Genomic DNA, 57,671 nt, shown 5'->3' on the forward strand with positions numbered 1-57,671 from the left:
CAGATCGAGTTCAGTTTGTTCGGTACAGTTTGGATTCGGCATGGCTCGCTCGTTCATCAAGTTTCTACACCTCGATAAACGCGCACTCAAAGGGCCATGCCGTCATCGTTTTTACGGAGGACGGTGAAATATCCGGGTTAACCGCGCACGCGAGTTTCCCAGCATCCAGCATGGCGAACTACCCTTGGCCAAAGAAGGTGAACGCGCCATTACCGAATCTGTGCCACTGCTGCAGCGCTACCTGCCGTTTTGGATTGCCAACCTGATCGAGCGCATGTGGCTGGTGCTGGGCATTTTGCTGGCCATCATGCTGCCTCTGTCGCGCATCGTTCCACCGCTGTACCAGTTCAGGGTGCGTTCCAGGGTATTCCGCTGGTACGGTCACCTGCGCGAGATCGAAACCGATATGGAAGCTCGCAGCGTTGCCCCCACCACCTTGCTCAAGGCGCTGGACAGCCTGGAGGCCCAAGCCGAAAAAGTGTCGCTGCCGCTTTCCTACACCGACGAGCTCTACACGCTGCGCCACCACATTCATCTGGTGAGAAAAAAACTGATTCGCGCCCAGCAGACTGGCAAGCCGGTCGACGCACCAGCGGTTTGAAACACGGCAGAACGCGCAGGGGAAGGTTCAGCGCGGCTTGCCTGCCGCAACCTCCGATGCGGTCAACCGGCGAGATCCTGTCGCCGAACTGCCGCCCAGCGGGGCAGCAGCGGACGAGAGTGCGGCGGCACTGGTCGATGGGGAAAATGGCTTTTTGCGATCGCCCGCCCGCAGTTCTGCAGCCTCTGCAGCTTTATCGACCCCGCCGGGTGCGGACACCACCCTGATCAAACCTTCCGCGGCCAGTTTGTCCCGCATGCGACGCGTCATCGATTGCGTGCTCGCGTCGGCTGCAGTGAACAAAAACAACGTGCCATGCGGGCTGGACCAAGTCAGCTGGGTCCTCATCACGCGGCCATTCGTGATCAGTTCCACCCATGCACCAATCACAAAGTCCGCAAAAGGATCAGCACCTGCTTGCGGAACCGCAGCATGGGCGCTATCGCCTTCAACGTCCGGCGAGTCCCCAACCGCGCCATAGACCGACACGTCAGCTCCAGTCACCTCGTCGACGTCGGAAGCCGCAGATGCAGTAGCAGAACCAGGTGCAGGCACCGCGCGACGACCCGGCTTTTCGAATGCCGCCTGGTGCAGGGCTACCAGCCGCTGAAGCAGAGTGCTGGTTTGTGATGCTGGGTAATTGATGGTCTTGAGACCCTTGCGCAGTTTGGCAAGAAGTCCAGGTATGGCATCGTTGAGACGATCTGGTTCGAGACGGGTGAGCGCAGGCTGCGAACTCCAGAGCAACACCGGTACCAGCGCGAGATAGCCACCGGGATCGTCGTCGCGCGAATCGGGTTCCTTGAGCACCTGGGCGAGCGCTACGACCTCTGCCCATGGTCCGGCAGCAAAGTCCAGCACATCGGACGGCACATTTTCCAGATCAGGCAGCTTGCGGATGTTTGCCGCAACCTTTTCGGCCAGCAATGCCCGCTGCTCGGCATTGAGTTGGGCCTTTTCTTGGGCCTCCCGCGCGGCGCGAGCTTTCTTTTCCTGAGCATCCCATGCAGACTGCAGCGCGTTGAAAACCGTTTCAAAAGGCCCGGAGTCCTTGATTTCTCGGCCTGCAAGATGATCGACCGCTTCTTTGATCAGGCGCATAAAGCGGAGGAAACCCGATGAAGTTTCCGACTCGAACGCCAGGCTTCGTTGGGTTACCTCGTCGAGCAGTCGACGGGCAGGATGGCTTGCATCGGTGAAAAAAAGCGTGTCGTGACGGACCAGCTGCTGCAAAACAGGCTCCAGGCTCTGCACTGCTTTTTGAACCGAGGGCACCAACCGCGAATCGTGGGAGATGTTATGCACCATGCGGCTGACCACCTCGGCTGCCACGGCGGGCGACTGCACAGCCGCATCCAGAGGCATGGCCGCGTACACCATGGGCGCCACACCCGGGCCTTGCCAGCCCACCTCAGGCGGCACAGGCAGAGCGGCGCCCTGGTTGCCCGATATAGCCACAGCGCCACCAGCCAGCCGTCCCACCAACCGCTCAAGCTGGGCCATGTCCTCCATGGCCTCTGCCGCCGCTGTTGCTGCTGCCGGGTCAAACCCGCCTGCCAGCGCGGCCCGCGCACTGGCCGAGCCGAACCGGGGGTCGCCCCAGCCGACCTGCCCCCCGACGGGAGGCGCACCCTGGCCAACCGCCGAGGGCGGAGGAAGCGCCGCACCCGTCAACGCAACTCCGTAGGAGCGGGGATCGAACGGATCACCGCCGGACAGCATTTGTCGAAGAATGCCTACCGTCAGCAAAGCCTCCTCGGCATCCGACGCGAGCGCACCGTGCGAAGAATCCCCGCCCCAGCCCGTACTCCGTCCGTAGCCAGTGATGCCGTAGTCGCCGGCAGGCGCACCAGACGTGTGACCGTAACCTGAATATCCGCCCCCAAAGCCGCTGCGTGGTCCGCCATAGCCTGAGCCATGGCCAGTGCCCCCATAACCGCTACTGCCGCCCGAAAGCTCGCTCCGGGACGTTCCCGCGGCAGCCAAGACTGCGTATCCCACCGGCTGCACGCCATGCTCTCGCAAGCTTGCGACAATGTTTTCGTACTCCACCACCAGCAGCCTGCCCAGCAAGTCACGCATGTGCTGCATCCACAGCTGCCGGACCTCGGCCACCACGCCGGTTTCGCTCACCGTTTTTTGCAGCGCGCGGATATAACTTTCGGGCCGCAGCGGATTGCGTTCAGGCTGCACACTGCGCAGCCCCTGGGCCGAACTCACCAGCGTATTCAACTCGGCCAGCACGGCATCGGTTGCATGCAGGGCGGACTGCTGGGCCCTGGAGAGCTCCACCTGCGCCTGCATCTCGTTTTCATCCATCAGCGAAAGCTCGCCAAAGTCCATGCCGGTATCGTCTGAGGGGGTTCGGCTCTTTGCAGCGGCGGGCCCCTCCGCAAAAACCTCCAGCAGCGCCATGGGGTAGCCCTTGACCAAGGCCGCCTCGTGTTGCCTGAGCAAACGCAAGCTGTCGCTCGCCAGATTGCGCTGCTGGATGTTGCGCACGGTTGATTCTTCGCCCGCCAGCGCGCTGTCGGTCGCCTTGACGAGCTCTTGCATCAACACCTCGCCAGCGCGCACGGCGTTGACGACGCAGACGCGGAAGACTGTACGCGATGAAGGCGCAGGCTGAGGCATGGATTCGGTCGGTTCAGCAAAAGCTCGGTTGCAATCCTACTTGACCTGGCGTCTTATTTCAGTGCTTTGAAACGCATCCGCTTGGGTTTTGCACCTTCTTCGCCGAGCCGTTTCTTCTTGTCGGCCTCGTATTCTTGATAGTTTCCGTCAAAGAACGTCCACTGACTATCACCCTCAGCCGCCAGGATATGCGTGGCAATGCGGTCGAGGAACCAGCGGTCGTGGCTGATAACCAACACCGTGCCTGCATACTCCAGCAAAGCATCTTCCAGCGCCCTCAGGGTTTCCACGTCCAGGTCATTGGACGGCTCGTCCAGCAGCAGCACATTGCCCCCGGCAATCAGGGTCTTGGCCAGGTGCAGTCGGCCGCGTTCCCCGCCTGAGAGCATGCCCACCTTCTTTTGCTGGTCGCCGCCGTTGAAGTTGAAGCGCCCGGCGTACGCGCGGCTGGCCATGGTGAACTTGCCGATGTTGATCATGTCCAGTCCGCCAGAGATGTCCTCCCACACCGTCTTGTCGTCGGACAGAGCATCGCGGTGCTGGTCCACAAAGGCCATTTTCACGGTCGAGCCGATCACAACCTCGCCGCTGTCAGGCTGCTCGCGACCGGCGATCAGCTTGAACAGGGTGGATTTGCCAGCACCGTTCGGGCCGATGATCCCCACAATAGCGCCCGCAGGGATGTTCATGGACAGGTTGTCGATGAGTACACGGTCGCCAAAGGACTTCGTGACATTCTTGAACTCGATGACCTGCGTACCCAGGCGCTCGGCCACAGGGATGAAGATCTCCTGGGTTTCGTTGCGCTTTTGGTATTCGTAGTCGCTCAGTTCTTCGAAGCGGGCAATACGCGCCTTGCTCTTGGCCTGGCGGCCCTTGGCATTCTGGCGCACCCACTCCAGCTCCTTTTTGAGGGCCTTGGCGCGGGCTTCCTCGCCCTTGTTTTCGGATTCCAGGCGGGCCTGCTTCTGATCCAGCCAGGTACTGTAGTTGCCTTTGTAAGGGTGGCCATAGCCGCGATCGAGTTCCAAAATCCACTCGGCCGCGTTATCGAGGAAGTAGCGATCGTGGGTAATGGCCACCACGGTGCCTGGGAATCGGTGCAAGAACTGCTCCAACCAGTCCACCGATTCGGCGTCAAGGTGGTTGGTCGGCTCGTCCAGCAACAGCATGTCGGGCTTGGACAGCAGCAAACGGCACAACGCAATACGACGCTTTTCACCACCAGACAACAGGCCCACCTTCGCTTCCCACGGCGGCAGGCGCAACGCGTCGGCCGCAATTTCGAGCTGGTGCTCCGAGTCGGTGCCAGCGGTGGCAATGATGGCCTCCAGACGTGCCTGTTCTGCAGCCAGAGCATCAAAGTCGGCATCTGGCTCAGCGTAGGCGGCGTACACGTCTTCGAGCTTGGCCTTGGCTGCAAACACCTCGCCCATGGCTTCCTCGACGCTCTCGCGCACCGTGTGCTCGTGGTTGAGCTGCGGTTCCTGGGGCAGGTAGCCGATCTTGATACCCGGCATCGGGATAGCCTCGCCCTCAATCTCCTTGTCCACACCCGCCATGATCTTGAGCAAGGTCGACTTGCCTGAGCCGTTAAGCCCCAGAACGCCAATCTTTGCGCCGGGGAAGAACGAGAGCGAAATTTCTTTCAAGATCTGGCGCTTGGGCGGCACCGTCTTGGAGACGCGATTCATCGAGTAAACGTATTGAGCCATGGAGAAATCAGACTAGCAAAGGTGGGCAGAAGTTCTGCATATGAGCCGTTTCAGGGTCCCGGCGGAGGCATGGCAGTGGGTCGCCAAGTGGAACCGAGCGGGCTCCCAAGGCCGTGATTATCGGGCCATGCGACAATACGCATGCGGCAGGCTCCAGTTGCGCGCCGCATCAGCACCCCGCTGGGGACGAAGGCAGCATCCGCTTCCGGGCTCCCACCCTTGAACCTCATCTGCCTGATGACTGGCTCGGCACCCCCCCAGGTTGCACGACAGGCCGATACCCAGCGCCCCGGACGGACGCATACAACCACATGACATTTGACGAACTGAAGCTGTCGCCTGCCATCCTCAAGGCAGTGCACGAAACGGGTTACGAGACCCCGACTCCCATTCAAGCACAGGCCATTCCAGCCGTTCTGGAAGGTCACGACCTTCTGGCCGGCGCGCAGACCGGCACCGGCAAGACCGCCGCATTTACCCTCCCCATCCTGCACCGCCTGTCGCAGGGCGCGGCACCCAAGAACCAATTCGGCGGCAAGGGCATCCGCGCCTTGGTGCTGACGCCTACCCGTGAGCTGGCAGCCCAGGTCGAAGAGTCCGTGCGCGAGTACGGAAAGTATCTGGACATCAACTCCACCGTCGTTTTTGGCGGGGTGGGCATGAACCCGCAAATTGACCGTATCAAGCGCGGCGTGGATATCCTGGTGGCAACCCCCGGCCGCCTGCTGGACCTGCAGCAACAGGGCTTCCTGGACCTCTCGACCGTACAGGTACTGGTGCTCGACGAGGCCGACCGCATGCTGGACATGGGATTCATCCATGACGTGAAGAAGGTGTTGGCCCTGGTGCCGAAGGAAAAGCAGAGCCTGCTGTTCTCGGCCACATTCAGCGACGAGATCCGCGAGCTGGCTGCAACCCTCCTCAGGAATCCGCAGAGCATCCAGGTCACGCCGCGCAACACCACAGTGCAACGCATCTCGCAGGTCATTCACCCTGTGGGGCGTGGAAAGAAAAAGCAGGTGCTTTTGCACATCATCCAGCAGCACAACGGGAGCCAGGTGCTGGTGTTCACCCGCACCAAGTTCGGCGCTAACAACGTGGCCGAATTTTTGACCAAGAACGGCGTGCAGGCCATGGCGCTGCACGGTAACAAGAGCCAGAGCGCGCGCACGCAGGCGCTGAGTGGCTTCAAGAGCGGCGACATCCGCGCACTGGTGGCGACCGACATCGCAGCGCGCGGAATCGATATCGACGACCTGCCCCATGTCGTCAACTACGAGATTCCGAACGTTTCGGAGGACTACGTTCACCGCATTGGCCGCACCGGCCGCGCGGGCGCCACCGGTGAAGCCGTCAGCCTGGTCTGCATGGACGAGGAAGGCTTCATGATGGAAATCGAGCGCTTCACGAAGCAGCAGATTCCAGTGCAGGTCATCGAAGGCTTCGGCCCCGAGCCGGGTGAGAAGGCCGAACCCATCGCCATGGGTCGCCAGACCATCTGGGGCGGCGCCGGCAAACCCCCGAGTCGCGAGGTGATGCAGGCTGCGGCCAAGGCAGCACGCAGTGAGATGATGGAGCGCATCCGCACCCACAAAGCGGGCCAGGGTCAGCCTCAAAGCGAACGCGGTGCCAAATCAGGCAGTGGCGGTAGTGTCGCGGGCGGTGGACGACCCAGTGGCGGCGGGCGCGGGAGCTCGGCCCAGAGCACGAACGGTCGCGGTGCACAGGGCGCAGGCCCACGCGGCCACGCACAGCCTACAGCACCGCGGGGTCGAGGCCCACGCAGCGACCGCGATGCAGGCAGCAACCGGAACGACGACGCACAGCCGCCGCGTGCCAATGCCCATCTGGGTACGCACATGGGTCACAGCAATCCTGGGCACCGCAACGCTGGCCATGGCGGTTCGGGCGGCCAGCCAGACCCGATGCGAACCAGCGTAGACAGCATGGCTGAACGCGGACGGCGCGGCGGCGGTTATCGCAATTCGGGAGGCGGTGGTTATGGGGGTGGATCCGGCGCGGGTGGCGGCGGTGGCCGCGGTAACGGGCCTCGTGGGCCAGGCGGTTCTCGCGGCTCTTACGGGCGCTGAACAGGACGCTCGAACGCGCCGATTTGTGTGTTGCCCCGGGTAAATCACCCCACCCGGGACACATGTGCGCGGAACATACGGGCTGGCCGGGGGTATGTCCGTTTGAAACCGGATGTACGCAGCGCACGGCGCGTCTAACCGCAAAGGTAACATCGTCGCGACACGACGCCTCTCGACATTGCATTGCCGTTACCCAGCATGACCCCGCATTCCCCCACCCGGTCACCCCTGTTCGACCGAATTACCGCCACCGCCTCGCGTACGCCTGGACTAGGTGCTGTGCTGCTCCAGGCGGCGGTCACACTTGCAGCTATCGTTGCGCTCAGTGCCTGCACCAGCACCCCACTGCCGCCCTGGCCTTCCGGCCCTGGCGCAGTCTCGATTCCAAAAACCTCTTCTCCCGCGCCACTGCCGCTTGTTCAGCGTGCCTCTGTCGTACCCTCACCGCTGGGCCAGCCGCCTACCGGTGCGGTTGTGAGCCCGTTGTCTCCGCCCGCCGCTCTGGTGGCGCGGGACGAAGCACCGATCCCAGCGCCACCGTACAACGCTGCAGTGGCAGCAAGATTTCCCGAACCCCCCATCACTTACGACACCCCGGGACTGGGACGCGACCGTCGTGCTTTTACGACCAACGCCGAACTCGCTCAATGGCTGCAGTCCCTGGCCGAGGCTGCTCCCACCGGGGCAACGCGCACCCAATTGGTCAACGCCGGCACATCCCAGCGCGGAGAACCCATCCTGGCCCTTGTGGCCACCCGCGCCCCCGCCACCGACCCTGCGACGCTCGCAAAAAGCGGTCGTCCTACCGTCATCCTCATTGGGCAGCAGCATGGCGATGAACCCGCCGGCAGCGAAGCCCTGCTGGTGATTGCGCGCGAGTTGGCACGGGGCCTCCTGGAGCCCCAACTCGATCGTCTCAATGTCGTGGTGGTACCACGTGCCAACCCGGATGGAGCGGCAGCGGGCACGCGAGCGACTGCCAATGCGCTCGACATGAACCGCGACCACCTTTTGCTGCGCACTCCCGAGGCGCGCGCCCTTGCCAAGCTGATCAACGACTACCAGCCCATACTGGTCGTGGACGCGCACGAATTCACGGCGGTTGGCAGCCACCTGCAAAAGTTCAATGCCATCCAGCGCTACGACGCTCTGCTGCAGTACACAACCACCGCAAACTACCCCGAATTTCTCACCAAGGCGTCGATGGAGTGGTACCAACAACCCATGGTGGCGGCATTAAGGTCGCAGGGACTTACCAGTGACGCGTACTACACCACATCGAATAACCCGCAGGACAAAATCATCTCGATGGGTGGCGCGCAACCCGATAGCGGACGCAATGTCCATGGCCTCAAGAATACGGTCAGCCTGTTGGTCGCAACCCGCGGCGCGGACTTGGGTCGCATGCATATTCAGCGTCGTGTGCATACCCATGTCACGGCCATCACCAGCGCGCTGCGCAGCACTGCCGAGCGGGCCGCCAACTTGGAACAAGTGCGGTCTTTTGTCGTGCGCGACGTCAGCGCCATGGCATGCCGCGACCAGGTGGTTGTTGAAACCGAGCCCACACCCACCCGGCGCGACCTCGAGTTTCTGGACCCGCAAACCGGAGGCAATCGCACGGTGCTGGTGGAATGGAACTCATCACTGACCTTGCGCCCAGTCAAGGTACGACCGAGGCCTTGTGGCTACTGGCTTTCAGCTTCATCGCTTGAGGCCGTGGATCGATTGAAGATGCTCGGTGTGCAGGTGCTGCGCATTGCTGAACAAGGCTCGCTCCTGGCGGACGTCTACCGCGAAACGTCCCGCCAGACAGCCGACCGTCAGGACGTGAGTGGAAACATCGCAGCGGATGTGGGTATTGTTCGGGTGCAGGTGACACCGTTGCGTCGCGCCATCGACGCGCCCGCTGGCAGTTATTACGTGCCGTTGAACCAACCGCGCGCGCATCTTGCGGTGGCAGCGCTGGAGCCCGATACGCCTCATAGCTACTTTGCCAACCGACTCATCACAGAGCTCGATCACACAGCCCGGATCATGTCGACGCCTTCTTTGGTGTTCGAGGAGCCTCAGTGACTGGACATCGGCTGCTATCTCGCCTGACAGGCGCAGCCTGGAAGCCTCTCGGGCTTGGAGCGTGGAAACTGAGAATCGCCCCCAGCGAGAACAGCGTCTGGCGAATTTGCAGCCCAACTCCGCGCTGAGGGTCAATAAGGTAGTGGCCAATGGCTGCGGTCGATTTGTAGTCGACGACTTCCAGGTCTGTCAGGCCCCGTGACAACCAGAAGGTCCTGCAGTGAGTCCCCCGGCGCCCCGACAGGGCCCATCACAGTGCGGCGGGCGAGGTATGATCCGCGGCCTGCCGAAAAGCACTTCGATGCGCCAAACAGCCGCTTTCAGGCCGATTACGCCTTTTTCTGTCTGCCCGTAGCTCAACTGGATAGAGCAATAGCCTTCTAAGCTATAGGTCGGGGGTTCGAGTCCCTCCGGGCAGGCCAAAATACCCTCTCACACAGTCTCACACCCTCTCAGAACCCGTACGTTTCCTAGCGTTGCGGGTTTTTTGTTGTTCAAGCAAGAAGCGTCCCACGACCTTGCCATGCGATGCGGGCCCAGCACGCTCCGTCGGGCCTTTTTTGCATCATGCCCCCGCCCTGCCCAACCAGTGCAGCACACCGTTTGCCGCGGCTCGTCCACTTGCCATGCTGGCCGTCAGCAGATAGCCGCCCGTGGGGGCCTCCCAATCGAGCATTTCGCCTGCACAAAACACCCCTGGTACCGCCCGTGCCATCAGGTGGCCGTCTAGCGCCTCGAAGCGTACGCCTCCGGCTGTGCTGATGGCTTCGTCGATAGGGCGCGGAGCGACCACCGTGATGGGAAGCGCCTTGATGGCGTGGGCAAGCGCCAACGCATCGTTCAGGCCATCCTTGTCCAGGTGCTCATAGAGAATGCCGGCCTTGATCCCGTCCAGGCCCAGTCGGCTCTTGAGGTGGCTTGAAAGCGAACGAGAACCCCGTGGATGACGCACCTCTGCCAACACTCTCTCGGGTGCGTGGTCCGGGAGCAGGTCCAGACGGAACGTAGCATGACCTTGGGTTTCAATTTCATCCCGCAGCAGGTGAGAGGCTGCGTACACCAGGCTTCCTTCGATGCCCGTCGCCGTGGCAACGAACTCGCCACGGCGGCTGAAGGTTCGTCCCTGGCTGTCTGCAAAGGTCAGCGTGACGGTTTTGAAAGGCTGACCGCTGAAGCGCTCTGCAAAATGGGGCATCCATCCCGCCGTGACCGCAGGCGCCCGGCCGGTCGCGTCGTGGGGCAATTCGCGCCGGTTCTCGCCGGTCGCCGACCCGGCCCGCAGCACATCAAAACCACAGTTGGCGGGGCGCAGCGGCGCTACCTCAAGTCCGCGCGCGGCCACCTGCGATACCCAGCGGCCGTCCGAGCCCAGGCGTGACCAGCTCGCGCCTCCCAGCGCAAGCACCACGGCGCGTGCGTCCACCAGGCTAACGCCAGCGGGAGTGGCGAATTGCTGGGCACCATCGCCGCTCCAGCCCAGCCAGCGATGCCGCATGTGAAAGCGCACGCCCTGGTCGCGCAGGCGGTGCAGCCAGGCACGCAGCAGGGGGGCTGCTTTCATGTCTGTCGGGAACACCCTTCCGGACGTGCCCACGAAGGTCTCCACACCCAGCGCAAGTGCCCAGTCGCGCACATCCTGGGCACCAAACGCTGCGATCAGGGGCCCGACCTGCGCCTCGCGGCCCACAAAACGCGTTGCGAACCGGGCATGCTCCTCAGAGTGGGTCAGGTTGAGCCCGCCCTTACCCGCCAGCAAAAATTTGCGGCCTACCGAGGGCATGGAATCAAATAGATGCACAGCAACGCCAGCGTTTGCAAGCACCTCCGCCGCCATCAGCCCCGCGGGGCCGCCGCCGACCACGGCTACATCGCAGGCAAAGCGCTGAGCTTGCGCAGCTTCGCTGGCAGGCGCAGCGCATGAGGTGGATTGCATGGATGTGTTCTTCGGTGGCAATGGGATGAATACGGGCTGAGCCCAAGGCGGGAGGATCTCGTCAGAACAGTGCCCCCTGGGCTGGAGCATGTCCGACGCCGGTCCCCACAATGATTGCACCGGCAGAGTCGTCTGCCTGTTCCATTCCACCGGGGGCAGCCGGGGCTGCCATTGAAGCAAGGGCCGCCGCGTCGCCTTCTGCTACCGGCACCAGTCGCCCGTCGCCCGTCAGAAAGGCAGCGAACACGCGTTCGCCCGGTATCTGGCCTTGCACGGCCTGGCGGTACAGTTCCATCTGAGCGATGAGCTCAGGCTGGCGCTCGGGCTGATGGGCGCTTTTGTAGTCCAGCACCCACCAGCCAGCGCACGACGGGGGCTGGTGGCAATGGACAAGGCGGTCAATCCGCAAACTCTGGCCACGGTAATGCAGTGGCGCTTCATTGATCGCCGTAGCGACGAACGCCGGCTCCCAAGCCCAGGCGCCTTCACCGGCCAGAATGCGCTGCGCCATGTGGCAGGCCTGGCTGGCAGCCTCCATGGTGATCTCGAAATCCTGCGCCAGACGGGCCTGGCGCGCCGCCGAAAAGCCGTGCTCGCGCAACGGCTCCAGGGCATGCCCTGCGACACCCGCCTGTTCCAGCAGCTGGTGCATGGCCTCGCCCAGACGCGATTGCGGGGTCGACCTGGCGGCTTCTGGCGCGCCCGCAAGAGCAGCGGTCGGCCGAGGTTCGCCCAACGTCTGCTGGTTCGCAGTCACGCTTTGCAGATGTGACGGCAGCGAGGGAATGTCAGCAACGGAGAAGACGTCTCGCGCCACGGCATCCGGCGCGTCAGGGCCTGCGCCGGGCTGCAGCGCACCACCAGCAGGCAGGAATGCCAGCCGACTCCACCAGCTGCCGGGAGCCGATGGGGAAGGCCGCACGGACGACACGACAAGGCAGTGCCTGGCACGCGTCATGGCCACGTAAAGCGTGTTCAGATCTTCGCGCTGGCGCGCCTGCTGCTCCGCGGCCAGGGCCTGCGCGGCACTGGGTGGCGGGTCCGACTCGCGGGGCATGAAGAGGAAGGTGACCGGCACGGCCTGAACACCCGGCCAGTCCACCAGCACCCCCATGGTCTCAGCCTTTTGGGGGGACGGATCGGTGTCCAGCAGCAGGACCGATTGCGCTTCGAGCCCTTTGGCTCCATGCACCGTCAACAGCCGCACCGCCTGCGGATCGACCCGCCCCGGTGCGCGAACGCCGCCCCTCTTCATCGCCCGCACAAACGCGTAAGGGCTGAGGTAGCGACCGCCGTCATGCTGCAGCGCGGCCGACAGCAGGGCCCGCAGGTTGGCCTGTACGGACGCGCGCTGAACCACCGGCGCAGCGGCGGCAAAGCGGGCCAGTACGTCGGCATGCTCGTAGATGGCGTGCAAAGCGTCGTGGGGCGGGAGCGCGTCCACCCAGGCCTTGTATTGAACTAAATTAGCACCCGCCGCTCGCAGATATTGGTCTGATAGCTCCTCTTTTTGTAGCAAATCAAACCAGCTGCAGGCGGCATTCTCGGGCGCACGGCGCAACAGGGCCAGCGTGACCAGCGCGTCGTCGGCGAGCCCGAACAGCGGCGACCGCAGTGCCCGCGCCAGCGAGAGGTCATGGTGGGTAGAGACCAGTGCATCGAGCAACGCAATGATGTCCTGTACCTCGGGGGCATCGAACAGATCGGCCTTTTCGGGCTGCACACACGGCACGTGCAGCGCGTTCAGCGCGTCCTGCATGGCGACCAGGCGGTCGCGCTTGCGGGCCAGCACCATCACATCCTTGGGTGCCACGCCTTGGGCTAATTGCGATACCACCCAGGCTGCTGCCTGGGCACATTCGCGCATGCGCAGGGTCTCCTCGGGCTCGTGGCGCGGCTCGGTCAGGCTGTCGCGCCACTTCATCGGATGGGTGTTGGCAGGGCGAGTGCCGGTGGCACCGGCGCCACCCGTCTCGGCGGCGGCCGCCCCGGCCTGGGCAGCAGCGTCGTCAGGGCCAATGGCCGGCAAGCGCAGCACCACGCCGACATCCCCGGATTCGGTGGTGTGCGGGCGGAATCCGCCGGTTTCGCCCCGCAGTTGCGCAGTGCCCATGACCTCGTTCACGGCAGCGATCACGCCGGCGGCGTTACGACGTGTGTGGTCGCAGCTCAGAAGGTCACCGCCCAGGCCGTGACGGACAAACGCCTGGGCCGCGATGAAGACCTGGGGCTCCGCACGCCGGAAGCGGTAGATGCTCTGCTTGGGGTCGCCCACGATGAACACGCTGGGCGCAGCGGCGCCACCGCCCGATCCGGAGTAACCCGACAACCACCCGTGCAGGGCCTGCCACTGCAGCGGATTGGTGTCCTGGAACTCGTCCACAAGCAAGTGGCGTACGCGGACGTCCAGCCGCTCCTGCACCCATCCGCTCAGTACGGGGTCGGTCAGCATCACCTGCGCCATGCGCTCCACATCGTTCATGTCCACCCAGCCATGCTGGTGCTTGACGGCTGCGAACTGCGTAATGAGGCAGCGCGTCAAGCGAGCCACGCGCTGCTGATGCTGCCACGCCGCATGCTGGTGCCGCGCGGCCAGCAGGCGCTTGAGCTCATGTTCTGCCTCCTGGGCGGCATCAAACTTTTCAAGGTTCTTGCTGAGCCGGTCTTCCTTGGCCACAAACAGCGCCTTGCGCAACATGGCCAGGCACTGAGCCGGATCGGAGCTGGCCAGCGCATCGATGATGGCGCCGGCGGCCTTTCGGGGAGTTATGTCGGCTTCAGCCCCAAGCGCGCTTGCCCAGGCCAGCCAGCGATGGCGACGGGCAGCATCGGTCAGGGCATCGGCGGGGTCAGCGCAATGCGCGAACTCGGGGAAACATTCGCCGAATGCAGGCACCGACGCTTTCACCACGCCCGCATCGTCAGCCAGCTTGAACTCCACACGCTTGGACAGCGCCGTCGCAAGGGCCTTGTGGGTCTGGGAGCGTCCGTACTCGGCAATCACAGATTCGTAGTCAGCACGCAGTCGGGAGTCGCTTGCGACGGCGCGCAGAAACGGACGCCAGACCTCGCGTACCGCCTCCGCGTCCTCCTCCAGCAGCTCGAAATGCGCGGGCAAGTCATGCTCCTGCAACAGGGCCAGCGGCGCCGTACGGAGCAACGCGGCAAACCAGCTATGGAAGGTGCGGATCTGCACCGGGTGGCCACCGCCCAGCAGCTTGCGATAGAGGCCGCGCAGCGCTTCGCGCTGGTCCAGTGCGTTCTGGGGCGTCATCCCACGATCCATCAGTTCGGACAACAGCTTGTCGGGCGACGCCTTTGCAAATTCTTCGAGCCATTCCTGAAGGCGCTGACGCATCTCGCCAGCGGCTTTCTTGGTGAAGGTGATGGCCAGGATTTCGTGGGGAGCAGCCCCGTCGAGCAGCGCACGGAGCATGCGCGACACCAGTATCCAGGTCTTGCCAGCGCCAGCGCAGGCCTCCACGGCCACACTACGGGAAGGGTCGCACGCAATGGCATAGAACGCCTCGCGCGAGACGGGCAGTCCGTTGTGTTCGTAGGCAGCGTTCATCGAGGGATCCCGTGAACCGGCGAGGCGCTGGCGGCCTCCGAAACTGGAGCCGCCACGGCGTGGCGACGCAGGGCACGCCCCCCCGCACAACGCAGCCCAGCGATAACGCGAGAGAAGGCGCGCAGCGCCTCAGCGGGGTACCCTCGGGTCATTTCCAGAAGTCCTTTCGGCACAGTCCGCGCGCGGCGCAGTATTCACACACCGCGCCCTCCCCTAACGCCCGCATCGGGGCCCCTTCTGCAATTTGCGCGAAGTCATGCTCGATACCCTCGACCAGCAGGTCGCGCAAGTGCGCAATGTCTTTGTGCTCGTGCATCTTCGTCTGGCCGCGCTCCCCTACATTCACATACGCAGCACGCAGGGTGTCGTGGCTTAGCAGGGCTGCATAGAACGCTAGCTGGGTGTCTTCAGCCCCTGCTGTAATCCGTTTACGGGTCGCGTCGTCGCTCTCGGTCTTGTAGTCGATGACCAGCACTTCGGGCTCGCCCGTCGTGGACACGCCATCGATCCGGTCGATCGTGCCTACCAGCCGGAGATTGCCCAGCCGCTGGCTGGCCTTGACCTCTGCCGAGCGGAACGCCCCCCCCGCCTGCTCGTGCTGTGCAAGCCAGCGCAGGTACCCGTCGCGCAGCTGCGGCCAGCCCGCCGCAAAGGGGAGAAAGTCGCCCTCGGCCTCGCCAGCAAGGCCATGCCGCTCAGTGACGACACGCGCCGCTTGATCCAGGCACGTTGCACGATCTGGAGGTGCGCCGGGGTCAGCGTCACGCATCTGTTCATGAAACAACTGCAGCACTTCATGCAACCAGTTTCCGAAGTCCCGCTTGTCAACTTCGGCCGACAGTTCGTCCTGCTCGTACAGGCTCAGCAAACGCAGCGCAAAGAACCGGTACGGGCAATGCCGCAAGTCGGAATAGGCGGTGGATGACAGGCGCTGCAGCGCCAGCGCATCACCCCGCGGGCCAGGCCGCTGAGTGCACGCAGCCACCACTTCGCGCTGGCTACGGAAGTCAGCGCCCGCACGGGCGATGCCGTCCAGATGCAGGGCCTGCACCAGCGGGCTGGCCAGCACGGGCTCGCCACCCTCATCCCCCGTACGCCATAGGATGTCCACCGCAGGGGTGGAAAGTGCGCTTTGCCAGGCAGCGCGCTGTGCCGCCTCCTGCGACTCGCGGGTGGGCAAGGAAAGCGCGAGCCGCTGCGCCCGGGTCCATTCGCCCTGGGGCTCGGGGGCCGGCACAAGACGCCTTTCATCGCAGCCCGGCAAGACCAGGGCAGCGAATGGTCGGGCAAGCAGTTGTGACAGCGGCAGCACGGTGACGGGTGCTCCAGCGTCTGCGACTGGTATGAAACGCGCTGCCTCCAGCACTTCATTGACCCAGCGTGTGAACTCCGGCAGCGACATGCGCCGCACGGCCATATCCCAGCCGTCAAATTCCACGTCTTGTCCATCCTGCAGCCGCAGCGCGCTCAGCACCCGGGCGCCTGCCGCGTCACGCTCCAGCAAATCCCACAGCCCCGTGGCTCGCAACAACGCCCTGAGGGCCTCCAGCCAGTGAACCAGCGCACGATTGGAGCGCAATCCCTCTAGCCATGCCGCCACCTGGGAGACCAGAGCAGCCAGCAAGGGAGTGCCACCCCAATCCCGACTGGTCACGCCCGACCAGCTGGGCAGGGCAGCACGTCGTAGGTCGCGCTCCAACGCCGCCAACACACCCTGGTCGATCAGTGGTACCTGCTTGAGCCAGTCAAGCACATCGTCTGAACTGGCATCCCATGCAGCCGCCTTGAGTGCAGCCATCAACTGCGCCGCACAGCGCATGGTCGACAGAGTCCAGCCGTTTTCATCGCGCACCGCGACGCCACGGTGCGCCAGGTGGGCGCTGATGCGCCGGGTCAGCGCGCGGTCATTGGAGGCCAGCGCAACAGGAACGCGGCCTGTCGATATGTGAGCCAGCACACAGGCTGCCGCCCGCTGGGCCTCGTCCTCGGCGTCACACGCACTATGCAGGGCAATGCGCGAGTTCCCGTACACGCTGTCTGGCTCTTTGGCGAGGGGAAGCAGCAGTCCGCGATCGCCCCAGTGAACAAGCAGCGTGGCCGCAAGCAGGTCGGTTTGAAAACCTTGCAAGACGATCAATACGTCCACCGCATCGCGCACGTCGGGCTCAAACAGCACGTCGGTGGCATAACGCGACGCGGCTGCCCATTCCAGGGCAATGCGCGCCACCAATGCCTCATAGCGCAAGGCAAAGGGCTCCTCGGGCACGGGTAACTGCCGTCGCGCATGGCGGGTCCATGCATCGCGCTCGTGCGGCTGAACAGCGGCCACCACGGTAGCCAATTGCGCAGCGGCCTCCTGCAAGGGGGCTGCAAGCATCTCGCGCTGCGCAGTCAGCCCCGCGCGGTCCAGCAGCGCGCGTGCCGTGAGGATATCGCGCCCGGTATCGCCCGCCAGGTCGTTTCCCTGCGGCAGGAAAGCATCGAGCTGGCGCGCCCAGTTGCGGGTGGTTTCAAAGCGGGGGGCAAAGCCATCGGGATGCAGCAAGCCCCAGTAATGCTGAGCCCATGGCATAAGCTGGGCATAAGGCACCAGCACCACGGTACGGGCCGGGTGGGCACCCATACGCTGGATTGCTGAGGCTACGCCACCCAATACGTCGCGCCACAGGTCTAGCACGCCCTCGCAATAATCACTTTTCGCTATGACTGTCATAGCGTCGGAGTGACCGGCGACATTGATGAACGTGGGGTTGGTTTCTGTCACAATGCCCAGACTTTATACCTACTCCGAGAGCCTTCTGCCCGGAAAGACACAAGGAACCCGCCATGGCCAGCGAACTCATCAAACATCTCTCCGACGCAAGCTTTGAGGCCGACGTACTCCAGGCCAGTACCCCGGTCCTCGTGGATTACTGGGCTGAATGGTGTGGCCCTTGCAAGATGATCGCCCCGATCCTCGATGAAGTGGCGGGCGCCTACCAGGGCAAGTTGCAAATCGCCAAGTTGAACGTGGATGAGAACCGAGAAGTACCCGCAAAGTTCGGCATACGCGGTATCCCCACGCTGATGCTGTTCAAGGATGGCAAACTGTCCGCTACGAAAGTGGGCGCGATGAGCAAGGCCCAGCTCACAGCCTTTATCGATCAACAACTGGCCTGAGGCCGCTGGCCACGCGGCCGCACTTTATCAGCGGGCATGGTTTTTCTCGGGTCCGCAACCCGATCGACCAGCCCCTGTTGGCGGCGATCAAAGCCACCGTAAGCACCGCTGTTTTCCTGTCATAATTGGCCTTATCGCCGGGTTGCACGCATTGGCAACCGGTCAGAGACTCCAGGCGCGCCAGTCCTGCAAGCAGCAGTTCCTCTGGCACCAGCCGCACCCCCCAAGTTTCACACCCGCTCCGTCAAGGAGTCACCCCATGCACTTAAACGAACTCAAGGCACTGCACGTGTCTGAAGTCCTAAAGCAGGCTGAAGAACTCGAAATCGAAAACACCGGTCGTATGCGCAAGCAGGAGCTGATGTTTGCGATCATCAAGAAGCGAGCCAAAGCGGGCGAGCAAGTGTTTGCTGACGGCGTGCTGGAAATCCTCCCGGACGGCTTTGGCTTTTTGCGCAGCCCGGACACCAGCTTCACAGCCAGCACGGACGACATCTACATCAGCCCGAGCCAGGTACGGCGCTTCAACCTGCACACCGGCGACATGATCGAAGGCGAGGTACGTACGCCCAAGGATGGCGAACGCTACTTTGCCCTCACCAAGCTTGACAAAGTCAACGACGGTCCGCCGGAACAGAACAAGCACAAGGTGATGTTCGAGAACCTGACACCGCTCTTTCCCAAGGAGCAGATGCGCCTGGAGCGCGACGTCAAGAGTGAAGAGAACATCACTGGCCGCATCATCGACATCATCGCGCCCATCGGCCGTGGCCAGCGCGCGCTGATCGTCGCCCCGCCCAAGAGCGGCAAGACGGTGATGATGCAGCACATCGCCCACGCCATCACAGCCAACAACCCCGACGTGCACCTGATGGTGCTGCTGGTGGACGAGCGCCCGGAAGAAGTGACGGAAATGCAGCGCACGGTCAAGGGCGAGATCATTGCCTCCACCTTCGACGAGCCCGCCGCCCGCCACGTGCACGTCGCCGAGATGGTGATCGAACGCGCCAAGCGCCTCGTCGAACTGAAGAAGGACGTGGTGATCCTGCTGGACTCCATCACTCGGCTGGCCCGCGCCTACAACAACGTGGTGCCATCAAGCGGCAAGGTGCTGTCCGGTGGTGTGGACGCCGCCGCACTGCAGCGACCCAAGCGCTTCTTTGGCGCAGCCCGCAAGGTCGAAGAAGGTGGTTCGCTCACCATCATTGCCACGGCCCTGGTCGATACCGGCAGCCGCATGGACGAAGTGATCTTTGAAGAATTCAAGGGCACAGGCAACTGCGAAATTCACCTGAACCGCCGCCTGTATGAAAAGCGCGTGTTCCCGGCCATCGAGCTCAACAAGAGCGGCACCCGACGCGAGGAACTGCTTCTGGCGCCGGAGATCCTGCAAAAGACCCGTATCCTGCGCCAGTTCATGTACAACATGGACGAGATCGAGTCGATGGAACTCATGATCAAGAACATGAAGGCAACAAAGACGAATGTGGACTTCTTCGACATGATGCGAAGAGGAGGGTGACCCCCACGCAGGCGCTTTCGCGTCTTTCTCCCTGTTTCGAATGTCAACGCGATTCGAGAAGAGGGACACCGGCAGCGCGCCAGGAGTAGCCCTTTGGGTGCGCCCATTCAAAACTTCTCAGCCTGACCAGGCTCTGGCAGTATTGGCGAGAAGCAATTTCCGTCTGTGCAATAATAGAGAGCTTTTTCTGCGGAAAGTACGCTGGATGCTCCACGGTGCAAGGGTTGCACCGGGTTCGGCACGGCTCCCGCAATTGACAAGGATTGATCATGAAAGAAGGCATTCACCCCAACTACCGCGAAGTTCTGTTCGTGGACCTTTCCAACGGTTTCAAGTTCGTGACCCGCTCGTGCGTGAATACGAAGGAGATGGAATCGTTCGAAGGCAAGGAATACCCGCTGTTCAAGCTGGATACTTCTTCCGAGTCGCACCCCTTCTACACCGGCACCCAGAAGTCGGTGGACAATATGGGCGGTCGCGTGGAGCGCTTCCGCAATCGCTTCGGCAAGACCGCTGCAAAGTAATTTGCGGCTACGCTCGCGAAAAAAATGCAGCCCGGGCGACCGGGCTGTTTTTTTTCGTGCGGCCATCCCGACGGCGTCGTCCGGAACAAGCCCGGCGCCTGCATGGCACTGTGCCCCACCAGCGCATTTACCCTTATTCTCGTTGGCCCTGCACTGCCCCTGACCCGCGTGAATCATCCCTCGCCCGCCATCGTTGCACAAAGCGCCGTCAGCCCGCTACCGCGCTGGGCCTTGTTACTGCTGTGCCTGGCCTACCTGGTGCCCGGGTTCGTAGGGCGCCAGCCATGGAAAAGCGCGGACATCACTGCGTTTGGCTACATGATCGAACTTGCTGGCGGGCGGACAGCGTGGCTGAGCCCGCTCCTCGGCGGCATGCCCCCAGAAATCGATGGTCTTTTGCCCTACTGGCTGGGCGCCTGGGCACTGCAGGCGGCCCCCAACTGGCTGGGCCCTGAAATAGCTGCGCGACTGCCCTTCGTGGGGTTACTCGCTGTCACGCTGGTCGCCACCTGGTATGGGGTGTACTACCTGGCGCGCAGCCCCGGCGCACAGCCGGTGGCGTTTGCGTTTGGCGGAGAAGCGACACCGACCGACTATGCACGGGCTATCGCTGATGGGGCGCTGCTGGCGCTGCTGGCCTGCCTGGGGCTGGCGCAGCTCTCGCACGAAATATCGAGCTACCTGGTGCAACTAGCGTGCACGGCGTTGATGTTTTTTGCGGTGGCGGCCATGCCTTACCGGACCGTGGCACCAGCCCTGGCGATGGTTGCCGGGAGCCTCGGGCTAACGCTGGCAGGAGGGCCCACCGTTGCTGCCTTGCTGGCGCTGGGCAGCATGCTGGTCACCCTTGCAGCACACGGTCAAGACCCGCAGCGACGTAGACTGGCCTGGGCCCTGGCCATCTGCGGCGTGGCGCTGGTAGCGGCTTTCCTGGCCTGGGGCCTGAACCTGTGGCGCTGGCGCCTGGTGGTGACGGAAGGCGATATCAAGGAATGGCAGAGTCTGGCCAAGCTTTTCCTATGGTTTGGCTGGCCCGCGTGGCCACTGGCAGTCTGGACGCTGTGGCGTTGGCGACGACAGATTGCAACCCACCCAGGCCATCGCTTTCTTCTTTTGCCGCTATGTTTTTTAGCGGTGTCCATCGCGGCCACGATTGCCACACGGCCATCCGATCGTGCCCTGTTGCTGGGCTTGCCAGCCCTGGCGGCGTTGGCCGCATTTGCCCTCCCGACCCTTAGTCGCAGCGTCGCTGCATTGGTCGACTGGTTCACGCTGGTGTTCTTCACCGCGTCAGCCCTGGCCATCTGGGTCATATGGATCGCGATGCAAACAGGTGTGCCAGCCAAGCCGGCCGCCAATGTGGTCAAGCTCGCACCGGGATTTGAGCCGGTGTTTTCGCTGCTCGCTTTTGCGACGGCTCTTGTCGCCACTGCGGGCTGGTGCGCCCTCGTGTGGTGGAGAGCCTCACGCAGTCGCGCACCTATCTGGAAAAGCCTGGTGCTACCGGCTGGTGGTGCTGTGCTTGGCTGGCTACTGCTAATGACCCTGTGGCTTCCGCTGCTGGACTACGCGCGCAGCTATGCACCACAGATGCGCGCCGTCCGTGATTTGCTGGGCGAGTCTCCAGGCTGTGTACAGACGCTAGGGCTGACCCGCGCTCAGGTGGCAGCGCTCCAGTACCACGCACAGCTTTCCCTGCAACGCGCGGGGATTCGGGACGAATGCAACTGGCTCATTGCAGATATGGCATCATGGCCAGCCTCGGAACGCCTCGTCAATACTGAGCTGTGGGACGCCATCGCGACCATCCCCCGCCCCACTGACAAGAACGACCATCTGCTCGTATTTCACCGCGCTGAACTGGTGCGCTGATGTCCTAGCGTTTCACCATCCCAAGCCGTCCACCACCTAGCCGTCAGGTGGCCCCGGTGGCCAAACCAGCCATCACGGGTTCACTCCGATGACACCGGCTGCCTCGACCCTGTGCTGTCCGAGATGCGCAGGCGGCTGGCCGGAAAGTTCACTGCAAACACTGAACCCTTTCCCACCGTGCTGGTGATTTCAAGCGAGGCCCCGTGGCGTTGCAGCACATGCTTGACGATGGCCAGCCCGAGCCCAGTGCCCCCGGTTTCGCGCGAGCGGCTGCGGTCCACACGGTAAAAGCGCTCGGTCAGCCTGGGGATATGCTCCGGAGCAATACCGGGTCCCGTGTCCCGCACCAAGAACATGGCGGCACCATCGGTCATCGGGAGCCATTCCACGGTAATGCTACCCCCCGCTGGGGTGTATCGCACTGCATTGCTGATCAGGTTGGACAGGGCACTTTGCAGCTCGGCCGCAGAGCCGGCCAGCTCGCCTGCGTCGATCAACCGCTGCGGATCCGGAAAGCTGATCTGGTGCGGCTTTTGCTGGCCCTGCGTGACCAGCGCAGACAAAGCTCGACCCTCCATCTCACAGCGTTGCAACAGCGCGTGCACAGCCGTCCATTCCCCCATGCCCGGCGGTGGGCTCCCTTCAAGGCGTGACAGCGTGAGCAGGTCCTGCACGACGCTTTGCATCCGCTGCGCCTGCTGCGACATCATGCCCAGATAGCGCGATTGTTCTTCCTGGGAAAGCGACAGCGTCTGGAGCGTTTCAACAAAGCCAGCCAACACCGTGAGCGGTGTGCGGATTTCGTGCGACACATTGGCTACAAAATCGCTGCGCATGGCTTCGGCCTGCTCCAGCGCCGTGACGTCGCGCGATAACAGCAGTTTGCGCCCATCGCCATAGGGATGCACATGCACCGAAATGCGTACGGGCCGCGAAGATGTACTGGCGCGCCCTTCAAGTACCACGTCACGCGTGAATTGCTTTGCCGCAAAGTAGGCCGTGAACGCAGGCTCCCGCACAAGGTTACCAATGGACTGCATTACATCGCGCCGAACGTCGAATCCGAAATGGAGTGCCGCGATTTGGTTGCACCACTCGATCCGCCCTTGGGCGTCCAGCAGAACCACGCCGTTGGGTGTTGCCTGCATTGCGGCCAGGAACTCCTGTAGCCGTCCCTCGCTGTCGCGCAGCTGAACCTCATGCCGCCGCAGCAGACGCCGCACGCGATCGGCAGTATCTCCCCAGATACCCCGCATCACGGGTGTCTGCTCGGGGTCCCCCGTGCGCAACCAGCCGAGAACGCGTGCGCCGCGGGAGAGATCCCAAAAGAACCACCCCCAAGCGGCGATGCCCGCGCCCAGCGCGGCGCCCCATGCGCCGCCCTGCCACCAGCCCAGAGCCCCACCGGTCAGTTGCCACAGAAAAAAATAGGAAAGTCGCCAGAGCATGCCGTTTGCAAAGCCTTGTGAGACCCGGGGTCGCCATCCATGCGCCCATCTTGTAGTTATGAGTTAAACCGTGGTTTCGCCCGACGGGCGACAGATGCCGAGGCAGCCAGCGCTAAGCCTGCAACTGCACCTGAGGCTGTGCAGTGAGCCGGTAGCCCGCACCGCGCACGGTCTCGATCATCACCGACGCCGCGCCCAGCGCTTCGCGCAGCCGCTTGACGTGCACATCCACGGTGCGCTCCTCGATGAACACATGGTCACCCCATACTTTGTCGAGCAGTTGCGAGCGACTATGAACGCGCTCGGCATGCTTCATCAGGAAATGCAGTAGTTTGAACTCGGTCGGCCCCACCTTGAGCTGCTGACTCTGAAAGCTCACACGGTAGGTTCCAGCATCCAGTACCAGATCGCCAATGGTCACGCTGTCACTGACTTGCTCGGGGGCGCGGCGGCGCAACACAGCGCGGATGCGCGCCAGAAGCTCCTGGGTGGAAAACGGTTTTGTGATGTAGTCATCAGCTCCGGCATCCAGCCCCGCGACCTTGTCAGGCTCATCACCGCGAGCTGTCAACATGAGGATGGGAATGGGCTTGGTGCGGCTATCCGAACGCCACTTGCGGGCAAGGCTCAGGCCGCTTTGCCCTGGGAGCATCCAGTCAAGCAGAATCACATCCGGAAGCACAGTATCGAGCTCGCGCTGAGCCGACTCGCCATCTTCAGCCCAGAAAGGCTGAAACCCGTTGTGCCGGAGGTTCACAGCGATCAATTCAGCGATAGCGGGTTCGTCTTCAACGATCAAGACGCGGGGAAGCTTTCTCATAACATTACCGGAGCCTTCGCCTCAGAGAACCATTGACTCGATCTCGTCGAGAGCCGTGTGGCGCACGTCTTTACCCTTAACAAGATAGATGACCAGCTCCGCCACGTTCTTGGAATGATCGCCAATGCGCTCTATGGCCTTGGCCAGGAAAAGAAGGTCCAGGCTGGGAGAGATGGTGCGGGGGTCCTCCATCATGAACGTGACCAGCTTTCGCACAAAACCGTCGAACTCCTGATCGATGAGGTCGTCTTCCTTGAGGATTGAAACAGCCATCTTCACATCGAGGCGAGCCAAGGCATCAAGGGCCTTGCGCAGCAGTCCGGAAGCCAGCTCAGCCGCTACGCGCAGGTCGCTTGAAGGCAGCGAACGTGGCGCACCGCCCTCGATGATGGAGCGCACCATACGCGCCATCCTATTGGCCTCGTCGCCCATGCGCTCGAGGTTGGCAGTCGCCTTGGAAAAAGCAAGCAGCAGGCGCAGGTCACGCGCTGTGGGCTGGCGGCGGGCGATGATCGACGACAACTCGCCGTCAATCTCGACCTCCAGCGCATTCACACGGGTCTCTATTGCGGCAACTGTTTCCACTGCTTCCAGGCTGAAATGCGAAAGCGCATACACGGCCTGGCGTATTTCCGACTCGACGAGTCCGCCCATCTCCATGACACGGGCGGAAACGCTGTTGAGTTCGCTGTCGAACTGGGATGAAAGGTGTTTGTCAGGCATGGCGTGCGCCTCCTTAGCCGAACCGGCCGGTGATGTAGTCTTCGGTCTCTTTGCGCTCGGGCTTGAAAAAGATCTGCTCGGTCGCACCAAACTCGATCATCTCGCCCAGGTACATGTAGGCGGTGTAGTCGCTGCAGCGCGCAGCCTGCTGCATATTGTGGGTCACGATGGCAATCGTGTAGTCGTGCTTGAGTTCATCGATCAGTTCTTCGATCTTTGCGGTGGACAGCGGGTCGAGCGCCGAGGTGGGCTCATCGAGGAGCAGCACCGAAGGCTTGACGGCCACGCTGCGCGCGATACAAAGTCGCTGCTGCTGACCGCCCGACAGTGACAGGCCGCTCTGGCTGAGTTTGTCCTTGACCTCAGTCCACAACGCGGCCTTGGAAAGCGCCCACTCGACGCGGTCGTCCATCTCGCTCTTGCTGAGCGATTCGTACAGTTTGACGCCGAAGGCAATGTTGTCGTAGATCGACATGGGAAACGGTGTCGGCTTCTGGAACACCATGCCGATGCGCGCGCGCAGCAGATTGATGTCCTGCTTAGGATCAAGGATATCCTGCCCATAGAAATTGATCGTGCCCTCCGCACGCTGGCCAGGATAGAGGCTATACATGCGATTGAGCGTCCGCAAGAGCGTGGATTTACCGCAACCCGAGGGGCCAATAAAGGCAGTCACCTTGTGCTCGGCGATGTTCAGGCTCACATTTCGCAAGCCTTGAAACTTTCCGTAGAAAAAACTCAGGTTGCGCAGCTCCAGCGCATTCTTGCCGGCGGTATCGGTTGCAGTGGAGTTCATGGTCACGTCCTGGAAGCAATATGTCAGATCAGCAGAATTTTTGAGTGGCCAGCATCAGGTGCGATTCTTTTCGCGCAGGAACACCCGCGCCACAATATTCAGCACCAACACCGACAGCGTGATGAGCAGCGCACCGCCCCACGCCAGACGAACCCAGTTTTCGTAAGGGCTGAGCGCAAACTGAAAGATCACCACCGGTAGATTGGCCATGGGCGCTCCCATGTTGGTACTAAAGAACTGGTTATTGAGCGCCGTAAACAAAAGCGGTGCCGTCTCGCCGCTGATGCGGGCCACGGCCAACAGCAACCCCGTCATCACGCCGCTGCGAGCGGCACGAAGCGTGACCATGGTGGACACCTTCCAGCGCGGTGCGCCTAACGCAAAGGCTGCCTCTCGCAGGCTGCCGGGTACAAGGCGAAGCATGTTTTCGGTCGTACGCACGACCACCGGCACGGCGATGAGGGAGAGCGCAAGGCTGCCAGCCCAGCCAGAGAAATTTCCCACCGTCGCGACCGCTACCGCATAAACGAAGAGCCCCAGCACGATGGATGGAGCCGAGAGCATGATGTCCGTTACGAAGCGCGTCAGCTCAGCCGTGCGGCTGCGGTCACCATACTCAGCGAGATACACCCCTGCCAGTACGCCAATGGGCGTGGAAACCAACACGGTGAACCCCACGATCATCAGGCTGCCCACAATGGCATTTGCCAGACCCCCCCCCTCCGAACCGGGTGCAGGCGTGGACTGCGTGAACATGTTCCAATCCAGCGCCGCGACACCATTAGTCAGCAGTACGCTGAGAATCCAGAGCAGCACAAACAGGCCGAGCGCCATCGCGCCCAGCGACATCGTCAAGCCGATAGCATTCGAACGCCTGCGCTTTTTGTAGAGTTCTTGGTTGAATTGCATGAAGCGTCTCAGACTTGTTTGATATGTGCAGGTGGCTCGGTGTGAGCATGCAGGCGGCGCTGCCCTCGATCAAATACCCTTGGCCTTCTCGGCGCGAAGCATCATGATCTTGGCAGCGGAGAGCACCAAAAAGGTAATCACGAACAGCAGGAAGCCTAGCGCGAACAGTGTGGACAGGTGAAAGTCCGCAGCCTCTCCGAATTCGTTGGCAAGCGTCGATGCGATCGAGGTGCCCGGCGAGAACAAAGAGGTTGGCATACGGTTGGCGTTGCCAATCACAAACGTGACCGCCATGGTTTCACCCAGCGCGCGTCCCAGCCCCAGCATGATCCCGCCAATCACACCTTTTTGCGTGTACGGCAGGACGACACGGCGAACGACTTCCCACGTTGTGCATCCAAGGCCATAAGCGGACTCGCGCAGGATGGGAGGAACGATTTCAAAAACGTCACGCATGACGGCCGCCACAAAGGGCAATACCATGAACGCAAGTACGATCCCGGCCGCTAGGATTCCGAAACCGTTGGTACTGCCGCCGAACAGAAATCCCACGAGGGGCATCGATCCGAGCAGTTTTTGCACGGGCATCTGGAAGTAGTCAGCAAACAACGGCGCAAAGACGAATAGTCCAAACATGCCGTAGATGATCGACGGTACCGCAGCCAGCAGTTCCACCGCCGTACCAAGCGGCCTGCGTAACCACACAGGGCAGGTTTCCGTCAGGAAAAGCGCGATGCCAAACGCAATCGGAACCGCAATGACCAAGGCAATGCCTGCACTTGCCAGCGTGCCCACGATGGCGATGGCGGCGCCAAACTCCTCGTTGATGATGTCCCACTCCGCCCGCCAGATGAACTGGATACCGAACTTCTGGAATGCAGGCCAGGCATAGACAAACAACGACACGATGATCGCCAGCAGTGCTCCCAGCACGAGTAGCGAAAGTAATTGCGTCACCCTATGGAAGAAGATGTCTTGCATGCGCTGCCGCCGTGCAATAGACACCATGCTTTTGGTCGGTGCATCTGTCGTGCGGACAGGCGCAGATTGCGCACTCATGGCGGTTCCCATGCTCATGTTGACTCCCATCTGGCGTTTGGACAGCCCCACACACCAGCACCCTTCAGCCGCACTCCGGCCGAAGGGTACATTTTGGGGCCATTGCCTTACTTCTTAATCTGGGACCAGACTTTGGAGCGGATTTCGGCAGTCAGGACGTCTGGCAGCGGCACATAGTCCAGTTCGGCGGCCATGGCCTTGCCGTTCTTGAAGGCCCAGTCAAAGAACTTCAGCACTTCGGCAGACTGCGCCTTGTCGGCGGGATCCTTGTACATCAGGATGAACGACGCCGTACTCACGGGCCAGCTGTTGGCGCCCTTGGCGTTCACCATCGAGATGCCCATGCCTGGCACGCTGAACCAGTCGGCACTGGCTGCGGCAGCGGCAAATGTTGTGTCATCTGGGCTGACATACTTGCCATCGGCGTTTTGCAGCTGCAGGAAGTTCATGTTGTTCTTTTTGACGTAGGCATATTCGACATAGCCGATTGCACCCTTGACCCGGGTCACATTAGCCGCCACGCCTTCGTTACCCTTGCCGCCCACCGAAGAAGACGCAGGCCACTTGACTGCCGCACCCTTGCCGACCGTGTCGGCCCATTCCTTGCTGACGGCAGCCAGGTAGTCGGTCCAGTTGAATGTCGTGCCGGAGCCATCAGCGCGATGCACCACGGTGATGTTCTGGTCGGGCAAATTCTTGCCTGGATTCAGGGCCGCCAGCTTCGGGTCGTTCCACTTGCTGATCTTGCCCAGAAAGATCTCTGCCAGAACCGTCCCGTTCACACGCAGCTCGCCAGGCTTGAATCCGTCGATGTTGATCACGGGCACTGTGCCACCGATGATGGCCGGGAACTGGACCATACCGTCCTTGTCGAGGTCTGCACCTGAAAGAGGCGCATCGGTAGCGCCAAAGGCCACTGTCTTGGCACGGATCTGGCGAATACCCCCCGACGAGCCGATCGACTGATAGTTGAGACCCGTGCCGGTTTCCTTTTTGTAGGCTTCTGCCCACTTGGCGTACATGGGGAAGGGAAAAGTAGCGCCGGCACCCGTGATGTCGGCGGCGAAAGCACCGCCAGCAACCACGGTGGCCAGGATAACAGCGACGGTTTTGAGGAATTTGCGTTTCATGATTTACCTTTGACGACGGTTTGCTTAACGACGCTGAACTTTATGGGACATTCGTGACATTTCAGTGACATCAATCGCAGCCGCCAATGTCCCGGCCGTCGCCATTCACGGCATCGTCACAGAAACTTAATGAAATTTGCACATACTCGGCCCGCCGTAACGCATCCCAAAATCTATCAGATCGCGCTTGTCCTCCACGGTACGATGCTGCAAAACATCTCCGCAACATACCCTCATGCAAAACGGCACACGCCTCGCCGCAGTCGACCTGGGCTCCAACAGCTTCCGCCTTGAAATCGGACAGTACGAATTCGGTCATATCCAGCGCGTGGAATACCTCAAGGAAGCCGTGCGCCAGGGCGGCGGCCTGGACGAAAATCGCAACCTCACCCAAGAAGCCATGGAGCGGGGCTGGGCCTGTCTGGCCCGTTTTGGCGAACGGCTGGCTGGCTTTCCTCGCACGCAGGTGCGCGCCGTGGCAACACAGACGCTTCGCGAGGCACGCAACCGCGAGGAGTTCCTGTCCCAGGGCAGCCGAGTGCTGGGCTACCCGATCGACGTGATCTCCGGCCTGGAAGAAGCTCGCCTCATCTATCAGGGCGTAGCCCGCCTCCTACCGCAGTCCGACGAGCGACGCCTGGTGGTCGACATCGGGGGGCGCTCCACCGAGTTGATCGTGGGCCAGCAGTTCACACCCCAGGCGGTAGCGTCGTTTCGCGTGGGCAGCGTTGCGTGGTCGCAGCGATACTTTCCCCAAGGCGAATTCACCGCAGGCGCATTCGCTGCGGCAGAGATCGCGGCAAAGGCGGTGCTGGATGAAGCAGTGGAGACCTTCCACCCTGGGACGTGGGACGTCGCCTATGGTTCCTCGGGCACTGCGGGAGCCGTCGGAGACATCTTGACAACAGCAGGACAGTCGCCCGGGGTGATTTCCCGAGAAGGAATTGACTGGCTGCATGAACGATTATTGCGCGCCGGTTCGGCTGACCGGCTGCGCATGGATGGGCTCAAAGAAGACCGCAAGGCAGTGATTGGCGGCGGTATTAGTGTTCTACGGGCCGTCTTTGATCTGCTCGATATTGACGAAATGCAAGTCGCGCAGGGGGCGCTGCGCCAGGGTGCTCTCTACGACTTGCTGGACCGCGAGCAGCCGGGTTCGGACCTTAGATCTTCTACGGTACAGGGGCTAATGGAGCGGTTCGGGGTAGATATCGAACATGCCGAACGGGTGGCTGTTACGGCAGTGTCCCTGTTTGACCAAGCCCGCGGTCCCAACAACGCACGCGCGGCGCTCAAACTGCAGTGGGCCGCACGGCTGCATGAAATTGGCTGCCGGATATCCCACAGCGATTACCACCGGCACGGCGCCTACATTCTGGATAACACCGATGCGGCAGGATTTGCGGTACCCGAACTGCACCGGCTTGGGGTTCTGGTTCTGGGGCAACGCGGGAAAGTACGCAAGCTCGACGCCGATCTGAGCGACCCCGTCTTTGCACTGCAGCTGCTGTGTCTGCGTGTAGCGGTAGCGCTGTGCCATGCACGCCGCGCGCCTGACACCAAGGGGATGACCCTGCAGCGCGATGGGATGGGCTTTCGGCTCGAAGCGCGCCCCGGCTGGGCCTCTGCGTATCCCCAGTCAGCACATCTGCTGCGCGAAGAAGTTGCGGCCTGGCAAAAGACCCCGTGGGAACTGGCGGTTGACGTGGGCTGAGCACACGCATTAAACTGTATAAACAGTTTATATAGTTCAAAAGGAGTGACATGGCCAAATCGAACTCGGTGACTACACCCACCCCCCTGCCAGCCAAAGCGACAGCGTCCGCGTCCGCTGCCAAGGATATTGTGAGCAAGCGCAACGCCGCTGCGAAGGTCGCTGGCGGCGCCCCCAAAGCGGCGCCTCGTGCGAAGTCCGCCGCCAGCAAATCGGCACCCAAAGCCCAGACCCCCACCAAGGCAAAACCGCCAGCAGTCCAGTTGACTGCGCAGCCAGCCGCGGCCGACAAGGAGGCCAAGGCCCGTAAGCCGAAACTCGTACGCGACAGCTTCACCTTCCCCAAGGACGAGTACGCGGCCATTGAGGCGCTGAAGGAGCGCCTGGCCAGTTTGGGGCAACCGGTCAAGAAAAGTGAACTGCTGCGCGCCGGGCTCAAGGCGCTGGCTGGCATGCCCGACACCGCGCTGAGAACGGCGCTCCAGGCGGTTCCATCCCTGAAGACCGGGCGCCCCAAGGCATGAGCTTCCAAGGCTCCAGCACCGGGGCCGGAGGGGAGGACCGGCGCAAAAGCGCGTCGCAATAGACCCAACCGGGCTCCTCGCTCATGCGACCGCAGTGGCTGGGGTCGGCCCTGGACGCACAGTCAGAGGAATTCCGGCGACTGCACCACCATCAGTACGGTCTGGCTCTGCTCCTGCCTCTGTCGTTGGCGAAGCCACCAAACGGCGCCCTTGCGAACTGCACATACGGGTTCAGGCAGCCCGAGCAGCTTCGCAATGGTCTGCCCCAGCGCCGGCTGGTGCCCAACGATCAGTACGGCCCCTTTCGCCCTTGGCCACTGGGCGAGTTCCAGCAGGTCGGCATCCGTGCCCCCTGGCAGCAGTTCGGACCGCAGCTTAAATTTGCGCCCCAGGGCAATCGCAGTCTGCTCAGTACGTCGGGAGGGGCTGACCAGAACGCGAAGCCCCTCTGGCAAACGCCGATCTAGCCACGCAGCCATTCGGGCGGCCTGCTTTTCACCCCGAGATGTCAATGCACGGTCCAAATCATTTTGTCCCTCGCCAGCGTCTTCAGCTTCGGCGTGCCGCCAAAGGATGAGATCCATCATCGCCTGCCTGGGCTGGCGCCCGGCGCGGCACTGGGGGGGGCGTAACGAAGCATCAGGGCATTCTGAGCGCCCTGCCCGCTGCCGGGATAGGGAGCGCGGTCGTAGCCGCCGCTCGCATTCAGCGTCCATGCATCACGATCGTCGTGCAGATAGGCAACCAGACACTCGTCCACGATCTGCTGCCGAAGCGCAGGATCATCCACCGGCCAGGCAAGCTCGATGCGACGCATCATGTTGCGGTTCATCCAGTCAGCGCTGGAGAGGTACAGATCCTCCTGTTCGGCCGCGCGAAAGTAGAAAACACGGGTGTGCTCCAGGAAACGCCCGATGACAGAGCGCACGCGAATGTTTTCCGTGACGCCCGGCACCTGCGCCGGAAGCATGCATGCGCCACGCACGATCAGGTCAATGCGGGCGCCACGCTGGGCCGCCCGGACCAGGGCCCGCATCAACGCTTCGTCGGTCAGCGCATTCATCTTGGCAACGATGCGGGCGTCCTGACCCGCCTCGGCCGCCAGACCGACCTGTTCGATCTTCTCCAGCATCCGACGGTGCAGATGAAAAGGAGCGAGCATCAGCTTGCGCAGCTTGGGAGGTCGGTTTTGGCTGGCAAGGTGGTTGAAAACCCCATCCATGTCGGCAGTGGTTGCCTCGTCAGCGGTGAGATAGCTGAGGTCGGTGTACAGACGAGCTGTACGCACGTTGTAGTTGCCTGTGGACAGATGCCCATATCGCCGCAGCTTGCGCCCTTCGCGACGTGTGACCAACAGCATCTTCGCATGTGTTTTGAGACCCACCACGCCATAGACGACCTGGGCCCCAACGGACTCAAGGGCTTCCGCCCAGTTGATGTTCGCCTCTTCGTCAAAACGGGCCTTGAGTTCGACCACGGCCATCACTTCCTTGCCACGCCGCACGGCCTCCGTGAGAAGCTCCATGAGTCTGGAATCAGCACCCGTGCGATAGATGGTCTGCTTGATCACGAGCACGTCGGGATCATTCACGGCCTCCTGCAAGAAAGCCAAAAGCCCGTCAAAGCTCTCGAAAGGCTGGTGGATCAGCACATCGCGGTGGCGCAGTTGCTCCATGATCGAAGCGTTTGGCTGGAGCTGCCTCGGCCAGGCCGACGTCCATGCAGGAAACAACAGCGCGGGATCGTTCACCAAGTCCACCAGTTGGGTGAGGCGCACCAGATTGACCGGCCCCGGAACCCGGTAGAGCGCCGCCAGAGGCAGTTGGAACTGCGTGAGCAGAAAGTCATACAGGAAGGGCGAACACCCTGACGACACCTCCAGACGGACGGCCTGGCCATAGTGGCGGTGCTGCAGGCCCTGCCGCAAAGCAGTTCGAAGATTGCGAACGTCTTCTTCATCAAGCGCGAGATCGGAATGCCGGGTGACACGGAACTGCGAGAACTCAACCACCTCGCGCCCTGGGAAGAGTTCATCAAGGTGAGCCCGCACGATACTGGAGAGGCTGACAAACAGCGCCCCATCCGGCGCCACCCTATCGGGCAAACGCATGAGGCGCGGCAGGGCCCGGGGAATCTTCACGATGGCGATTTCGTTCTCGCGACCGAACGCGTCATAGCCACGAAGCCGCACAATGAAATTGAGCGATTTGTTTGCCACCTGGGGAAACGGATGGGCGGGGTCCAGGCCGACGGGTATCAGCAACGGGCGGACATCGCTCACAAAATAATCCCGCACCCATTTTTTTTGCACGGGCGTGCGCTCGTTGTGCCCAACGATGCGAATGCCATGCCGGGCGAAGGCGGGAACAAGCCGGTCGTTGTACAGCGCATATTGACGCTTGACCAGCGAATGCACCTGGGCCGAAATTGTCTGGAAGGTGTCCGTGGAATACAGCCCTTTGGCCTCGCCCTTCATGGAGGCGGTCAGGTGGGGTGCAGCCCGGACCTCAAAGAATTCATCAAGATTGGATGACACGATGCACAGGTAGCGCAACCGCTCCAGCAGAGGCACATCGCTGCGACAAGCCCAGTCAAAAACCCGCTCGTTGAACGCCAAGATGCTCTGATCGCGGTCAAGGAAGGACAGATCCGACAGGGGGCCATCACTGGACTGCCTGGACAAGAGAGGGTCCTCGCTCCGATTTGGCTGCGTATTCGCAATGCCGTCGCCTTGGGCCCCGCCAGTCACCGAGGAAAGGGATGTAGCGTGTTCAGATGGGGGGGGCAACATGTACGTGCGGCTAGAGCGATACGCCAAAGCAATAGTATCTACCGAAGACATGACATTCATGTGACATGCCCATGTCCAACAGGCCGGATTCAATGTCCCAAGAAATGCCTGCGATAGCGTGGATGAAGGTCAGTCAGGCGCATCAGCAAGGGCAGGTCAGCGGTATTGAAATCCGGGTCCCAGGCTGGCGCACCGAGCACCTTCGCACCCAGGCGCAAGTACCCCTTGATCAGTGCGGGCGGCTCAACAACAGCTTGGTTATCAAGCAGATCCACCGGCAGGGGCAGCCGGGGCAACACATGCATGTCAATGGGCGCAAGATGGGTCTTGCGCAACTGGTGCCAGATACTTGCGGCCGCCTCACCACCCGGGAAACCGTTATACAACATGGGAATGCTGGCGCAGCCGATCATGGTGTCGAGATCGTTTCGGGCCATGAAGCCTGCCAGTGCACTCCACAGTGCCATGATCACCCCGCCATGCCGGTGATCTTCGTGCACGCAGCTTCGGCCGAGTTCCACCATGCGATGGCGCAGCGCACGCAGTCGGGTCAGGTCAAACTCGGTGTCACTGTAGGTGCCGCCCACGCGCCGTGCCTGCGCCGGCGTGAGCACACGGTAAGTGCCAATCACTTGCCGTGTCTGCGCATCGCGGACCAGAAGGTGCTCGCAGTAGTCGTCAAACAGATCTACATCGTGACCAGGGATGGGGGTCGTCAATCGAGCGCCCATTTCGGTCGCAAACACCTCAAAGCGCAGCCGCTGCGCCTCACGGACTTCATCTTGGTGTCTTGCCCAGCCCACGTCGATGAGATCCCGCGGCGCCCCCGGCACGCTGCTACCCACCGAAGGCGCGAGTGCACCGGAAGCCGGGACGGGCTTTGGAAATCCGCTCGTAGCGGGAATCAGCATCAAGTTGGAACGGTCATTCATGGCGCGTAAACTTTCTTCTACATGCCCGGCTGGACCCAGCCGGAAGGAAACTGAAATTCCCGAAAGAAAGTGTCAGCGGGCACTGTGACATCACCATGTCGGAGCGATGTCACATCCGTGAATGCGTGCGTTGTTGCGAGGGCCACACCTCGGCCACGCCCATAGCGTGTCCAGACACCCCCTCGGAGAAAAGGCTCCGGATGAGTCAGATCAGGTCAGCGGACCACGAGCCGCTCGATGAGCAAGCGCACCCGGCAAGATAGACCTGTGAGCAGTCTTTGCTGCAAGCCATGAACGCGATAGCATGAAGATCGCCACCGACGCAGCAGAGAAGAACGAGCGTCGCTGAAATGCTCAGCGACTAACCGCCGCGCGCGACATCCGCCAGCCGCTGGGCGCAGGCATTGGCCTGTAACGCGTCGCGCGCCTCGACCATGACGCGCAGCAGTGGCTCCGTGCCGCTGGCCCGAATCAGCACCCGGCCGGTGCCAGCCAGTTCCCTCTCCACAGCCTGCGTGGCCTCTGAAAGGCGCCGGTTCGCTTTCCAGTCCTGTCCAGCGGGCAGGCGCACGTTGAGCAGTACCTGCGGGTAGAGAGATATCTCCGCCAGAAGCTGTTGCAGCGTGCTTGCGTTACGCACACAGGCCTGTAGCACCTGCAGCGCACTGATCAGGCCATCGCCGGTGGTATGCCTGTCCAGGGCCAACAAGTGACCTGAGCCTTCACCGCCCAAAACCCACTGATGGGTGACGAGTTCCTCCAGCACATAGCGGTCACCCACATTGGCGCGCACAAACTTTACGCCCTTGGACTGCAGAGCCACCTCGACAGCCATGTTGGTCATGAGGGTACCGACGACACCCGGAACATGCTCATCGCGGCCCATCCGGTCCATGGCCATGAGGTACAGGAGTTCGTCTCCGTTGTAGAGCCGGCCCGCAGAGTCCACCATCTGCAGACGGTCGGCATCCCCATCAAGTGCCACCCCGAAATTGGCGTGGTTTGCGCGCACTGCACGCACCAGGGCATCAGGGTGCGTTGCGCCGACTTGGTTGTTGATATTGACACCGTCCGGCGCGCAGCCAATCGACAGTACCTCGGCCCCCAGTTCGTGGAAAACCTTGGGTGCAACCTGGTAGGCAGCTCCGTGGGCGGCATCCACCACGATCTTCACGCCCCGCAAGGTCAAATCCTGCGGAAAGGTACTCTTGCAAAACTCGATGTAGCGGCCAGCCGCGTCATTGAGGCGCCGGGTCTTTCCGAGGCTCGCAGACTCCGCCCACGCGGGCGGTTCAGCCAGGGCCGCTTCCACATCGAGCTCCCACGCATCAGGCAACTTGGTGCCCTGGGCGCTGAAAAACTTGATGCCGTTATCCGAATAGGGGTTATGGCTTGCACTGATGACCACTCCGAGACTTGCTCGCTGCGCCCTGGTGAGGTATGCCACACCAGGGGTCGGCAGGGGGCCAAGCAACACCACATCGACGCCAGCAGAGTTGAAGCCTGATTCGAGCGCACTTTCCAGCATGTAGCCCGAAATGCGGGTGTCTTTGCCAATCAGTACCGTCGGGCGTTCTTCCGAGCGGCGCAACACCCGCCCCACCGCATGCGCCAGGCGCAAAACGAAGTCCGGCGTGATGGGCGGCTGACCCACTGTGCCCCGTATGCCGTCCGTCCCAAAGTATTGGCGTTGTGTCATCTTCTTTCCACTCGTGTTGATGTCGGTTCTTGATGTCTGCGCTGCAGCTGCAAGGCTCTCCAGAACTCAGGCGTTTTGCATGGCTTCAAGGACAGCAAGCGCCGCCACTGTGTCGCGCACGTCGTGCACACGCAGCACGCAAGCGCCCCGCTCCACTGCAAGCAAGGCAGCAGCAATGCTCGGAACCATGCGCTCATCGACAGGCCGATCCGTCACAGCGCCCAGCGATGACTTGCGCGACCAGCCAGCTAGGACCGGGAATCCCGCCACCAGGAGTGCCCGCTGGTACCTGAGCAAAGCGAAGTTTTGCGCAACCGTCTTGCCGAAACCAATGCCTGGATCAAGCACTATTTGAGCTTTTTTAACTCCCCGCGCAAGCAGCGACTGCGCCGATAGCTCTAAAAATGATAGCACCTGAGATGTCACGTCTCCCTCCATGGGCGACAGTTGCATGGTCTGCGGATCACGATGCATGTGCATCAGGCAGACGCCGCAGTCGGGGTATGAAGCGATTACGTTGGTGGCGCCCGGCTGTCTCAACGCCCAAATGTCGTTGATGATGTCCGCGCCCAGATCCAGCACCGCGCGCATCACTTGCGGTTTGTAGGTATCCACTGAAATCGGCACGCCCAAGCTGACTGCGTGCCGAACGACCGGTACAACCCGAGCTATCTCTTCTTCCAAGGGCACCGGCGGACTGCCAGGGCGGGTGGACTCCCCGCCAATATCGAGGATGTGGGCCCCCTGCGTCAGTAACTGCTCGCAGTGCCTCAGGGCCGAGCTGGTTGTGGGGTAGCGACCGCCGTCTGAAAACGAGTCTGGAGTGATGTTGACAACGCCCATCACCTTGGGTCGGTCAAGGTCAACTTGGAAGCGAGACGTTTGCCAGAACATGAAAAGAGCCCAAAAACAATGATCGGCGATAACGGAAGTGACGCGGGGGCATGCCAGCTACGTCGCAAAGTCGAAGAAGTTGATAGTTGATAGTTGAAGCCGATTAAAAATTCAGGGCTCCCGGCCCCGTTCAGATCGATTCGCCGAAGCGATACGTGCACCGAGCGTCCGTCTTCGAAAGACATCACAATCCGCTGCGGGTCACAGCGGTGCCAATTGTCCACATTCGTCGCCATCCCCTAAAGTTTCGGCGTCATCAAGGACTTGCCAGGGCCCGAGACACCACTGCGCCGACAGTCTATATGCCGCTCGCCCTGTTGCAGATTTGCCCCATCTCGTGCACGTGAGAAAGCACCGCACGCTTGCTGATCGCGCCTCCCACTTCTGGCTGCCCCAGACCGAGGTCAGCCATAGGTGGTCCGTCGGCATTTTCACGGCCCATGTTCATCGAAATACTGGGGGGCGCAAGTTGGGCCGGGAACACCTTTCACTGTCAAGTGAACGAAGACCCCAGCCCACGAGGCGACCGCGACGTGAACTCAGCGGCCGTAAGTCGCCGTGAATTCGGCCTTTGCAATCGCGTTGGCGTTCACCATGAACCCAGCAAGCGAAGCGGTTGGCTGTGCTGGAACCGGCAGCTTGTCCACCTTCAGCGCGTACAGCGTAAAGACGTAGCGGTGCGGCTTATCGCCAACCGGCGGGCACGGGCCGCCCCAGCCTGGCATGCCAAAGTCCGTCGCCACGTGTTTGGCCGCTTGGGGCAGCCTCATCCCGTCGGACGCGCCAGCGCCGCGAACGAGGCTGGTGACTGTTGCAGGAATATCAATCACAGCCCAGTGCCAAAAGCCCGCGCCACCTGTCTGAGCATCAGGATCATGAACCATGAGCGCCAGGCTCTTGGTACCTGCCGGCAGGTTGCTCCACTCGATCGATGGCGACACGTTCTGGCCCGTGCAGCCAAAGCCGTTGAACGCGAATTCCTGCGGAATCGTTCCGCCTGCGACCACATCGGCACTCTTGAGGGTAAAGGCCGACTGCGCATGGCCTGTCATGGAGACGGCCAGCAACGCGACAGCAGCTGCGGAACGTACGGTTTGTATCAGCATATTTTTCATGGCGGACCTCACGCGGCTTCACGCAACGACACCAGGCCGAGCGCTTTCAGGACCAGTTGCGCCACCAGTTCCGAGGACTGCGGGTTTTGCCCGGTCACGAAACGACCATCATGGATGGCGAAGGCAGCCCAATTCGGGGCCGATTCAAATCGAGCACCCAGCGCGCGCAGGCGGCTCTCGAGATGAAACGGCACAACACCGTTCAGACCCACCTCTGCCTCTTCAGCATCCGTGAAGGAGTTGATGCGCACGCCGCGCACCACGGGTACCAGGGTCCACCGGAACAGCCCCGCCCTGCGTCGATGCCAGGTGCACAACGGCGCCAGCGTCTATCAAGGCGAAGTAGGGCGTGGCCAACTCTTCGGCCCAAACGCCCGTGGCCTGACCCGTATCACCCATACGGGCGTGGGAGGTGAGAATCATCAAAATTTTGCGTGACATGGTTTACTCCATTTGGATAGGTGCGAGGTTGCGAAAGTCAGGAGTCGACTCAACCCTGTTCCAGGGCCTGTGCGGCGTCCACTGCCCCCTCTCGTATTCGCTGCGAGGGCTGTCCATGGATTTCCTTTCAACATAGAAGGCGAACCGAACTGACGATGTGAATGTATGTATGCCTCCGAAGCTTGTAAATAAATTCCAAAGAACTACATTTATTACCCCGAAGAATGTATGACTCGAAACGTCGATTCAGCTAGGAACCATCGAACTCTTTTGCAAGGCCGCAGAGTTGGGCAGTTTCACGCAGACTGCACAAGCGCTGGGGCTCACTCAAGGGGCTGTGAGCCGCTCCATCGCGCGTCTTGAGCGGCGGCTTGGGGTGCAGTTATTCCAGCGAACCACGCGCAGCATTCGCCTGACGGACGATGGCGAGCTGTACCGCGCGCAGTGCCAGCAGGCGCTCGATCAGATTGCCGAGGCTGAGCGGGCCATCACCGGCCATCAGCCAGAACCCGCAGGAACTCTGCGCATCAGCGCGCCCACCACCTACGCCAACTATCGGCTGATGCCCTGGTTACCCGCTTTCTGCGAGCGATACCCCAAAGTGGCAATAGACGTGAACGTTTCAAACCGGAACATCGACTTCATCGACGAAGGCTACGACCTGGCCATTCGGCTGGGCGAGCCAAAAGACTCGAGACTCATCGCACGACGCCTGGAGGACGCCACCCTGGGAATATTCGCCTCGCCAGAGTATCTGAAGCGGCACGGAACGCCACAAAACCTGGACGAACTACGAGAGCATCAACTCATTCAGTTCGTTCTGCCAAGTACGGGACGGCCCATGCCTTGGGTCCTGCGCCAGAATGGTCAGGACATGGAATTCACGTTTACGAGCCGCAGGCGAGTGCATGAGGATGTGCTCGGCGCGGTGAACTGGGCCAGAGCCGGAGGCGGACTGTTTCAGATTTACCACTTCATCGCCGCAGACCTCGTGGAGCGCGGTCAACTGGTCGAAGTACTGAAGGGGTTGGGCGGACGAACGCGACCCTTCAGTGCGCTCTATCCGCAAAACAGGCACCTCTCCGCGCGGGTGAGGGCCTTTGTCGACTTCCTGATCGAACAGTCATCGTCAGATCACCGACCACCGCCGTAGCGCAAAGACAAAGCACATTGCTTTGTTCAAAACCTGCACTTGAATGCACTGGGTACAAGCCACCCAGGCCTCAATGCTGTTTGGTTTTATCAGGCCGCTGTTGGCGCAGCATCCGAAGCTACTGCTGGGGTCCCACCACTGGAATTGTCCCCGCCAGAAGGAGGAGTACGAGGAGACCAGTCTTTGGGCGGACGAGGTTCCTTGCCCGCCATGATGTCATCGAGCTGCTCGGTATCGATGGTTTCCCACTCGAGCAAAGCCTTGGCCATGGCGTGCATCTTGTCGCTGTTCTCTTCGATGAGACGGCGGGCCAGGTTGTACTGCTCATCAATGATGCGCCGCACTTCCAGATCCACCTTTTCCATGGTCTGCTCGCTCATCGTGGTGGTCTTGGTCACCGAGCGGCCCAAGAACACCTCACCTTCGTTTTCCGCATACACCATCGGGCCCAAGGCATCGGTCATGCCGTAGCGGGTGACCATGTCGCGTGCGATGTGCGTGGCGCGCTCAAAGTCGTTGCTGGCACCCGTGGTCATCTGGTTCATGAACACTTCCTCGGCGATCCGGCCGCCGAAAAGCATGCTGATCTGGTTGAGCATGTACTCACGGTCGTAACTGTACCGATCCTGCGCGGGCAGACTCATCGTGACGCCCAGAGCACGTCCACGGGGAATGATGGTGACCTTGTGCACAGGATCGCACTTGGGCAGCAGCTTGCCGATCAAGGCGTGACCTGACTCGTGGTAGGCCGTGTTTCGGCGCTCTTCCTCAGGCATGACCATGCTCTTGCGTTCAGGCCCCATCAGGATCTTGTCTTTGGCCTTCTCGAAATCCTGCATCTCCACGGTCCGCGCATTGCGGCGCGCGGCCATCAGGGCTGCTTCGTTGCAGAGGTTGGCCAGGTCAGCACCGCTCATGCCCGGCGTGCCACGGGCAATGATGCTCGGGGCTACATCCTGACCAATCGGAATCTTGCGCATGTGCACGTTCAGTATCTGCTCGCGGCCGCGGATGTCGGGCAGCGTCACATACACCTGACGGTCAAAGCGGCCAGGGCGCAGCAATGCTGCATCAAGGATGTCAGGGCGGTTGGTCGCCGCCACCACAATCACGCCCAGGTTGGTTTCAAACCCGTCCATTTCGACCAGCATCTGGTTGAGGGTCTGCTCGCGTTCGTCGTTGCCACCGCCCAAGCCCGCGCCACGCTGGCGGCCTACTGCGTCGATTTCATCGATGAAAATGATGCATGGGGCATTTTTCTTGGCGTTTTCGAACATGTCGCGAACACGGGCAGCACCCACGCCAACAAACATTTCCACAAAGTCGGACCCCGAGATGCTGAAAAACGGCACCTTGGCTTCGCCGGCAATGGATTTGGCCAGCAGAGTTTTGCCGGTGCCAGGAGGGCCAACGAGGAGCAGGCCGCGGGGGATGCGGCCACCGAGCTTTTGGAACTTTTGCGGGTCCTTGAGGAAGTCAACCACCTCCTTGACCTCTTCTTTTGCCTCGTCGCAACCGGCGACATCGGCAAACGTGACCTGGTTATTGTTCTCGTCCAGCATGCGGGCTTTGCTCTTGCCGAAGCTGAAAGCGCCGCCCTTGCCACCGCCCTGCATTTGACGCATGAAGTACACCCACACACCAATCAGCAAGAGCATTGGGCCCCAGCTGACCAGCAGGGTCATGAGGAGGGAACCTTCTTCGCGGGGCTTAACGTCAAACTTGACGTTGTTGTTGATCAGATCACCCACCAAGCCGCGGTCAAGGTAGGTCGCAGTCGTACGGATCTTGCGGTCGTCACTGGTCACAGCAACGATTTCCGTGCCGCCCTGGCCCTCCTGAATGGTCGCGCTCTTGATGCGGTTACTGCGAACCTCTTCCAGGAACTCCGAATAGCCGACGTGGCCTGCGCTGGCTCCGACACGGGTGTCAAACTGTTTGAACACCGTGAACAGCACCATGGCGATCACCAGCCAAACGGCAATTTTTGAAAACCACTGATTGTTCAAGCAGAGCTCCAGTTGCGGGAAACAGAAAGCGGACTCGCCGCGGCGATGTCAACCATATACGCCCGATTTTAGGACTTTCAAGCGCAGCGGCGATCGCTATTCCCCCGCGAGGCCATGGAAACAGCGCGGGCATTACTGAGTTTGCTGACCAGTGTCTCGTCGGCCTTGACTTCATCAACCCCCAAAAGGGTCAGGCACGCGCCTTCAGTCCCACACCCACAAGGAAGGTCTCCGACGATTTGTCCCGGGATGCCTTGGGCTTGATGGGCTTGACCACCTTGAAGGTCTGCTTGAAGAGGGCCACAAGATCACTGTACCCACTGCCATGGAACAGCTTGACCACCAGCGCCCCGTCGGGTTTGAGATGGGCGCAGGCAAACTCCACCGCCAGTTCGACAAGGTGGGAAATCCTTGCAGCGTCGGCTGATTCGATACCGGACAAATTGGGCGCCATGTCCGAGACCACCACATCCACTACCCTGCCGTCCAAAGCGCGCTCCAACCGCTCCAGCACCTCAGCCTCGCGAAAGTCACCGTTGAGGTAGACCACCCCTTCAATGGGCTCCATCGGAAGGATGTCCAGCGCAAAGATGGCTCCGTTGAGTTGCCCCGCGGCCGCACCGCCCGGAGAAAGGCGCCGCCGCAGATATTGGCTCCACGCTCCGGGCGTCGAACCCAGGTCGACCACCGTATCACCGGGCTTGATCAGTCCAAGCTGCTCGTCGATTTCTTTGAGCTTGTAGGCGGCGCGGGCACGATAACCCTCCTTCTGGGCCAGCTTGACGTACGGGTCATTGACATGGTCGTTCAGCCATGCCTTGTTGACCTTCTTGCTTTGCGTTTTGACTTTCATCGCCGTATTGTCCCCCGGGCAGGCCCGTACCCCCCAACAAGTCTGGCAGTGCCTGTGTCGCAAGCCGCCAGCGGCCAGGCAGGGCGCAGCGATAATAGGGCTATGCCCCAAATACAGCTCACCCCGGCAGAACGCCGGGAACAACGCGCCAACGCCCACCATTTGAACCCGGTGGTTCTCGTCGGTGGCGATGGTATGACCCCTGCAGTCAAAAAAGAAATCGACGCCGCCCTCAATGCCCATGGACTGATCAAGGTGCGCGTCTTTGGAGACGACCGTGCAGCACGCGAGCTGCTATACCAGGAACTGGCAGCCGAGCTTAATGCGGCCCCTATCCAGCATATCGGCAAACTGCTGGTCTTGTGGCGCCCCATTCCTGCCAAAGAGCGCGCCTCGGACGAGGACCGCATGCCGGGGCCGCGCGACGTGAAGGTGCTCAAATTCAGCAAGCGGGGAGGCCAGCGGCCCGAGATCAAGCAGTTGCGCGTTCTGGGTAACCAGCGGCTTACGTCGGGCGGGCAAATCAAGCGCGCCAAGCCCAAGCAAAAATCCATCAAGAAGCGCCAGGCCGACTGATGAATTCCTCGGCCCCGACAGCCGCTGCCAGCCTGCCCCGCACCATCCTTTGCATGAAATGGGGCAAGAAGTACGGCCCCGAGTACGTCAACAGGCTGTATGCCATGGTGCGCAGGCATCTCAGTGGCGAATTCCGTTTTGTATGCCTGACGGACGACAGCGCAGGCATCCGAAGCGAGGTACAGTGCCTGCCCATTCCTGCACTGGACCTGCCCCCCGGTATCCCGGAGCGTGGCTGGACGAAGCTCGTGACCTTTAGCAAGGACCTCCATGGGATGCGGGGGACGGCGCTGTTTCTGGACGTTGACGTGGTGGTGACGGGGAGCCTTGACGAGTTCTTCACGCACCCGGGTGACTTCCTGATCATCCACGACTACAAGCGTCCATGGCGGGTGACGGGCAATTCGTCGGTGTACCGGTTCGAGCTGGGCGCACACCCCGACGTTCTGGAATACTTCCGCGCGCACTGTGCTGAAGTTCGGCAGCAATTTCGCAACGAACAGGCATATCTGTCGGACTACCTGCACCGGCAAGGCAAGCTGCAATACTGGCCCAAGGCTTGGTGCCCGAGCTTCAAGTACCACGGGATACCAGCATGGCCCTTCAACTACTGGCGCGCACCTGAAGTGCCGAAGGGAGCGCGCATCGTGATTTTTCATGGCGAATGCAATCCCCCAGACGCCCTGGCAGGTCGGCGCAACCGGGCGTTCCGCTTTATCCGTCCAGCCCGATGGGTAGAACAACACTGGCGTGAGTAAGGCGCGCCAAACTCCTACAGAGCTTGAGTGGTCCGGCCACAGGCAAGCACCCCGTTACCAAGGCCGTTACCGACCGCCTGGGCCAGTGCCTGCGGCTGCTTACCGAGGCTTCTGACTACCGGTCGCCAACCGGGGGCTCAGGCCGCAGCGTGCGCCAAAGCACGGCCAGAGCGCAAACCCATTGCACGGCGAACATCACCGTCCCGACGCTGTGCCACAGGCGAAGGTCCTGCCGCGCAACGATGCGCGGAGCGACACCAAACTGACTGACCAGCGCCAGCAACAACCCTCCAAGAACTAAAGCCATGACCGACTGAGCCCAGGCATGTTGCACAGTGGCGTGCCGGGCCTTGGAAAGCAGCAGCAGCCCAAGGCAGCATCCCACGGTCACCCAGGTTTGCGCTGCAAAGAGGTTGGCCGCCATGTAGCCAGCCATCGAAGGCGAGGGAAGGCGTGCAAACAGCATGGGGACCACCAGAAACCCGATGGTTGTCAGGCTACCCCACCACAGTGCTGCAGCAAGCGCTGGAAGGCGATCAACCATGACAATGAACCCCCTGCTCCAGTCGGTGCTGCATCACCGGTAGCTGACAGCCACCACCTCGTATCGGCGGATACCGCCCGGCGCCTGGACTTCGGCTGTATCGCCCTCTTCCTTCCCAATGAGCGCGCGAGCGATCGGGCTGGAAATGTTGATCAACCCGAGTTTGAGATCAGCCTCGTCTTCACCAACGATCTGGTACCTGACGGTATCGCCGGTATCTTCGTCTTCCAGCTCCACAGTGGCGCCAAAGACCACCTTGCCCCCACCATCCACCGCGCTCGGGTCGATCACCTGCGCCACCGAAAGCTTGCCCTCAATTTCCTGAATGCGGCCTTCAATAAAACCCTGACGGTCCTTGGCCGCATCGTAGTCAGCGTTCTCACTCAAATCGCCCTGCGCACGAGCCTCGGCGATTGCCGCGATCACCGCGGGGCGCTCTACCGTCTTCAGCCGGTGCAGTTCTTCCTTGAGTTGCTCTGCTCCGCGCTTGGTGATTGGGATGGTGGCCATTCGGTCAAGTCTCCATAAGTCAGCAGGCTGGCATTTCGCCTTGCCAGCATATCGGGATGAGCCACCGGTGCGTGATGCAGCGACGACGGCGTGTCTACAAAAGGCAAACCGCCGCGCGTTGCCGCGAGGCGGTTTCAATTCAGTCAAGGATTATGCCGCTTTTGGTAACGATCAGGCAGGCAGTTGGGCGTGCAATTCCTGCAGGGAATACACGTCAAGCTTGTCCAGGTACTTCATGCCTTCCACAGCGGCTTCTGCGCCGAAAATGGTGGTGAACGTCGTCACACGCGCCAGCAGCGATGACGTCCGGATCGCACGCGAATCAGCAATCGCATTGCGGCGCTCCTCCACGGTGTTGATGACCATGACGATCTCGTTGTTCTTGATCATGTCCACAATGTGGGGGCGGCCTTCAGTGACCTTGTTCACCACTTTGACCGGCACACCGGCCGCGTCGATGGCAGCCGCCGTGCCCTTGGTCGCCACCAGGTCAAATCCCAGCGCCACCAACTGACGGGCAATATCCACCGCGCGTGGCTTGTCGCCGTTCTTCACCGTGAGGAACACCTTGCCCGACGTCGGCAACTTGGTGCCAGCACCCAGCTGGCTCTTCACAAAGGCTTCCCCAAAGGTCTTGCCCACACCCATCACCTCCCCAGTGGACTTCATCTCAGGGCCGAGGATCGTGTCGACGCCCGGGAACTTGACGAACGGAAACACGGCTTCCTTGACGCTGAAGTACGGCGGTGTGACTTCCTTGGTGATGCCCTGCGACGCTAGCGTCTGGCCAGCCATGCAGCGTGCGGCGACCTTGGCCAGTTGGATGCCCGTGGCCTTGGAGACAAACGGCACCGTGCGCGAAGCACGGGGGTTCACTTCCAGCACGTAGATAACGTCCTTGCCATCCGCCTCCTGGATGGCGAACTGCACGTTCATCAAACCCACCACGTTCAGGCCTTCCGCCATGGCGGCAGACTGGCGCTTGAGCTCGTCCACCGTGGCCTGCTTGAGGTAATAAGGTGGAAGCGAGCAGGCCGAATCACCGGAATGCACGCCCGCTTGCTCGATGTGCTCCATCACGCCACCAATGAAGGTCTTGCCTTCGGGATCGCGCAGGCAGTCCACATCGCACTCAATGGCGTCGTTCAGGAAACGGTCCAGCAGCACTGGCGAGTCATTGCTCACCTTCACCGCTTCGCGCATATAGCGCTCCAGGTCGCGCTGCTCATGCACGATTTCCATCGCACGGCCACCGAGCACGTAGCTGGGCCGTACCACCAGCGGATAGCCCAGCGCAGCGGCCTTTTCAAGCGCCTCGGCCTCGGTCCGGGCGGTGGCGTTGGGCGGCTGGCGCAGGCCGAGATCGTGCAACAGCTTCTGGAAGCGCTCGCGGTCTTCGGCAGCGTCGATCATGTCGGGGCTGGTGCCGATGATGGGCACACCCTCGGCTTCCAGGCCCAGCGCGAGCTTGAGAGGGGTCTGGCCGCCGTACTGCACGATCACGCCGAGTGGTTTTTCCTTGTCCACGATTTCGAGCACGTCCTCGAGCGTCAGCGGCTCGAAATACAGGCGGTCCGAAGTGTCGTAGTCGGTCGAGACTGTCTCAGGGTTGCAGTTGACCATGATGGTTTCGTAACCGTCTTCGCGCATGGCCAAGGCAGCGTGCACGCAGCAGTAGTCAAACTCGATGCCCTGACCGATACGGTTGGGCCCGCCGCCCAGCACCATGATTTTTTTGCTGTTTGTCGGCTCGGCTTCGCACTCGTCCTCGTAAGTCGAGTACATGTAGGCAGTGTTGGTGGCGAACTCGGCCGCGCAGGTGTCCACGCGCTTGTACACGGGGCGCACGTTCAAGGCCCGGCGCGCTTCGCGCACGGACTTTTCAGTGGTTTTGAGCAGCTTGGCCAGACGGCGGTCCGAGAAGCCTTTCTTTTTGAGCGCGCGCAGCGTGTCGGCATCCAAGCTCGCCAGAGCTGCCTCGCGCTTGTTCACTGCCACTTGGTCCAGCTCCAGCTCGATCTTCACGATTTCTTCGATCTGCACCAGAAACCACTTGTCGATCCTGGTCAGGTCATACACCTCGTCCACCGACAGGCCCATGGCAAACGCGTCGCCCACGTACCAGATGCGCTCGGGACCAGGCTCGCCCAGTTCCTTTTCCAGCGTCTCGCGGTCCTGGGTCTTTTCGTTCATGCCATCCACACCGACTTCCAGACCGCGCAAGGCTTTCTGGAAGGACTCCTGGAAGGTGCGACCCATGGCCATGACCTCGCCCACGGATTTCATCTGCGTGGTCAGGCGGCTGTCGGCGGTCGGGAATTTTTCGAACGCAAAACGCGGGATCTTGGTGACCACGTAGTCGATGGAGGGCTCGAACGATGCAGGCGTAGCGCCGCCTGTGATTTCATTTTTGAGCTCATCAAGCGTGTAGCCCACGGCCAGCTTGGCCGCGACCTTGGCAATCGGGAAACCCGTGGCCTTGGAAGCCAGTGCCGAAGAGCGCGACACGCGCGGATTCATCTCGATGACGATCATGCGGCCGTCTTTGGGATTCACCGAGAACTGTACGTTGGAGCCACCCGTGTCCACGCCAATTTCACGCAGCACCGCCAACGAGGCGTTGCGCATGATCTGGTACTCCTTGTCGGTCAGCGTCTGCGCGGGGGCTACGGTGATCGAGTCCCCGGTATGCACGCCCATGGGATCGAGATTCTCAATGGAGCAGATGATGATGCAGTTGTCCGCCTTGTCGCGAACCACTTCCATCTCGTACTCCTTCCAGCCCAGCAGCGACTCTTCAATCAGCAGCTCGTTGGTCGGCGAGGCCTCCAGGCCACGCTTGCAGATCGTCTCGAATTCTTCTGGGTTGTAGGCAATACCGCCACCCGTGCCACCCAGCGTGAAGCTGGGGCGGATCACGGTGGGAAAACCTACGGTTTTTTGCACGGCCCAGGCTTCGTCCATGCTGTGGGCGATACCAGAGCGTGCGGAGCCCAGACCGATCTTGGTCATGGCGTCCTTGAACTTGAGGCGGTCCTCCGCCTTGTCGATGGCCTCGGGCGTGGCGCCGATCAGCTCGACCTTGTACTTGTCGAGAACGCCGTTGCGCCAGAGATCCAGGGCGCAGTTGAGCGCGGTCTGACCACCCATCGTGGGCAGGATGGCATCGGGGCGCTCCTTGGCGATGATCTTCTCGACCGTCTGCCAGGTGATGGGCTCGATGTAGGTGACGTCGGCTGTGGCCGGGTCGGTCATGATCGTTGCCGGATTGCTGTTGATCAGGATGACCTTGTAGCCCTCTTCGCGCAAGGCTTTGCAGGCCTGCACGCCGGAGTAGTCGAACTCGCAGGCCTGGCCGATGATTATCGGGCCAGCGCCGATGATGAGAATGCTTTGGATGTCTGTGCGTTTTGGCATGGTGCGTCGATCAATCGATCGTGGGTTCGGCCGCCTGGGGGCTTGGTGGGGTGGCAGGCGCCCCGGCGTCTGCAGTTGGGCGCCGCTCGGTCAGCTTGGCAAGCAGGGCCTGGGCCCGTTCGGGCGGGAGGTTCTTTTGCATCAGCTGCAGCAATCCGTCACCCTGAATGAGCGGGCGCAGCACTTCCTCTTCCGCGTCATAGAACTTCACGTCCCAGTCCTGTAGCAGCTCCGCAAACTCGGCATCGTCCAGCGTCTTGCCCTTGGACACCAGGGTGACCAGCGGCATGGCTTTGTTTTCTACGAAAGACTTCTTGTACGGCTTTTGCGCCCAACGCTCGGCGAACCACTCTCGGTGCGGCGACGGCAGGGTCAAAACACGCTTGTGGATTGCCTTTTCGAGCGTGGCAACAGGGAAGCTGAACAGTTTCATGGTGCGCTGATTCGTCTCGGTTTAAGCAACTTTCGCAGCGCGCATGGCGTCAGCGAAACGGTCGAACAAATAGGCAATGTCGTGAGGCCCGGGCGATGCTTCAGGGTGACCCTGAAAGCAGAACGCCGGCTTGTCCTTGTGCTCGAGACCTTGCAGCGTGCCATCGAACAGGCTGATATGCGTGGGGCGCAACGTGGAAGGCAGTGATTGCAAATCGACTGCGAAGCCGTGGTTCTGGCTGGTGATGCTGACACGCCCTGTGTCCAGGTTCTTCACGGGGTGGTTGCCGCCGTGGTGACTGTGGATCATCTTGAAGGTCTTGGCGCCCGCGGCCAACGCCATGATCTGGTGCCCCAGGCAGATGCCGAAGGTGGGCATGCCGCTGTCCACGATGGTGCGGGCGGCGGCAATCGCGTAGTCACAAGGCTCTGGATCACCCGGGCCGTTGGAGAGAAACACTCCGTCGGGGTTCATCGCCAGCACATCGGCTGCGGACGTTTGCGCCGGCACCACGGTAACGCGGCAGCCGCGCTGGGCCAGCATGCGCAAGATATTCTTCTTGACGCCGTAATCGAAGGCAACCACATGGAACTCCGGCTGCGAGAGCGCGCCATAGCCAGAGCCGAGCGTCCACTCGCTTTGCGTCCACTCATAGGGTGTCTTCGTACTGACGACCCTGGCCAGGTCAAGGCCTGCCATGCGAGGCGCGGCCTTGGCCTGCGCGACGGCCCTGTCGATCAATGCGGGAGTGACTGCCTCGCCTGCAGCCAAGCCGATGATGGCGCCATTTTGGGCACCCTTGGTGCGCAGCAGTCGGGTGAGCTTGCGGGTGTCGATGTTGGCGATGGCAACGGTCTTTTCGCGCACGAGGTAGTGCGAGAGCGTTTCCGTGGAGCGAAAGTTGCTGGCCAGCAGCGGCAGGTCCTTGATGATCAGGCCCGCGGCATGGACCTTGTCAGCCTCGACATCCTCTGCATTGACACCGTAATTGCCGATGTGCGGATACGTGAGGGTCACGATCTGCTGGCAGTAGCTGGGGTCGGTGAGAATTTCCTGATAGCCGGTGATGGAGGTATTGAACACCACCTCGCCGACTGTGGTGCCGGTGGCACCGATCGAGTTGCCGATAAAGACCGTGCCGTCTGCGAGCGCCAGGATGGCGGGCGGGAAACTTCCCTTGAGAGACAAAAGCACTGGGTTCTCCGGATGGTTACGGTCGCCCGGCGCCTGCAGGCCACTCGCAAAGGAGGCCAGTGGCTGCTCTCAGATAGGTTGTTGCTTTGGGTGCGGTCGGGCGACGCTGTTGCGAGAAAAGCCCCCGATTATATCCGCTCCGGCTTGCCGATTCATGGCTGGGCCGCGGCGCAACATGCCCTTTATCGGTGTTCAGTCCCCCTCAAGGGCGCCTTTGTTTTTAGCGAGCGGCTGCGCTGGCGTGAAGGCAGATGGCAGCAGCGGCTGCCACGTTCAGCGACTCCTCGCCACCCGGTTGGGCGATGCGGATTCGCTGACTGGCCATGTCCTCGATCTGCGATGACACCCCCTGCCCTTCGTGCCCCAGCACCCAGGCACAGGGCCAGGGCAGCGCCGCACGGTGAAGGGGGTCGCCACCATGCACATGGGTGACTAACAATGGAACACGCAAGAGCGCCAGGTCCTTCGCGTCAAGTCCCTCAATCAGGCGCAGCCCAAAATGCGCTCCCATGGCGGCGCGCAATACCTTGGGAGACCACAGCGCAGCGCTCCCCTTGAGGGCGAGCACTTGCCGGAACCCAAACGCCGATGCACTGCGAAGAATGGAACCGACGTTGCCAGCGTCCTGCACGCGATCGAGCACCACGGTGCCCGCCTCCGGCTGCACAGAGGGCGCAGGCGGCAGCTCCATGACAAAACCCATACGCGCCGGCGATTCCAAAGCGCTGATATCGGCGAAAAGGCTGTCGGCCAGCACGGTGACTTTGGTCGCCAAAGCGCCCCACTCGGCGTGCGCCTGCGTCCAGAAGGATTCCGAAAACACTGCAAGCGACGGACGCACGCCCCTTTGCACTGCGGCGCGGCAAAGATGGTCTCCCTCCAGCCAGACGCGCCCCTGCTTGCGGTAGGCCGTGGTGTCCTGCGCGAGGCGGCGCAGATCCTTCACCAGCGGGTTGTCGCGCGAGTGGATGACAGTGACAGAAGGCGCAGTCATCCCGTCGTCTCTTGCCGGAGCAGCCGTTCGGCTACGGGCGCAAACGACCGGCGGTGGTGAATGCACGCACCATGCTCGCGCAGCGCCGCCATGTGCAGCGCGGTGCCATAGCCCTTGTGCCCGGCAAAGCCGTACTGCGGAAACTGCTCGTGAACCTGTTCGCACCAGCGGTCGCGGTGCACTTTGGCCAGGATGGACGCCGCCGAGATCGACGGCACGAGCGCATCACCCCTGACGATTGCCTCTGCAGGAATATCCAGGACAGGAATCCGGTTTCCGTCAACCAGAACCATCGCGGGCTTCAGACGCAAGCCCATCACCGCGCGGCGCATGGCCAGCATCGTGGCCTGCAGGATATTGAGCTGGTCGATTTCCTCGACCGACGCCTCGGCAATGCTGCAGCACAGCGCCTTGGCGCGGATTTCGTCGTAAAGCCTTTCGCGGCGCGCAGCCGTCAGCGCCTTGGAATCAGCCAGCCCGGAGATGGGTCGCAAGTCATCCAGGATCACGGCCGCAGCCACCACCGGCCCTGCCAGAGGGCCCCGGCCAGCCTCATCCACCCCACTCACAAGGCCGGGTGAATGCCAGGGCAGACTGGCCTGCTCAGGCCTGGGCAATGATTTTTTGGATCGCATCGGCTGCCAGTTGGGGGGTGTCGCGTTGCAGGCTGGCATGCAACGCAGCAAAGCGCTGTTCAAGCGCTGCTATTTTCTGCGGGTTGTGCCGCCGCGCATCGAGCCAGTCGATGCAGGCCCCCGCAAGCGCCTGCGGAGAGGCCGCGTCCTGGATCAGCTCAGGCACCACGAAGTCACGGCACAGGATGTTGGGAAGCCCCACCCAAGGCTGCAGCTGCTTGCGCCGCATCAACCACCAGCTGATCGGGTGCATTCGGTAGCCAATCACCATCGGGCGTTTGAACAGCGCGGCTTCCAGCGTGGCCGTACCGCTGGCGATCAAGGTGGCATCACAGGCGGCCAGCACAGTGTGCGATTGCCCAGAAACCACACGCACCACATCACCCAGCCCGGCGGCCACCGCAGCCTGCACGATGCGGTCATGCAGCGACGGGACGGCGGGTACTATTATTTTTATAGCATTCCGCGCTTGATGGACAAGCGTGGCAGCCTGGAAAAAGACTGGAGCGATGTACTGGATCTCTGACGACCGGCTTCCGGGCAGGATGGCCAACACCTCATCATCGTCGAGCAGTTCCAATTGCGCTCGGGCGGCGGCGCGATCCGGCGCCATGGGAATCACCGACGCGAGCGGATGGCCCACATAGGTGGCGGGAATACCGTGGCTGGCCAGCAGTTCAGGCTCAAACGGAAAGATGCACAGCACATGGTCGGCACTGCGGCGGATCTTCTCCACGCGCTCGGCACGCCAGGCCCAGATCGACGGGCAGACAAAGTGCACCGTCTTGATTCCAGCCGCGCGCAAGTCTGCCTCCAGCCCCAGGTTGAAGTCGGGCGCATCCACGCCGATGAAGACATCGGGGCGGTCGGTCAGCAGGCGGTTGCGAAGGCTCTTACGGATGCGCAAGAGCTCGCGCAAGCGCCGCAAGACTTCCATGCTGTAGCCATGCACTGCCAGACGGTCGCTGGGCCACCAGGCTTCGAAGCCGCGGCGCGCCATCTGCGGCCCACCGATACCGCGTGACCGAAGATCCGGCCAGGTTGCCCGCATTCCATCGAGCAGCAGGCCTGCCAGCAAGTCCCCCGACGCCTCGCCCGCCACCATGGCCACCTGAGGTGCAGCTTTCATGCACGACGCCTTCAGCGGGCAATGCCGCGCGTGGAGCTATCGAGAAACGCCTGTACCAGCGCAATGTCAGTGGCGGCCTCGGGATGGGCCGCCGGCAGTTCGGCAATGGCGGCCCGGGCGGCGTCGAGCGTGAGGCCCTGGCGATACAGCAAGCGGTGCATCTGCTTGATGCCGGCCACCCGCTCAGCCGAGAAGCCACGCCGGCGCAGCCCCTCCAGATTGAGTCCACGCACCGCCAGCGGGTTGCCATCCACCATCATGAATGGGGGCACGTCCTGCGAGATATGGCTGCCAAACCCGGCCATCACATGCGCGCCGATCTTCACAAACTGGTGCACCCCCGTGAGGCCGCCAATGATGGCCTGATCGTCCACGCGCACATGGCCCGCCAGCGTTGCATTGTTGGCCAGGATGGTCTGGTTGCCGACCACGCAGTCGTGCGCAATGTGCACATAGGCCATGATCCAGTTGTCGTCGCCGACCCTGGTCACCCCGCGATCCTGTGCCGTGCCCAGGTTGAAGGTACAAAATTCGCGGATGGTATTGCGGTTGCCGATGACGAGATGCGTCGGCTCCCCCGCGTACTTTTTGTCCTGCGGCGCAGCCCCCAGGGATGCGAACTGGAAAATCCGGTTGTCCGCGCCGATGGTTGTACGCCCTTCGATGACGCAGTGCGCACCCACTGTGGTGCCGGGCCCGATGACGACCTGCGGGCCGATCACCGCATAGGGCCCCACGACGACGGTCTCATCCAGCGAAGCGCCATGGGCCACAATGGCCGTCGGGTGGATGTTGCTCACGTTCAACCCGCCCTCAAACCATCAGGCGACATTGCGCATGGTGCACATGAGTTCGGCTTCGCAGGCAACCTCTTCGCCCACAGTGGCAACGCCCTTGAACTTCCAGATGCCACCGCGCACACGGTCAATGGTGATATTGAGCACAAGCTGGTCACCGGGTTCCACCGGGCGCTTGAACCGGGCGCCGTCGATACCCACGAAGTAGTAGATGTTGTTCTCGTCCGGAACCTGACCCATCGCATCGAATGCCAGCAGCCCAGCGGCCTGGGCCAGTGCTTCGAGGATCAACACCCCTGGCATCACAGGGCGACCAGGAAAATGCCCCATGAAATAAGGCTCGTTGAACGTCACGTTCTTGATCGCCTTGATGCAGGTGTTTCTCTCCAGCTCGATCACCCGGTCCACCAGCAAAAAGGGGTAACGGTGCGGCAGCTGCTTGAGAATTGCGTGGATATCCATCATCGAGTTGTTCTTCCGTTCATGCTGCCTTGAGCGCCCGCTCCAGCGACTTGATGCGCTCGCGCAGGCTGTGCAGTTGTTTTAATGTTGCCGCGTTCTTTTCCCAGCGCGCATTGTCGTCGATGGGGAACATGCCGGTGTACTGTCCAGGCGTCATCAGCGACCGCGTCACTACGGTGGCAGCCGAGATATGTACGTGGTCAGCAAGCTCCAGATGCCCCAAAACGATGGCACCCCCTCCCACGGTGCAATGCGCGCCAATGGTGGCACTGCCCGCAATGCCCACACAGCCCGCCATGGCGGAATGCTTGCCGATGCGCACGTTGTGGCCCACCTGGATCAGGTTGTCGAGCTTGACGCCGTCCTCGATCACGGTGTCCTGCAGTGCACCCCGGTCGATGCAGGTGTTGGCGCCGATTTCAACATCGTCGCCGATACGCACCGCACCGAGCTGCTCGATCTTGACCCACTGCCCGTTTTCGGGTGCGAAGCCAAAGCCGTCAGCCCCGATCACGACGCCAGCATGGACGATGCAGCGCGCGCCGATGCGGCAGTCTTCGCCTAACGTGACGCGTGACTTGAGAACCGTACCCGGCCCTACAACCGCCCCGCGCTCAATCACGCACAGCGGGCCGATGAGCGCAGTTGGATCGATCACGGCAGAGGGGTCGACCACCGCGCTGGCATGGATGCCAGGGAAGATTTGCACCGACATGTGCTGGCGCCACAGTTGCGTGGCCCGCGCGAAATACGCATAGGGGCTGTCGGTCACGATACACGGTCCGCGGGCCAAAGCAACGTCACGCATTGCGGGCGCCACAATGACACAGGCCGCCCGTGAGGCGGCCAGCTGCTGTTGGTAACGGGGGTTGCTCAGGAAGCTCAGCTCTCCTGGCCCCGCGTCCTCAAGTGGCGCGATGCGGGAGATGTCGGTATCACGCACGCCCCCACCTTCCAGCGAACCACCGAGCGCATCAACGATGTGCCCCAGCAGCAGGCTCACACACCACCCGCTGCGTATTGAGGCCGCTTACTTGCTACCCGCTGCATTCAGGGCCTTGATCACCTTGTCGGTGATGTCGTGCTTGGGATTGATGTACACGGCCTCCTGAAGGATCACGTCGTACTTCTCGGCCTCTGCCACCTGCTTGACGACCTTGTTGGCGCGTTCGAGCACGGCCGACAGTTCTTCGTTCTTGCGTGCGCTCAGGTCTTCCTGGAATTCACGGCGCTTGCGCTGGAAATCGCGGTCCTGGTCCACCAGTTGGCGCTGGCGCGTCGTGCGCTGGCTCTCTGCCATCGTGGGCGCTTCGCGCTCAAACTTTTCGCTGGCGGTCTTGAGCGTGTTGCCCATGTCCAGCAGTTCCTTCTCGCGGCGGGAGAACTCCTGCTCCAGCTTGGCCTGCGCCGCCTTGGCAGTGCTTGCCTCGCGGAAAATACGGTCCGTGTTCACAAAGCCGGCTTTGAATTCCTGTGCCTGTGCTGAAGCGGCCAGGGCCACCGTGCCCAGCAGCAAAGCCAAAGAGAAATGGCGGGAAAAAGATTTCATTAGAAAGAAGTTCCGATCTGGAATTGCAGTTTCTGGATTCTATCGCCGGCAAATTTGCGTACCGGCTGCGCAAACGCCAGACGCAAGGGGCCAAGCGGGGAAATCCAGCTCAAGCCCAGGCCTACCGACGCACGCATGTCGCTGAAGCTCACTTTGTCGTGCTCGCCGTACACATTACCCACATCGACGAACGTGAAGACACGAAGGGTTCGGTCATTGCCAGCCCCTGGGAACGGCGCGATCAATTCAGCATTCAGCGTGACCTTTTTCGGGCCGCCGATGGATGCCCCAGTCACATCACGCGGTCCCAGCGTGCCCTGATCAAAGCCACGCACCGAACCCAGCCCGCCTGAGTAGAAATTCTTGAATACCGGAAACGGCCGACCGTTCATACCCTTGCCCAGGCCCAGCTCTCCATTGAACGCCACTGTGAACCGCTTGTTCAGCGGAATGTATTGCTGGTACTGGTAGTTCGCGCGGACATAGCGCGCATCACCGGCCACAGACCATTCGGAGTTCAGGCGCTGATAACGGCCTGAATTGGGCGCCAGCGCGCTGTCGCGATCATCGCGCGACCAGCCGACCGTCAGGGGAATGGAGTTGCTGCTGTAGCCAAACTTATCGGCATAGGCCAGATAGGTAGCCGGGATATTCGTGCCTGGCTTGATCGTCGTTTGCTCCAAGCCGCCGCCGAAGAAGACGGTATCTGTTTCACTGAAGGGAACACCAAAGCGGATCGAAGCTCCCTTGGTCACCAGCTGGTAGTTGCCGCCCTGGTCTTCATAGGGCTTGTCGGTACGGTAATACACATCCACCGTACGGGAGATCCCTTCGGCGGTGAAATAGGGGTCGGTCGTGCTGAACACCAGCGTGCGTCGGTACTTGCTGGTGTTGACATCGATGCCCAGGTAATTGCCCGAGCCAAAGATGTTTTCCTGCTTGATGCCAAATGACAGCGATGCCTTTTCCGCAGTGGAAAAGCCGACGCCCAGCTGCAGCGAGCCGGTGGGCTTCTCGGCGACGTTCACGACCAGGTCCACCTGATCGGGCGAGCCGGGCACATCCTGCGTCTCCACATTCACTTCCGTGAAGAACCCAAGCCGATCCACACGGTCACGGGAGAGGCGGATCTTTTCGCCGTCATACCAGGAAGCCTCGTATTGGCGGAACTCGCGGCGGATGACTTCGTCTCGCGTGCGGTTATTGCCACTCACATTGATGCGCCGCACATAAGCGCGGCGCGCGGGCTCGGCCTGAAGCACCAGCACCACCCGGTTGGTTTCGCGGTCCACATCAGGCACGGCCTCAACGCGAGCAAATGCAAAACCGAATCGGGCGAAATACTCCGAAAACGCCTTGGTCGTCTCAGTCACCCGATCCGCGTTGTAGGGCTCGCCAGCGCGAATGGTGATCAGTGACTTGAACTCGTCTTCGCGCTCAAGGTAGTTGCCTTCGAGCTTGACGCCGGCCACCACAAACCGCTCGCCTTCGGACACGTTCACGGTGATCGAGATATCCCGCTTGTCCGGAGAAATGGCGACCTGGGTGGACTCCACACGGAACTCAAGAAAACCCCGCTGCAAATAATAGGAACGCAGCGTCTCGAGGTCGGCGTTGAGCTTGGTGCGGGAATAGCGATCAGACTTGGTGTACCAGCTAAGCCAGCCGCCGGTGTCCTGGTCAAACAGGCCTTTAAGCGTGGATTCACTGAATGCTTTGTTGCCCGTGATGCGCACCTCTTTGATGCGCGCGGGATCGCCCTCGACGACTGTGAACGTGAGATTCACCCGGTTACGCTCGATGGGCGTGACGGTGGTCACGACCTCGACGCCATAAAGGCTTTTGTTGATGTACTGGCGCTTGAGCTCCTGCTCGGCCCGGTCGGTCAAAGCCTTGTCGTAGGGTCGCCCCTCGGTCAGACCCACATCGCGCATGGCCTTCTTCAGTGCGTCTTTGTCAAACTCGC

46 protein-coding genes, 1 tRNA gene and 1 pseudogene (1 of these 48 running past the window's edge) are annotated in these 57,671 nt (G+C 61.7%); 13 read left to right on the top strand and 35 right to left on the bottom strand.

All coding sequences use genetic code 11. The annotated features are described in order from the left end of the window. Positions 1-139 precede the first annotated feature (139 nt). Positions 140-601 (top strand): annotated as a pseudogene (locus tag ACK543_RS09790) (C4-dicarboxylate ABC transporter substrate-binding protein); the annotation flags it as partial. Between the two features lie 27 nt (positions 602-628). On the opposite strand, the gene ACK543_RS09795 reads toward ACK543_RS09790, so the two are convergent. Both ACK543_RS09795 and ettA read right to left on the bottom strand, forming a co-directional pair. Next, positions 629-3,235 (bottom strand): DUF1631 family protein, encoded by a 2,607-nt coding sequence (locus ACK543_RS09795; RefSeq protein ID WP_409942664.1) that lies wholly within the window; start codon positions 3,233-3,235, stop codon positions 629-631. Positions 3,236-3,288: 53 nt separating this feature from the next. After that, on the bottom strand, positions 3,289-4,950 hold the full coding sequence (gene ettA, locus ACK543_RS09800; protein WP_409942665.1) for an energy-dependent translational throttle protein EttA: 1,662 nt from the start codon (positions 4,948-4,950) through the stop codon (positions 3,289-3,291). A gap of 311 nt (positions 4,951-5,261) precedes the next feature. Between ettA and ACK543_RS09805 the strand changes: the two genes are divergently transcribed. The 3 genes from ACK543_RS09805 (at position 5,262) to ACK543_RS09815 (ending at position 9,538) form a co-directional block, all read left to right on the top strand. Beyond that, positions 5,262-7,040: a DEAD/DEAH box helicase gene (locus ACK543_RS09805; protein WP_409942666.1), complete on the top strand. Its 1,779-nt coding sequence runs from the start codon at positions 5,262-5,264 to the stop codon at positions 7,038-7,040. A gap of 198 nt (positions 7,041-7,238) precedes the next feature. Continuing rightward, the gene (locus ACK543_RS09810) at positions 7,239-9,116 is read left to right on the top strand and encodes a M14 family zinc carboxypeptidase (RefSeq protein ID WP_409942667.1); all 1,878 of its coding nucleotides are present in this window, start codon (positions 7,239-7,241) and stop codon (positions 9,114-9,116) included. 345 nt (positions 9,117-9,461) lie between these two features. Beyond that, a tRNA-Arg gene (locus ACK543_RS09815) sits at positions 9,462-9,538 on the top strand. A gap of 143 nt (positions 9,539-9,681) precedes the next feature. Here ACK543_RS09815 and ACK543_RS09820 read toward each other — a convergent pair. The 3 genes from ACK543_RS09820 to ACK543_RS09830 all read right to left on the bottom strand — a co-directional run bounded on the left by ACK543_RS09820 (position 9,682) and on the right by ACK543_RS09830 (position 17,333). After that, complete coding sequence (locus ACK543_RS09820; RefSeq protein WP_409942668.1) at positions 9,682-11,049, bottom strand: TIGR03862 family flavoprotein; 1,368 nt, start codon at positions 11,047-11,049, stop codon at positions 9,682-9,684. Between the two features lie 61 nt (positions 11,050-11,110). After that, complete coding sequence (locus ACK543_RS09825) at positions 11,111-14,620, bottom strand: UvrD-helicase domain-containing protein (protein ID WP_409942669.1); 3,510 nt, start codon at positions 14,618-14,620, stop codon at positions 11,111-11,113. Positions 14,621-14,768: 148 nt separating this feature from the next. Next, positions 14,769-17,333, bottom strand: a complete 2,565-nt coding sequence (locus ACK543_RS09830; RefSeq protein ID WP_409942670.1) for a PD-(D/E)XK nuclease family protein — start codon at positions 17,331-17,333, stop codon at positions 14,769-14,771. A 113-nt stretch (positions 17,334-17,446) separates the two neighbouring features. Here ACK543_RS09830 and trxA point away from each other — a divergent pair, with 113 nt between their 5' ends. From trxA to ACK543_RS09850, 4 genes are all read left to right on the top strand, one after another. Continuing rightward, a complete protein-coding gene (gene trxA / locus ACK543_RS09835; protein ID WP_409942671.1) occupies positions 17,447-17,779 on the top strand; it encodes a thioredoxin TrxA in 333 nt (110 codons plus the stop codon). Between the two features lie 259 nt (positions 17,780-18,038). Then, the gene (gene rho / locus ACK543_RS09840) at positions 18,039-19,301 is read left to right on the top strand and encodes a transcription termination factor Rho (RefSeq protein ID WP_056067265.1); all 1,263 of its coding nucleotides are present in this window, start codon (positions 18,039-18,041) and stop codon (positions 19,299-19,301) included. Positions 19,302-19,570: 269 nt separating this feature from the next. Beyond that, positions 19,571-19,825: a type B 50S ribosomal protein L31 gene (locus ACK543_RS09845; RefSeq protein ID WP_409942672.1), complete on the top strand. Its 255-nt coding sequence runs from the start codon at positions 19,571-19,573 to the stop codon at positions 19,823-19,825. A gap of 168 nt (positions 19,826-19,993) precedes the next feature. Next, complete coding sequence (locus tag ACK543_RS09850) at positions 19,994-21,697, top strand: hypothetical protein (protein ID WP_409942673.1); 1,704 nt, start codon at positions 19,994-19,996, stop codon at positions 21,695-21,697. 80 nt (positions 21,698-21,777) lie between these two features. On the opposite strand, the gene phoR is transcribed toward ACK543_RS09850, so the two are convergent. The 7 genes from phoR to pstS all read right to left on the bottom strand — a co-directional run bounded on the left by phoR (position 21,778) and on the right by pstS (position 28,582). Continuing rightward, positions 21,778-23,145 carry a phosphate regulon sensor histidine kinase PhoR gene (phoR, locus tag ACK543_RS09855; RefSeq protein ID WP_409942674.1) on the bottom strand — a complete coding sequence of 456 codons (1,368 nt, stop codon included), beginning with the start codon at positions 23,143-23,145 and terminating at the stop codon, positions 21,778-21,780. Between the two features lie 112 nt (positions 23,146-23,257). Continuing rightward, positions 23,258-23,965: a phosphate regulon transcriptional regulator PhoB gene (phoB, locus tag ACK543_RS09860; protein ID WP_409942675.1), complete on the bottom strand. Its 708-nt coding sequence runs from the start codon at positions 23,963-23,965 to the stop codon at positions 23,258-23,260. Between the two features lie 21 nt (positions 23,966-23,986). Beyond that, a complete protein-coding gene (phoU, locus tag ACK543_RS09865) occupies positions 23,987-24,688 on the bottom strand; it encodes a phosphate signaling complex protein PhoU (RefSeq protein ID WP_409942676.1) in 702 nt (233 codons plus the stop codon). Positions 24,689-24,701: 13 nt separating this feature from the next. After that, positions 24,702-25,484, bottom strand: coding sequence for a phosphate ABC transporter ATP-binding protein PstB (gene pstB, locus ACK543_RS09870; RefSeq protein WP_409942677.1), 783 nt, complete (start codon positions 25,482-25,484; stop codon positions 24,702-24,704). A gap of 54 nt (positions 25,485-25,538) precedes the next feature. Next, on the bottom strand, positions 25,539-26,393 hold the full coding sequence (pstA, locus tag ACK543_RS09875; protein ID WP_409942678.1) for a phosphate ABC transporter permease PstA: 855 nt from the start codon (positions 26,391-26,393) through the stop codon (positions 25,539-25,541). A gap of 69 nt (positions 26,394-26,462) precedes the next feature. After that, positions 26,463-27,470, bottom strand: coding sequence for a phosphate ABC transporter permease subunit PstC (gene pstC / locus ACK543_RS09880; protein WP_409942679.1), 1,008 nt, complete (start codon positions 27,468-27,470; stop codon positions 26,463-26,465). An 89-nt stretch (positions 27,471-27,559) separates the two neighbouring features. Then, positions 27,560-28,582, bottom strand: coding sequence for a phosphate ABC transporter substrate-binding protein PstS (gene pstS, locus ACK543_RS09885; RefSeq protein WP_409942680.1), 1,023 nt, complete (start codon positions 28,580-28,582; stop codon positions 27,560-27,562). 235 nt (positions 28,583-28,817) lie between these two features. Here pstS and ACK543_RS09890 point away from each other — a divergent pair, with 235 nt between their 5' ends. Together ACK543_RS09890 and ACK543_RS09895 are read left to right on the top strand one after the other, a co-directional pair. Further along, positions 28,818-30,296: an exopolyphosphatase gene (locus ACK543_RS09890; RefSeq protein ID WP_409942681.1), complete on the top strand. Its 1,479-nt coding sequence runs from the start codon at positions 28,818-28,820 to the stop codon at positions 30,294-30,296. 50 nt (positions 30,297-30,346) lie between these two features. After that, on the top strand, positions 30,347-30,820 hold the full coding sequence (locus tag ACK543_RS09895; RefSeq protein WP_409942682.1) for a hypothetical protein: 474 nt from the start codon (positions 30,347-30,349) through the stop codon (positions 30,818-30,820). Positions 30,821-30,942: 122 nt separating this feature from the next. Here the strand turns inward: ACK543_RS09895 and ACK543_RS09900 are convergent, their stop codons facing one another. The 8 genes from ACK543_RS09900 to ACK543_RS09935 form a co-directional block, all read right to left on the bottom strand. Further along, positions 30,943-31,407 (bottom strand): SixA phosphatase family protein, encoded by a 465-nt coding sequence (locus ACK543_RS09900; RefSeq protein ID WP_409942683.1) that lies wholly within the window; start codon positions 31,405-31,407, stop codon positions 30,943-30,945. Next, positions 31,404-33,611, bottom strand: a complete 2,208-nt coding sequence (ppk1, locus tag ACK543_RS09905; protein WP_409942684.1) for a polyphosphate kinase 1 — start codon at positions 33,609-33,611, stop codon at positions 31,404-31,406. Before ppk1 ends, ACK543_RS09900 begins: the two co-directional genes overlap by 4 nt. An 89-nt stretch (positions 33,612-33,700) precedes the next feature. Continuing rightward, positions 33,701-34,543, bottom strand: a complete 843-nt coding sequence (locus tag ACK543_RS09910; protein ID WP_409942685.1) for a GNAT family N-acetyltransferase — start codon at positions 34,541-34,543, stop codon at positions 33,701-33,703. Between the two features lie 361 nt (positions 34,544-34,904). Then, the gene (gene glmM, locus ACK543_RS09915) at positions 34,905-36,242 is read right to left on the bottom strand and encodes a phosphoglucosamine mutase (RefSeq protein WP_409942686.1); all 1,338 of its coding nucleotides are present in this window, start codon (positions 36,240-36,242) and stop codon (positions 34,905-34,907) included. Between the two features lie 66 nt (positions 36,243-36,308). Next, positions 36,309-37,136, bottom strand: a complete 828-nt coding sequence (gene folP / locus ACK543_RS09920; protein WP_409942687.1) for a dihydropteroate synthase — start codon at positions 37,134-37,136, stop codon at positions 36,309-36,311. A 539-nt stretch (positions 37,137-37,675) separates the two neighbouring features. Beyond that, entirely contained in the window at positions 37,676-38,251 is a 576-nt protein-coding gene (locus ACK543_RS09925; RefSeq protein WP_409942688.1) for a YbhB/YbcL family Raf kinase inhibitor-like protein, read from the bottom strand. Between the two features lie 8 nt (positions 38,252-38,259). Beyond that, positions 38,260-38,502 (bottom strand): hypothetical protein, encoded by a 243-nt coding sequence (locus ACK543_RS09930; RefSeq protein ID WP_409942689.1) that lies wholly within the window; start codon positions 38,500-38,502, stop codon positions 38,260-38,262. Further along, entirely contained in the window at positions 38,474-38,692 is a 219-nt protein-coding gene (locus tag ACK543_RS09935) for a hypothetical protein (RefSeq protein WP_409942690.1), read from the bottom strand. Before ACK543_RS09935 ends, ACK543_RS09930 begins: the two co-directional genes overlap by 29 nt. Positions 38,693-38,936: 244 nt before the next feature. Between ACK543_RS09935 and ACK543_RS09940 the strand changes: the two genes are divergently transcribed. Further along, positions 38,937-39,845 carry a LysR family transcriptional regulator gene (locus ACK543_RS09940; protein ID WP_409942720.1) on the top strand — a complete coding sequence of 303 codons (909 nt, stop codon included), beginning with the start codon at positions 38,937-38,939 and terminating at the stop codon, positions 39,843-39,845. Positions 39,846-39,934: 89 nt separating this feature from the next. Here the strand turns inward: ACK543_RS09940 and ftsH are convergent, their stop codons facing one another. Together ftsH and ACK543_RS09950 are read right to left on the bottom strand one after the other, a co-directional pair. Then, a complete protein-coding gene (gene ftsH, locus ACK543_RS09945) occupies positions 39,935-41,854 on the bottom strand; it encodes an ATP-dependent zinc metalloprotease FtsH (protein WP_409942691.1) in 1,920 nt (639 codons plus the stop codon). Between the two features lie 190 nt (positions 41,855-42,044). After that, a complete protein-coding gene (locus ACK543_RS09950) occupies positions 42,045-42,707 on the bottom strand; it encodes an RlmE family RNA methyltransferase (protein ID WP_409942692.1) in 663 nt (220 codons plus the stop codon). 102 nt (positions 42,708-42,809) lie between these two features. Here ACK543_RS09950 and ACK543_RS09955 point away from each other — a divergent pair, with 102 nt between their 5' ends. Next, positions 42,810-43,283, top strand: a complete 474-nt coding sequence (locus ACK543_RS09955) for a YhbY family RNA-binding protein (protein ID WP_409942693.1) — start codon at positions 42,810-42,812, stop codon at positions 43,281-43,283. Then, the gene (locus tag ACK543_RS09960) at positions 43,283-44,041 is read left to right on the top strand and encodes a glycosyltransferase (RefSeq protein ID WP_409942694.1); all 759 of its coding nucleotides are present in this window, start codon (positions 43,283-43,285) and stop codon (positions 44,039-44,041) included. The genes ACK543_RS09955 and ACK543_RS09960 overlap by 1 nt, the downstream gene beginning before the upstream one ends. A 115-nt stretch (positions 44,042-44,156) precedes the next feature. Here ACK543_RS09960 and ACK543_RS09965 read toward each other — a convergent pair whose 3' ends face one another. The 13 genes from ACK543_RS09965 to bamA all read right to left on the bottom strand — a co-directional run. Further along, on the bottom strand, positions 44,157-44,585 hold the full coding sequence (locus ACK543_RS09965; protein ID WP_409942695.1) for a DUF4149 domain-containing protein: 429 nt from the start codon (positions 44,583-44,585) through the stop codon (positions 44,157-44,159). 33 nt (positions 44,586-44,618) lie between these two features. Then, the gene (gene greA / locus ACK543_RS09970; protein WP_409942696.1) at positions 44,619-45,095 is read right to left on the bottom strand and encodes a transcription elongation factor GreA; all 477 of its coding nucleotides are present in this window, start codon (positions 45,093-45,095) and stop codon (positions 44,619-44,621) included. Positions 45,096-45,266: 171 nt separating this feature from the next. Beyond that, on the bottom strand, positions 45,267-48,512 hold the full coding sequence (gene carB, locus ACK543_RS09975) for a carbamoyl-phosphate synthase large subunit (RefSeq protein WP_409942697.1): 3,246 nt from the start codon (positions 48,510-48,512) through the stop codon (positions 45,267-45,269). A gap of 10 nt (positions 48,513-48,522) precedes the next feature. Next, positions 48,523-48,945 carry a hypothetical protein gene (locus ACK543_RS09980; protein ID WP_409942698.1) on the bottom strand — a complete coding sequence of 141 codons (423 nt, stop codon included), beginning with the start codon at positions 48,943-48,945 and terminating at the stop codon, positions 48,523-48,525. Between the two features lie 21 nt (positions 48,946-48,966). Then, positions 48,967-50,139: a glutamine-hydrolyzing carbamoyl-phosphate synthase small subunit gene (gene carA / locus ACK543_RS09985; RefSeq protein WP_409942699.1), complete on the bottom strand. Its 1,173-nt coding sequence runs from the start codon at positions 50,137-50,139 to the stop codon at positions 48,967-48,969. A gap of 220 nt (positions 50,140-50,359) precedes the next feature. Next, positions 50,360-51,133 (bottom strand): TrmH family RNA methyltransferase, encoded by a 774-nt coding sequence (locus ACK543_RS09990; RefSeq protein WP_409942700.1) that lies wholly within the window; start codon positions 51,131-51,133, stop codon positions 50,360-50,362. After that, a complete protein-coding gene (rnhB, locus tag ACK543_RS09995) occupies positions 51,130-51,768 on the bottom strand; it encodes a ribonuclease HII (RefSeq protein ID WP_409942701.1) in 639 nt (212 codons plus the stop codon). Before rnhB ends, ACK543_RS09990 begins: the two co-directional genes overlap by 4 nt. Beyond that, a complete protein-coding gene (gene lpxB, locus ACK543_RS10000; RefSeq protein ID WP_409942702.1) occupies positions 51,737-52,897 on the bottom strand; it encodes a lipid-A-disaccharide synthase in 1,161 nt (386 codons plus the stop codon). The genes rnhB and lpxB overlap by 32 nt, the downstream gene beginning before the upstream one ends. Positions 52,898-52,908: 11 nt before the next feature. Beyond that, positions 52,909-53,697: an acyl-ACP--UDP-N-acetylglucosamine O-acyltransferase gene (lpxA, locus tag ACK543_RS10005; protein ID WP_409942703.1), complete on the bottom strand. Its 789-nt coding sequence runs from the start codon at positions 53,695-53,697 to the stop codon at positions 52,909-52,911. 21 nt (positions 53,698-53,718) lie between these two features. Then, positions 53,719-54,159, bottom strand: a complete 441-nt coding sequence (fabZ, locus tag ACK543_RS10010) for a 3-hydroxyacyl-ACP dehydratase FabZ (protein ID WP_409942704.1) — start codon at positions 54,157-54,159, stop codon at positions 53,719-53,721. A 16-nt stretch (positions 54,160-54,175) separates the two neighbouring features. Further along, the gene (gene lpxD, locus ACK543_RS10015) at positions 54,176-55,159 is read right to left on the bottom strand and encodes a UDP-3-O-(3-hydroxymyristoyl)glucosamine N-acyltransferase (RefSeq protein ID WP_409942705.1); all 984 of its coding nucleotides are present in this window, start codon (positions 55,157-55,159) and stop codon (positions 54,176-54,178) included. 27 nt (positions 55,160-55,186) lie between these two features. Continuing rightward, positions 55,187-55,705, bottom strand: a complete 519-nt coding sequence (locus ACK543_RS10020) for an OmpH family outer membrane protein (protein ID WP_409942706.1) — start codon at positions 55,703-55,705, stop codon at positions 55,187-55,189. Continuing rightward, positions 55,705-57,671 carry the 3' portion of an outer membrane protein assembly factor BamA gene (gene bamA, locus ACK543_RS10025; RefSeq protein WP_409942707.1) on the bottom strand. The gene runs 331 nt beyond the window's last position, so 1,967 of the gene's 2,298 nt are visible here — the last part of the coding sequence; its start codon lies off the right edge, out of view; the stop codon is at positions 55,705-55,707. The genes ACK543_RS10020 and bamA overlap by 1 nt, the downstream gene beginning before the upstream one ends.

Source organism: Acidovorax sp. (genome assembly GCF_046341535.1).
In the GTDB taxonomy this organism is placed as follows: domain Bacteria; phylum Pseudomonadota; class Gammaproteobacteria; order Burkholderiales; family Burkholderiaceae_C; genus Acidovorax.

Bases quoted from the DNA above. Each gene is read 5' to 3' on its own strand.
- ACK543_RS09825 (WP_409942669.1), bottom strand. From the start codon at position 14,620: ATGAACGCTGCCTACGAACACAACGGACTGCCCGTCTCGCGCGAGGCG.
- phoR (WP_409942674.1), bottom strand. From the start codon at position 23,145: ATGCTCTGGCGACTTTCCTATTTTTTTCTGTGGCAACTGACCGGTGGG.
- glmM (WP_409942686.1), bottom strand. From the start codon at position 36,242: ATGACACAACGCCAATACTTTGGGACGGACGGCATACGGGGCACAGTG.
- ACK543_RS09990 (WP_409942700.1), bottom strand. From the start codon at position 51,133: ATGACTGCGCCTTCTGTCACTGTCATCCACTCGCGCGACAACCCGCTG.
- pstC (WP_409942679.1), bottom strand. From the start codon at position 27,470: ATGAGCATGGGAACCGCCATGAGTGCGCAATCTGCGCCTGTCCGCACG.
- pstB (WP_409942677.1), bottom strand. From the start codon at position 25,484: ATGAACTCCACTGCAACCGATACCGCCGGCAAGAATGCGCTGGAGCTG.
- ACK543_RS09795 (WP_409942664.1), bottom strand. From the start codon at position 3,235: ATGCCTCAGCCTGCGCCTTCATCGCGTACAGTCTTCCGCGTCTGCGTC.
- rnhB (WP_409942701.1), bottom strand. From the start codon at position 51,768: ATGCGATCCAAAAAATCATTGCCCAGGCCTGAGCAGGCCAGTCTGCCC.
- carB (WP_409942697.1), bottom strand. From the start codon at position 48,512: ATGCCAAAACGCACAGACATCCAAAGCATTCTCATCATCGGCGCTGGC.
- greA (WP_409942696.1), bottom strand. From the start codon at position 45,095: ATGGCCACCATCCCAATCACCAAGCGCGGAGCAGAGCAACTCAAGGAA.
- phoU (WP_409942676.1), bottom strand. From the start codon at position 24,688: ATGCCTGACAAACACCTTTCATCCCAGTTCGACAGCGAACTCAACAGC.
- ACK543_RS09965 (WP_409942695.1), bottom strand. From the start codon at position 44,585: ATGGTTGATCGCCTTCCAGCGCTTGCTGCAGCACTGTGGTGGGGTAGC.
- ACK543_RS09935 (WP_409942690.1), bottom strand. From the start codon at position 38,692: ATGTCACGCAAAATTTTGATGATTCTCACCTCCCACGCCCGTATGGGT.
- ACK543_RS09805 (WP_409942666.1), top strand. From the start codon at position 5,262: ATGACATTTGACGAACTGAAGCTGTCGCCTGCCATCCTCAAGGCAGTG.
- pstA (WP_409942678.1), bottom strand. From the start codon at position 26,393: ATGCAATTCAACCAAGAACTCTACAAAAAGCGCAGGCGTTCGAATGCT.
- ettA (WP_409942665.1), bottom strand. From the start codon at position 4,950: ATGGCTCAATACGTTTACTCGATGAATCGCGTCTCCAAGACGGTGCCG.
- ACK543_RS09810 (WP_409942667.1), top strand. From the start codon at position 7,239: ATGACCCCGCATTCCCCCACCCGGTCACCCCTGTTCGACCGAATTACC.
- ACK543_RS09900 (WP_409942683.1), bottom strand. From the start codon at position 31,407: ATGATGGATCTCATCCTTTGGCGGCACGCCGAAGCTGAAGACGCTGGC.
- ACK543_RS09820 (WP_409942668.1), bottom strand. From the start codon at position 11,049: ATGCAATCCACCTCATGCGCTGCGCCTGCCAGCGAAGCTGCGCAAGCT.
- ACK543_RS09960 (WP_409942694.1), top strand. From the start codon at position 43,283: ATGAATTCCTCGGCCCCGACAGCCGCTGCCAGCCTGCCCCGCACCATC.
- ppk1 (WP_409942684.1), bottom strand. From the start codon at position 33,611: ATGTTGCCCCCCCCATCTGAACACGCTACATCCCTTTCCTCGGTGACT.
- folP (WP_409942687.1), bottom strand. From the start codon at position 37,136: ATGTTCTGGCAAACGTCTCGCTTCCAAGTTGACCTTGACCGACCCAAG.
- ACK543_RS09845 (WP_409942672.1), top strand. From the start codon at position 19,571: ATGAAAGAAGGCATTCACCCCAACTACCGCGAAGTTCTGTTCGTGGAC.
- pstS (WP_409942680.1), bottom strand. From the start codon at position 28,582: ATGAAACGCAAATTCCTCAAAACCGTCGCTGTTATCCTGGCCACCGTG.
- ACK543_RS09925 (WP_409942688.1), bottom strand. From the start codon at position 38,251: ATGAAAAATATGCTGATACAAACCGTACGTTCCGCAGCTGCTGTCGCG.
- fabZ (WP_409942704.1), bottom strand. From the start codon at position 54,159: ATGATGGATATCCACGCAATTCTCAAGCAGCTGCCGCACCGTTACCCC.
- ACK543_RS09955 (WP_409942693.1), top strand. From the start codon at position 42,810: ATGCCCCAAATACAGCTCACCCCGGCAGAACGCCGGGAACAACGCGCC.
- lpxB (WP_409942702.1), bottom strand. From the start codon at position 52,897: ATGAAAGCTGCACCTCAGGTGGCCATGGTGGCGGGCGAGGCGTCGGGG.
- ACK543_RS09980 (WP_409942698.1), bottom strand. From the start codon at position 48,945: ATGAAACTGTTCAGCTTCCCTGTTGCCACGCTCGAAAAGGCAATCCAC.
- ACK543_RS09830 (WP_409942670.1), bottom strand. From the start codon at position 17,333: ATGACAGTCATAGCGAAAAGTGATTATTGCGAGGGCGTGCTAGACCTG.
- ACK543_RS09950 (WP_409942692.1), bottom strand. From the start codon at position 42,707: ATGAAAGTCAAAACGCAAAGCAAGAAGGTCAACAAGGCATGGCTGAAC.
- ACK543_RS10020 (WP_409942706.1), bottom strand. From the start codon at position 55,705: ATGAAATCTTTTTCCCGCCATTTCTCTTTGGCTTTGCTGCTGGGCACG.
- ACK543_RS09910 (WP_409942685.1), bottom strand. From the start codon at position 34,543: ATGAATGACCGTTCCAACTTGATGCTGATTCCCGCTACGAGCGGATTT.
- ACK543_RS09890 (WP_409942681.1), top strand. From the start codon at position 28,818: ATGCAAAACGGCACACGCCTCGCCGCAGTCGACCTGGGCTCCAACAGC.
- ACK543_RS09895 (WP_409942682.1), top strand. From the start codon at position 30,347: ATGGCCAAATCGAACTCGGTGACTACACCCACCCCCCTGCCAGCCAAA.
- trxA (WP_409942671.1), top strand. From the start codon at position 17,447: ATGGCCAGCGAACTCATCAAACATCTCTCCGACGCAAGCTTTGAGGCC.
- phoB (WP_409942675.1), bottom strand. From the start codon at position 23,965: ATGAGAAAGCTTCCCCGCGTCTTGATCGTTGAAGACGAACCCGCTATC.
- rho (WP_056067265.1), top strand. From the start codon at position 18,039: ATGCACTTAAACGAACTCAAGGCACTGCACGTGTCTGAAGTCCTAAAG.